We start from the raw sequence: 57,671 nt of genomic DNA, 5'->3' as shown, positions 1-57,671 counted from the left end.
CGCTGCAATTAACAGGGTCAAAAATACATAACGACGTGTATCCCACTCGCCCGACCAAAATAGCAAGGCCAAAAAAGCCACGAAGCCTAAACACAAAATTTGTAAGCGCGGGAAGTCAGCGCCACGAAACCACCATTCATCACGAGGGATCAACGACCAGAAGCTCAGCCAAATCACCAAACCTGCCACAATTTCAATCCACAGCATCTACCCCTCTCCTTCTTGATATTCTTAATTTTTTAGCCACTTATAAATTTATATCAATTTTGCATCTAACATAAACAAGATATATTGGACAATATTGTTGCTGTTTTGCTGATCTAAGGCTTGCAGTTCAACAGCCTTTTGATACACTCGAATCCCTTTTTATTTTTTTACGCACCGAGGCAAAGTGACATGAAAGTAGGTCTGGTCGGTTGGCGCGGGATGGTTGGTTCCGTCCTTATGCAACGTATGGTTGAAGAAAACGATTTCGCTCATTTCGAACCGTTTTATTTCTCTACCAGTAATGCAGGTGGTGAAGCGCCTGCGTTTGGCGGTAAAACTGCCCCAGCACTTATGGATGCAACAGACATTGAAAGTCTGAAGCAAATGGATGTCATTATTACCTGTCAAGGTGGTGACTATACCACAGCTGTTTTTGCCAAGTTAAAAGCAACAGGTTGGAATGGTTATTGGATTGATGCCGCATCTACCTTACGTATGGATGACGAAGCGATCATCGTACTTGATCCAGTCAACATGAATGTCATTAAAGACGGCTTAGTAAAAGGCACAAAAACTTTCGTGGGCGGTAACTGTACCGTTTCTTTAATGCTGATGGGCTTAGGTTCACTATTCCAAAACAATTTGGTGGAATGGGCAACCTCTATGACATACCAAGCCGCTTCTGGTGCTGGCGCGCAAAACATGCGTGAGTTAATCACAGGTATGGGTTATTTATATAACAATACTAAAGATTTGTTAGATGATCCGCGTTCTCCAATTTTAGACATTGACTCTAAAATTGCTGCGCTTCAACGTGGCGAAGAGTTCCCATCAGCAAACTTTGGCGTGCCTTTAGCGGGTTCTTTAATTCCGTATATTGACAAGCAATTAGAGAGCGGTCAGTCAAAAGAAGAATGGAAAGGTCAAGTTGAAACCAATAAGATCCTAGGTAACCAGCAAATCGTACCAATTGATGGCCACTGTGTACGTATTGGTGCGATGCGTTGTCACTCGCAAGCAATCACCTTAAAACTGAAAAAAGACGTACCATTAAACGAAATCGAAGATATGATTCGTCAGTCTAGCCAATGGGCAAAAGTCGTACCAAACACGCGTGAAGCGTCTATGACGGATCTAACGCCTGTTGCGGTAACCGGTACTTTAACTGTACCAGTCGGTCGTCTACGTAAAATGAATATGGGCAAAGAATATCTTGGCGCATTTACTGTAGGTGACCAACTGCTTTGGGGTGCTGCTGAGCCTTTACGCCGTATGTTACGTATCTTAATTGATTATAAAAATGCTTAATTGAGTTTAAGTCAAAACGAGCCGGTCACATAGACCGGCTTTTTTGTGTCTTGTCTATGACTGTTTGGTTTTATTGAGTAAACTAGTTACAGCTCTTTTTATTACCTGCCAAGCTTTTAGAGAACGACGAACTATATAAAATGAATTTTTATAATAAATTTAAATTAACTGTCTTTAGTTGCTTAATTTCACAGCACATTTATGCCTTAAATTTGATGCCAATTGAGGTGCAATCCGCACCCGGCGAGTTATTGTATGCTGAAATTGCCTTTGAACATGCCAACCCCAATCATCCCTTACATGTGGGTCTAGCCACAGCTAAGGATTTAAATGACTTAGGTGTTTATCATCACCCCCCCGGTCATTTAAGCTTCTTTGTGCGCCAGTCAAGTAGTGATACTGGGGTGATTACCATCACCTCTCCACGTCCTGTGATTGAAACCGAACTTAATGTGGTGGTTAAAATTCAACATGCTGGTTCCACTCGTTTACAACATATTCAAACCCGTTTAGCAGATTTAAAAACCCAGCAAGCAACCACTGCAGAAAAAAAATTAGTACCGATTAAAGTACAACGTGAAGAAGAAATTGCCTTAAACCTACCTGTTACTGATCCACATGGCGCTGTTGCACCTGCTGTCAACCGTCAAGAGCAGCCCTTACAACTCAGCACGTCAACACCGCCTTTAATACAAGGCACAGCAGTCACTACAACCTCACCTACTACAGCAGCTCAAGCCGCAGCCATTACCAAAGCATCAGATGCTTCAACAGTTGCAGCAGGTGAAACTGTATTGGTAGTCCAAAAAATCGCTCCGCCACCCCTGCAAACTCAGCAAAATAAGCAGTTGGCTCATGCGCCACAATCTACCTCTGCCCAAACAACGCATAGCCGTTCGATTCAGTCTTCTCCCTCTCAGCAACATATTGTGCAAAGCAATGAATCTCTATGGGGAATTTCAACCCAAATTGCCAAGCAATATCAGCGCTCAACTGCTGAAGTGATGCAGGATATTCAACGCAATAATCCACAGGCATTTATTGGTGGCGATCCCAATAAATTACGTCGCGGTGCCTTACTTAGTTTTAACTTAGAATCAACACCTGTTGGCCAAGAAAAAATTGCCTATCAGGATTTACCTAGGGTGAGCGCTCAGCAATCTGGCAAAGCCAAATATCGTCTCACTGAGGCCAAAATGAGTCTAGTTGCACAGAAACAATCTGATTCTGTACAAGGTTCTGCCAAAAAAAGCACACAAAGTACTAAAAGCTCTGAGCAGTTAGCATTAAAAGTTATGACAGCTCGCGAAAAAAGCGTTAAATTACAGAGAAACGTAACACAGTTGGATCAGACGCTTAAGCAAAAGGATCATAGAATTCAACTACTAAATACTCGTCTTGCGCAATTGCAACAGCAAATCAAAGCGCAGCAAGTACAGAAAAAATGACCAATTTAGGTGTTACAACAACGATTTTTTTGGTGGATTCAGCTGACCTAGACTGCTCTCCACAAGGGGTTAATTAACATGCTGTTATACGTGCTTCCATTTGTTCTGCTATTGGTTGTTGCACTGATTTTAAAAAAACGTGAAGCCAGTAAAGAGGCTGATTCAGTTAAAAAAACAACCTCGACTAAAAGCAAAGCAAAAGCCGCAACTGTAACTAGCGCAGAGATTACAGATCATGTGGCGCAACCCAAGCAAAATACTTTGGTTGCCAACGAACGCTCAACTTTAGCGCCTGAGTTACGTCGCCATATTGAAAATCAAATACGTGAGGGCAACTATTTTGCTGCTGAAGCACAAATTAACCAAGCATTAAATCGTGATAATGGTCAGCATGAGCTGTATTTGATGTTGCTAGATTTGCATTTACTGCAAAATGATGAGTTCGCGATTAATCAGCTGTTCACACATTTACGTTCTTTACAGCTCGATGATGTTTTGGCCCAAGCACAAGCGCAACGTGAAGCACATGAACAAAAATTAGCCCAACAAGCCAAGGCCAAAGCAGAAGCACAAGCAGCGCAATTTGCACAAAATTCAGTCTCTTTTGATCAATTACAAGAGCAAGTCACTACGGCTAAATCTCAAGCGCCACTTGAGTTTACACAGCCAGAACCGCGGACGTCAGATGCTGAAGTCAAAGCACCTGTTGCAGTTCAAGCTCAGCCTCAAGAACCCCAAGCACTTGAGTTTAGTTTTAGTCAGCCACAAAAAGTAGCACAACCTGCGCAGCCTTTAGAATTTAGCCCTGCTCCAGCTGCGGCGACTGAAAGCAAAACTGAAGAAAAATCTCTAGATTTTGCTTTTAATTTAGATCAAACTGCCGCAGCACCCGCAGCTCAAGTGCAAGCGCCTCCTGCCGACAATAGCCTTGAGTTTAGCTTTAGTCCAAATAAAGCAGCTCAAACTTCTGAATTAGAATTTAATTTAGATTCAGCATCCGCGCCTAGTAGTCAACCAAGCAATTTTAATCTAGCCGATGCCGCTGTTGCTAAAGCACCTGCAAAAACAGAGCTGGAATTTAATCTTGATCAACCAGCTACAGCAAAACCTAAGCTAGAAGTTAGTCTTGATCCTGTGCCAACGCCTCAGGCATCTACACAACCTCAAGCAGCAGCTGATCGCAAACTTAACCCGCAAGATTTCGAGTTTAAGATTGAAGCACCAGCTGCTACTACAAGCGCAGATAAGTCACCTACTCAGCCTACAGTCGAAGCCAATGATCCGCTGTTGCAATTATTCCCAGCACTCGGTCAAATTGACGAGGCAGACTTAAACTTACGTCTAGCGGCTGAGTATATTCGTGTTGGCTCTTACCAACATGCACAAAGCCTGTTAGCCGAGCAAGAAGCCAATTACAATGCACAACAACGCCAAATAGCCACAGCGTTACGAAATAAAATCGCCTAAAGCTGGCATTTCGCTCTAAGATAAAGCAGTCATCCTTGGCTGCTTTTTTATTTTATATGAAAAAAATCGCGTTAATTTATATGGGCGGTACTTTTGGTTGTGTAGGCGAACCCTTAAGCCCAATGCCTGCAGCTCAATTTATTCCTGAGCTTGAAAAAATTTTATCTAAAGAATTAGCCATTGAGTGTTTTATTGCACCTTGCATTAAAGACAGTAGTGCCTGTACTCCGCGTGATTGGTTAGCGCTAATCCAACAAATTCAAACGTTGCAGCAGCAAAACTATCAACACTTTGTCATTCTGCATGGCACAGACACCCTAAGCTATGCGGCAGCATTACTGGCGCGCTTTTTGGGTCAATCAGCGCACGTGGTGGTCACAGGCAGTCAATATCCGCTGTTAAATGTGCAAGGCAATGATCTGCGCCAATTTACAGATGCTCTCGATAATTTAAACAATGCTTTGTATGCGGTACTCAAATATCTAAGTGGCGTTTATGTGGCATTTCATCATCAACTGTTCCATGCACAAACTGTACTCAAACAGCACAGTATTGAGCTTGATGCCTTTGCAGGTTTAGCAGCCAATGAAGCCTTTGACTCCCATGCGCAGCACTATCAGGTCAGTGAACGTGACTTACAACGTGCTGATGATTTCCGCTGCCTCAATTTAATGTGGCAACCACTCAGCCTAAAACAGCATATCAAACAGTTACAGCAGCTCTGCCAAGACCCACCCGATATCTTAATTTTACAAGGCTTTGGAATTGGCAATTTACATGCCGATAGCCTCATGCTAGAGCTATTCAATGATCTCTATGCAGCAGGTTGCTTAACCCTACTCACCAGCCAAGTGCCGTTTGGTGGTCTAGATCAACGTTATGCGGTTTCAGCATGGTTACAGCATGCCAAGATTTTAAGCAGTGATTGTGCCAGCCATGCAGATCTTTATGCAAAAGCCTTTAAAATCTATTTACAATACCCGACCGTGGATGAGCGCCGTGCTCATTGGCATGAACAATTAAATTCTTGAGGTCACTATGCAACGTTTTGCCATTGGTATTGAATTTTGTGGGATGCAGTATCGCGGCTGGCAAACCCAGCAAGCAGGTGTGATCAGTCTGCAAGAAACCATTGAGCAAGTGTTAAGCAAAATCGCCAATGAGCCGATTATATTACATGGCGCAGGTCGTACGGATGCCGGAGTACATGCCACCAATATGGTGGCACATTTTGATACCCATGCCATCCGCCCTGTGCGTGGTTGGCTCATGGGTGCCAATAGCCAGTTACCCAAAGACATCTCGATCCAATGGATTAAAGAGATGGATGATAGCTTCCACGCGCGCTTTAAAGCCAAGGCTCGTCGCTATCGCTATGTGGTATATAACAACCCTATGCGCCCTGCCTTATTGTATAAGCAAGTTACGCATGTTTATCAGCCACTCAATGTCACCAAAATGATGCAGGCAGCGCAAAAGTTTGAAGGTACGCATAACTTTGAAAGTTTCCGCGCAGCTGCTTGTCAGTCTAATCAACCTGTACGCCATGTCAGCCATTGCCGCCTCATTCAGCATGGTTGCTACTTAGTTTTAGATATTCAAGCCGATGGCTTTTTACACCATATGGTACGTAATATCATGGGCTGTTTATTGGAAATTGGCCAAGGCATGTATGAGGTAGATCATATTGATACCATCTTTGCCGCCGAAGACCGTTCTGCAGCAGGCATTACCGCCCCCCCAGATGGCCTGTACTTTATTCACGCCGATTATCCAAGTGAGTTTGAACTGCCGAAAATGCCACTTGGCCCGCATTGGCTCAATATGCCTGAATAAATTATTAAATAGTCCCTCCTCTTGCGAAGTAGTGCTTCTCTTCGCTTAACCTCCCTTTTGTAAAGAGAGCTAAGGAGGGATTCTAACGCTGCTTACGTTTACGATATTCCACCGGCGTCTCATCACTCCAGCGTTTAAAAGCCCGATAAAACGTGCTCGGTTCAGAAAAACCCGTGAGATATACAATCTTTTCAATACTTTCATTGGTACCTGCCAATAAACGCTTGGCTAAGCGACACCGATAATCTGATAAGATTTGCTGAAAACTAGTATCTGCATCACTGAGCTGGGTACGTAAGCGCCGTGGCGTAATTTTAAGCTGAGCAGCCACGGTTTCTAAGGTGGTTTCTCCGCTCTCTAAGGTCGCACCAATGGCACGGCGCACCTCACCCACTAAATCATAACGCGCCAGCTCTTGTAGCTTCTCTAAGGCCAATTGTTCATGCAACTGTAGCAGTTCAGGTTCAGCTTGCCATAAAGGATAATCCAACACACCAGCATCAAAATATAAACGCGTTTCTTTTTGCTCTAAACTGACTGGACAGCCATAAACCCGTAAATATTCTTCATCCGCTGCACCTTGCTCAAAATTAAAATCAATATATAAGGGCTCAAAACGTCCTTCAGTCATAAACTTAAAAAAGCGAATCACGCCAGCCATAGCACACTCGGTAAAGTGTCGATTGACAAAATTATCTGCTTTGCCACGCGTGCCGTTACTTAAATAACAACGTCCCTCTTCAATGACCAATACCGCATGAAAGGCATCACTGATCAGACGCTGATAAGCCAAAGCACGTTTTAAACCTTCGCCAAAATTTTCACTACTTAAAAATAAATGCTCGATCACCTGACCACGATATAAAGGCAAATGTTCACCTAAATGTAAGCCAATATCGCAATCCCCTGAAACCTCTTCTGCCGCACTCCAAAAGGCATGTTGTGCACTTAAAGGGGTACGTTTATTGGTTTGTATTTGATTGAGTGCCACACCCGCTTTGCCAAGAATCTTCTCTGTTGGTAATCCCGCACGGCGTAGTGCTTGATAGCCCAAGCGTAATATCACTGATGCATCCGTTAGCTGAGCCACGCCTAGACCTTCCTTGTATTGCCATAAAACCATAAGATTGAGCTTAACTTTGATTGTCACAACTCACAACTACTGTGCATTTGATTTTAAGCACAATCTGTATACTGTGCATTCGCTTATTTTACTCTCACCTAGGCGACCAGTGCCGCCTTGCTGCCTTGTATTTGAGAAAAAAATTGACTATAATTTGCACCTTTCCAATTTATTCATTCAGGTAGGCTATGGCCAATAAAGAGGAACTCATCGAGTTCGAAGGCGTTGTCACCGAGACGCTTCCTAATACTATGTTCCGTGTACGTTTAGAGAACGGTCACGAAGTGATTGCTCACATTTCTGGTAAAATGCGTAAACACTATATCCGCATTTTGACTGGCGACAGTGTAAAAGTTGAAATGACACCTTATGATTTGACTAAGGGTCGTATCACGTACCGTGCACGCTAAGTTTTAGTGTAAGCAAAAAAGCCACTGTTTTAAGTGGCTTTTTTTATGCTCTAGCGAAGCTGTTTAGTTTGGCAACCAATGGTTTTACATTCACGAATCCGCTCACGTAACCATGCATTGCGCGTGGTGGTTTCATCTAAATTACATTGTACAAAGACCTGTCTGTGTTCTTCACTCGAACAGGTTGCATCGCGTTGTTTAATCCAGGCCAGTTGCGCTGTTCTTAAACTGACTTTTTGCGCTGGTGTGAGATGTTTTCTCAGTTCTGCATAACTTTTGTTGAGTTCTGCATCTGCATCATGAAAAACTTTATTGGTGCAATAGACATCATCATAGGTATTACGTGGATTTTCACAGTTATTTGCAAAGCTTAAACTGCTGATTGCCAATAATATTAAACCCAACCCTAGTGCTTGCATGGTGCCACTCCTTGTAGCTGCATTGATTTACTTTAAAAGGAAATGCAGCCTAGTTCTGTAGCGCTTTTGCAGCATAAAAAAACGCAGCCTTAAGCTGCGTTTTTAAAGCACGTTTGATGCAAATTAGTTTAATGCAGCCACTACAGCTTGACCCATCTCGATCGTACCGACTTTATTCATGCCTTCAGACATAATATCCGCTGTACGTAAACCTTGATCCAATACGTTGCCTACCGCATCTTCAATAGCTTTGGCTGCCGCTTCTTCACGGAAAGTATAACGTAGCATCATAGCAACAGATAAAATTGTTGCCAGTGGATTGGCAATGTTTTGACCTGCGATATCTGGTGCTGAACCATGGCAAGGTTCATACATACCTTTACCATTTTCATCTAAAGATGCAGATGGCAACATCCCAATAGAGCCTGTCAACATGGCAGCTTCATCAGATAAGATATCGCCAAATAAGTTACCTGTCACCAATACGTCAAATTGTTTTGGCGCACGTACCAACTGCATTGCTGCGTTGTCGACATACATATGTGACAAATTGATCTCTGGATATTGCTCAGCATGCAATTGAGTTACGGTTTGTTTCCAAAGCTCAGTCACTTCAAGCACGTTGGCTTTATCGACTGAACATACTTTGCCGCCACGAAGTTTTGCCATTTCAAAGGCCACTTTGGCAATACGTTTGATTTCAGATTCCGCATAAACGTCGGTGTTAAAGCCTTGTTTTTCGCCGTTTTCGAGTTCACGGATACCGCGTGGTTGACCGAAGTAAATACCACCTGTTAATTCACGAACAATTAAAATATCAAGACCCGCTACAATTTCAGGCTTTAAGCTTGAAGCACCCGCCAACTGCGGATACAAGATTGCAGGACGTAAATTCGCGAATAGATTTAACTCAGAACGTAATTTTAATAAACCACGTTCAGGACGGATTGAGCGTTCAATGGTATCCCATTGTGGACCGCCTACTGCACCAAGTAAAATTGCATCTGCACGTTTGGCTTGTTCAGAAGTCACGTCTGGATATGGTGCACCGTGCGCATCAATCGCGGCACCGCCTAATAAACCTTGTTCCCACGTCAAACCCAGATTGAATTTGTCATTCACAGACGTTAAGACCTGTTCAGCAGCTTTTACAATTTCAGGGCCAATGCCGTCACCAGCTAAAATCAAAATATGTTTTGACATGAGATATTCCATTGATACATGACTAAAAAATTTAGTCCAATTAAAGTTTTTGTTCTACAAACTCACCCACGCTAGTTATAGCATCATAGGGTTTGCAAAAACGACGAATGGTCTTTTGCTCTTGCTTTAAATCAACACACAAAGGGTCAGGAACCGAGGCTTTGAGTAAACTGGTACTCCGTGTGGTATTCCGTTTACGATACATCTGCAAGGTATAAGACGTTTTGGCCTTAAATCTATGAATTAAATGCAACTTTTCTGCTCGGTCTTTAGACACTGGATAGAAACGTAACACCAATTCATGCGAACCTGCTGGTACTGACAAATATAAAGCGTTGTTTTTACCTAAATGGCTTTGTTGCAAACGCAAAATTTTTGCCTGTATGGCTTCACGATAAACTTTATGTTTATCGCTATCCACAATTTGAATCGCATTAAAACGTTCAAATTCACAATTACTGGTGCCTGTACAATAAATTAACGCATTGTTTTGCGTCGCTTTTGTTTCAGGCACATGTTTAATTTGTGCAGTATCGACCAATTGGCAGGCACTGAGTAGCATGATTGCGCTCAGTACCAAACCGCTAAAGCATGTTTTTTTCATCTTGCTACCGAATGCCAATGAAATTTGAACAAAATGTTAGCAAGACTTCACAATCGAAGCTATGGCTTTAGCCACGAATTTCGTTAAATACCCAAGGACGTGCTGCTTTGGTTTTTTCTTCATAAGCACGAATGTCATCGCTTGCTTGTAAAGTTAAACCAATATCATCTAAACCGTTTAATAAGCAGTGCTTACGGAATGGATCGACTTCAAATCTAAAGCTTTCTCCACTCGGTGTACGCACTTCTTGTGCTTCTAAATCGATGGTTAACTGATAACCTTCATTTGCAAAGCATTCTTTAAATAACTGATCCACAATCTCTTCAGACAAGATCACAGGTAACATGCCATTTTTAAAGCTGTTATTAAAGAAAATGTCCGCATAACTTGGTGCAATCACAGTACGGAAACCGTATTCTTCCAATGCCCACGGCGCATGCTCACGGCTCGAACCACAACCAAAATTGGCACGTGAAATCAAGATTGATGCACCTTGATAACGCGCTTTGTTTAATTCAAAGTCTGGGTTAATCGGGCGTTTTGAGTTGTCTTGACCTAAATAACCTTCATCCAAATAACGAAGTTCATCAAAAAGGTTAGCACCAAAACCAGTACGCTTAATTGATTTTAAAAACTGTTTTGGAATAATTAAATCTGTATCGACATTGGCACGGTCTAATGGTGCAACGATACCTTGTTCAACGGTATATTTTTTCATGTTGTTTGCTCCTATTAGAATGAACGTACATCAACAAAGTGACCTGCAATCGCTGCTGCTGCTGCCATTGCTGGGCTCACCAAGTGGGTACGACCACCATTACCTTGACGACCTTCAAAGTTACGGTTTGAAGTCGATGCACAATGTTCGCCCGGCTGTAATTTGTCTGCATTCATCGCTAAACACATTGAGCAACCCGGCTCACGCCATTCAAAACCTGCTTCGATTAAGATTTTGTCTAAGCCTTCCGCTTCTGCCTGTGCTTTGACTAAACCAGAACCTGGTACCACCATCGCTTGTTTAATGCTTGGCGCCACTTTTTTGCCTTTGGCAACTTCAGCCGCCGCACGGATATCTTCAATACGTGAGTTGGTACACGAACCAATAAACACGCGGTCTAATTGAATATCAGCCAAAGCCTGACCTGCGGTTAAGCCCATATATTGGTAAGCACGGGTCCAGTCATTACGCTGTACATCATCTTTGGCTTGTTCTAAAGTTGGTACCGCTTGAGTCACAGGAATGACCATTTCAGGTGAAGTACCCCAAGACACTTGTGGCTCAATCTCTTCACCTTGAAGCACAACTACGGTATCAAAGTGCGCGCCTTCATCAGAATGCAAGGTATTCCAGTATGCTACAGCTTGATCCCATTGCTCACCTTTTGGCGCATATGGACGATCTTTTACATATTCAATGGTTTTTTCATCGACAGCGACCATACCCACACGGGCACCGCCTTCAATGGCCATGTTACAAACTGTCATACGGCCTTCGATCGACATATCGCGGAACACTTGACCACCAAATTCAATCGCATGACCGGTACCGCCAGCAGTACCAATCTTGCCAATGATGGCTAATACCACATCTTTTGGTGTAACGCCTTGACCCAATTTTCCGTCAACACGTACCAACATGTTTTTCATTTTCTTTTGCACTAAGCATTGGGTTGCTAAGACATGCTCAACTTCCGATGTCCCAATACCATGTGCCAAACAGCCAAATGCACCATGGGTTGCTGTATGTGAGTCACCACACACCACTGTCATACCTGGCAAAGTTAAACCTTGCTCAGGTCCAACTACATGCGCAATCCCTTGACGCACATCATTAATATCAAACTGCACCACATCAAAGGTTTTACAGTTGTCATCTAAAGTTTGCACTTGGATACGTGAAGTATCATCTTCAATACCCGAAATACCTTCAGCGCGCTCTTTTTTAGAGGTTGGTACGTTATGGTCTGGTGTTGCTACATTGGCACTTAAACGCCAAGGCTTACGACCCGCCAATTGCAAGCCTTCAAAGGCTTGTGGAGAAGTCACTTCATGCAATAAATGACGGTCGATATACAGTAAGCTGGAGCCATCATCTCGTTGTTTTACTAGATGGTCATCCCATAATTTGTCATACAATGTTTTTGCTTGTTGGGTTTCGCCTGCCATGTCGATTTGCTCCACTGGACTGGGTAAATTCTTTCATTAATTATGGATTATAAACGGCTAATACCATAAATCTAATTTATCATTTTTATTAATTTAAAAACTTTTTTTAATAGGTTAATCCCTATTCATCTCGTGCAACTTATCATCTAATTTTCCTATTAACATTAAAAATATATTCGCTTTTACAAATTAAATGAGAATGCTTATGATTTACTTATCGGCACATGAATAGCATTTTGAGGAGCAGCAACATGGCACATATTCAAAACTTTGTTGACCAAAACCAACGTATGTTTAAAAAGACCTTAAGCTACTACATCATGCACATTACAGTTGCGATGTTAGTGGGCTACTTTGTCACAGGCAGTATTTGGATGGCAATGACCTTAAGTATTTTAGAACCCACCATTCAAGCTGTCGCTTACTTCTTCCATGAGCGGGTATGGGATAAAAAAAATCAAGCCATGCAAGATGCATAAAAAACTAACTGCTCCGTAAAAGGTCACTGATTTTAGTGGCCTTTTTTTGTAGCAATTTTACCAATAGATAAAACCATGACTAAATAGTGAGTCAAGTGATCATATTTTGACGCAAATTGTGCATTTTTTCTTTGCTTAAACATAAAAACTTATAAATAATGAAATAAGCATAAAAAAACTTTATGGATAAGCGCTTATGAATCTTGCAGCCTTTGAAGCCTTTGTCAAAGTGATGGAAACGGGTTCAATTTCGATGGCAGCTGATCAGCTGTTTATTACCCAACCCGCTGTGACAAAACGTATTCATAGTTTAGAAGAATACTTTGGCGTTAAGCTATTTGAATCTGCTGGACGTGGTGTACAAGCGACCCATGCAGCACACTCGCTATTGCCCAAAGTTAAAAACTGGCTCAATGAACTAGGTGATATTCACCATACTTTAAGTCACGAACAAAACGAAGTGCAAGGTAAGTTAAAGCTGGGCACTAGTCATCATATTGGCTTGCATCATTTGCCGCATCATTTACGTCGTTATGCGCAAGATTATCCAAATGTACGTTTAGATGTACGTTTTGTAGATTCAGAGCAAGCCCATGAACAAGTGCTCGCAGGCGATTTAGAGCTGGCTTTTTTAACGCTACCGCCGCAATTAGACAGTCGTTTAAAATATGTGACGATCTGGAATGATCCTTTGGTGTTCGTGGCTGCACCTTTTCATCCATTAGCCAGTCAACGTGATCTAAGCTTGCAAGATCTAATTGCCTACCCAAGTTTATTACCTGCTGCACAAACCTATACCTCGCAAATCACTTTAGCGGAATTTGAAAAGCAAGGGGTCAAGCCTAAAGTCACTATGAGCAACAATCCACTTGAGTCTATTCGGATGTTGGTCTCTATTGGTCTAGGTTGGTCAGTCTTGCCTAAAACAATGGTTAGTGAAGAACTGCAACAACTCGATATTAATTTAGAAATGCACCGCCAATTGGGTATGGTATGGCATCCGGGACGTAGCCAATCAAAAGCTGCACAAGCTTTGGTAAATCTCATGTCGCCTCATCACAGCAATTAAAATTTGTTTACACACAACAAAAATAACTTCGCGTACATTAAAAAGATCAGCCTCGGCTGGTCTTTTTTAATAATAACAAGCGGAGCAGTGTATGCACCAACGCGTTTTAGAGCGAGCGACTGAACTTCATTTCTCTCCCAATTTACAACAATCCGACCCTGAACAATTACGCCAAGATATTCGTGACTATTTTTTAGAAACCTTTGCCTGTTATGAGTCCTTATTCGATTGTTTAAAACCAGAGGGCTTTTATGAAAAAGCTATTCCTTTGCGTCATCCATTAATTTTTTATTATGGTCATAGCGCAAGCTTTTTTATCAATAAATTATTATTAGCCAAATTGATTACCGAACGCGTTCATCCACACTTTGAATCACTGTTTGCTGTAGGGGTAGATGAAATGAGTTGGGATGATTTGGATCATCGTCATTATGATTGGCCCAGTATTGCTGCAGTACATGCGTATCGGCAACAAGTTAAACAGATCGTACTTGAAGTCATTGATCGTATTGCTATGCAAACACCGGTCAATTGGCAACATCCATGTTGGCCGATTCTGATGGGCATTGAGCATGAACGCATTCATTTGGAAACTTCCTCTGTTTTAATTCGGCAGCAAAAACTAGATTATGTCCAACCCCATTCTGCTTGGCGTGCTTTTACTCAGCAACATAGCGCACCGCAAAATACCTTGTTGCCTGTCGCTGCCAGCGACATCTGTTTATACAAGACCCAAGCCAACCCGTATTATGGTTGGGATAATGAATATGGCATTCATAAAGCGCAAGTTGCAGCATTTAGTGCCAGTCGCTATTTGGTGAGTAACCAAGAGTTTTTGGCATTTGTTGAGGATGATGGTTATACACAAACCGAGCTGTGGACAGATGAAGGGCGCGAGTGGCTTAAATTCTCACAGGTCAAACATCCCACCTTTTGGCAACAGTCTGCACAAGGTTGGCAGTTGCGTTTGATGACCGAAATGGTGCCTATGCCTTGGGACTGGCCAGTAGAAGTCAACTTTCATGAAGCTAAAGCATTTTGTAATTGGAAAAGTCAACTTACCGCACAAAAAATTCGCTTACCCAGTGAAGATGAGTGGTATGCCCTTTATCAAAGCACGGGCTTAAGCCCAGAACAGATTCAACAACAGGCCAATTTGCAACTCAAACTGGCAGCCTCTGCATGCCCTGTCCATCAGTTTGCGCATGGCGATTTCTACGATGTGCAAGGTAATGTCTGGCAATGGACTGAAACACCCATCTACCCTTTTGATGGTTTTCAGGTCCATCCAATTTATGATGATTTCACCACCCCAACTTTTGATGGTCAACATAATCTGATAAAAGGCGGTTCATGGATCTCTAGTGGTAATGAAATTTTACATTCCGCACGTTATGCCTTTAGACGACATTTTTTCCAACATGCCGGTTTTCGTTATGTCATGGCTGAACAAGAGCTCAATCCTATTCAATCGCATTATGAAACCGATAAGCTTGCAGCCGAATACTTAGAGTTCCAATACGGCCCAGAATATTTTGGCGTGGCTAATTTTGCGAAAACCTTAGTACAACTGGCCATGCAAAAACTACCTGAACTTAACAAAGCTCAAGCCCTAGATTTAGGCTGTGCCACTGGACGGGCCAGCTTCGAACTGGCACATTATTTTGATCAGGTCACCGGCATTGATTTTTCGGCACGCTTTATTCAACACGGCGTACAATTAGCCAAGCAACAAACGTTGCACTATAGCATCTGCTTAGAAGGCGATTTAGTGGAACATAAATCTTGCCAACTCCATCATTTGGGTTTAGATCAAGTGGCAGATAAAGTCGCCTTTTTCCAAGGCGATGCCTGTAACTTAAAGCCCCAATTTAGCGGTTACGATTTTATTTTAGCGGCCAACTTAATTGATCGTCTGCATCATCCTAAAGCGTTCTTAACAACAGTCCATCAACGTTTAAATGTGGGCGGTGTATTGATGTTAACCTCGCCTTATACCTGGCTCACGGAGCATACCGAACGTAGCGAATGGATTGGTGGCTTTAAACAGGATGCAGAAAATTTTACCACGCTAGATGGACTCAAAGCCTTGCTTAGTCCGCATTTTGATTTAATTGAAGCACCACAGCATGTGGAATTTGTCATTCGTGAAACTGCACGCAAATTCCAACACAGTTTAAGTGAAGTCACGCTGTGGCGACGCAAAAGCTAAACCAAGAAAAGCGCCTCTAAGGCGCTTATTTAAAATGAACCAAACAATGTCCCCAAAGTAATGGCCACCGTTAAAGAAACCATTGGAATCAATACCGTGCACATGGCTACATTGGCATAAGATTGTTTGTGAGTCATGCCACAAATTGACAATAAAGTAATCACTGCACCTGAATGAGGTAAAGTATCCAAACAGCCTGCAGCCAAAGCGGCAATACGGTGTAGTAATTCAGGATTAATACCCGCGGCATTTGCCATTGCCAAGTAATCAGCCCCTAAAGTCGATAATGCAATCGACATCCCCCCTGAAGAAGAACCAGTAATCCCTGCCAAAACATTCATGGCAATCGCTTCTGAAATCAATGGATTACTCGATACATTGAGCACCATGTCGCGAATGATGATAAAACCTGCCAAAGACGCAATCACTGCCCCATAACCCACCTCAGACGCTGTATTAAAAATAGGTAACATTGAACCCAAAGCGCCTTTATTTACCGTTTCCTTCAGGTTATTCCATTTACCTAAACGTAATAAAATTAAGCTTAAACAGGCCACCACTAAGGCAATCACTAAAGCCCATAAACCAGTTTGTTTAGTTGGTTCTAATTTCGGATAAAGTTGTTGCAATGAACTAAAGTCCATATTTGGAAAAATTAGATAGGTGAATACAGCATTGACGCCAATTACGAGCAGTAAAGGTAAAAATGCCAAAAATACCGGCATTTCACCTTGTGAACTCACACCATTTTCTAACTTTTCTGCTTCTTGGGTATCAATGCCATAGCCTTCGCCGTTTTTACGTGCTTTATTGGCACGGCTTTGTAACCACATACAACCTAAAGCAAACATAATCAAGCCAGAAATAATGCCTATACCCGGCGCGGCAAATACATTGGTGGCAAAAAATGGAATTGGAATCGCATTTTGAATGGAAGGTGAACCCGGTAGTGCGGTCATGGTAAAGGTAAATGAGCCTAACGCAATCGCCCCAGGAATTAAGCGCTTGGGAATATTGGCCGCTTGAAACATAGATTTCGCAATTGGATAAATTGCAAACGCCACCACAAAAAGTGACACCCCGCCATAAGTTAATACACCACAGGCTAACACAACCGTCAAAATGGCGCGTTTATGACCTAATTTTTGCATGATCCAGTTTGAAATACTCGAGGCGGAACCTGAATCCACCATCAGTTGTCCAAATAAAGCACCTAACAAAAAAATAGGAAAGAATTTTAAAATATAGCCGCCCAAAGCCGCCATAAATGTTTCAGTATACTGCGGCATCATGTAGACCATGTCACCCGAGAGGACGATGGCAACGGCTGCCATAATCGGGGCCAAAATCAACACTGAAATACCTCGATAGGCAAAAAACATCAGTAATACCAATGAGATGATGATTGCTAAAGTACCCATTTTTTCTCCTTATTTTTTATTTTGTTGTTATCCGTAACTTTTTACACAGCTTAAACCATCAACAACAGATGAGCGCTCACATCATCTTGATGCTAAGGCTGTGTTAGATGTGCATTGATGAGGCAATAGACAGATGCTCTACCCACTTCAATCCTAAGCAGGTAGAACTCATCTTCGATCGATTATTTGGTTAGAGAATCTTCATGTAAGGATTCATTCAGTTGATCTACAATAATGGCCCATTCACCATCAGATTTGATTTTTTCAGCTAAAAATTGGCGCTGCGCTTCGCTCCAATAATCCGCTTGGGTAATTTTGGTATGGGCATTGAGTTGATGGGTGCTAATAAATAAAGCGATACCCTCTTCTGAACTATCTAATCCTAATTGCTCAAATAAATGGGTCATGCGTGGGCGGACGTGATTCATGTTTTTCTCCTTATTTTTATTGATCTGTCTCAGCTTAGAATACGCAATTTTTTGTTTTGATCGGTAGAAAAATGTAAAAAAGCACTCATCATGAGTGCTTTTATTTGCATCCAAATCAGCTTAAATTGACCAGTCTTGAACATCCCAGCCTTGTTGTTTAGCAAGCGTTTCTAAACGGTCATCAGGATTCACAGCAATGGCATGATCGGCATATTCAAGTAAGAAGCGGTCATTAATCGAATCTGAGTAGGCCCAAGATTCAGTCACATCACGTCCTTGTAACCATTGATCTAGACGAGTAAGTTTGCCTTGTTGATAGCACGGCGTATTAATCACTTTACCTGTGTATTTACCATCCATGACTTCTGCATTGGTGGCAATGATTTCAGTAATGCCAAATTCACGGAAGATGGGCGCAGTAATAAAGTCTGAAGTTGCGGTAATGCCTACCAACTGATGACCTGCCTCTTTATGGGCTTGAATGGCTTTAAAACCTTCAGGACGCATTTGTGCACGAATGACTTTTTGCATAAATAATTCATGCAGTTCAGTTAAATAAGCATGGTCATGCTGGGTTAAAAACTCAAACACAAATTCGTTATAGGCAATCGGATCAAGTTGACCAGCTTTATAGTCGTCATAAAACTTATCATTCATGGCACGGTGACGTACTGGATCAACCAAGCCTTCATTTACTAAAAATTCACCCCAAGAATGGTCTGAATCGGTATTCAATAAGGTATGGTCGAGATCAAACAGTGCCAATTTCATGAAAATACTCGTAAAAGCTGAAATTTAAGAAAAAAAATGTAAATCTATCTCGGCTAGTCGATAGAAATTCGTTAAGATCATAGCAGTTTTAATATTTTTAAACTTTGCTTTTTTCGTGTTGGACAAAGAAATAACAATCCCCGAAGGCAAAGAGATAAATTACACATATTTTAGGTAGCCAAATGATCGACTCTGAAGGTTTCCGACCCAATGTCGGGATCATTTTGGCAAACGATTCTGGACAAGTTTTATGGGCAAAACGCATTGGTCACAATGCATGGCAATTTCCACAAGGTGGTATCCAATTTGGAGAAACCCCGGAGCAAGCACTTTATCGTGAGCTAAGAGAAGAAGTTGGCTTACTGCCCGAACACGTCCAGATAATAGCGCAAACGAAAGGTTGGCTGCGTTATCGTTTGCCACATCGGTATATCCGAACGGATTCAGACCCCGTATGTATTGGTCAAAAACAGAAGTGGTTTTTGCTTAAGCTGACCGCGCCTGTACAAAATATTCAGTTGAATCTTTCCGATCCACCTGAATTTGATCAATGGCAATGGGTCAGTTACTGGTATCCGCTTGGTCAAGTTGTCAACTTCAAACGTGACGTATACCGTAAAGCGATGGTGGAACTGTGTCAGCAGTTGCCTGTTGCCAAACCTTAAAAAAATCTGTCATGGGTGCAGATTTTTTATGCCAGTCTTGTTATAAATAAAATTGAAATTTAACCCCTTAGGATTGGGAGTGGCCTTTATGTCGAATATGCAACTGGATACCTTAAGACGCATTGTACAAGAGATCAATGCGTCCACCAGTTTGCATGAATCTTTAGATATTATGGTCAATCAAGTCGCTGAAGCCATGCATGTCGATGTCTGTTCGATCTATTTATTAGATGAACGCAATCAACGCTATGTGCTGATGGCCTCTAAGGGCTTAAAGTCTGAATCGGTAGGTCATGTTTCCCTGCAAACCAGTGAGGGTTTAATTGGTTTAGTCGGACAACGTGAAGAAATTGTCAATTTAGATGATGCGCCCAGCCACGAGCGTTTTCTGTATTTGCCAGAAACCGGTGAAGAACTGTATAGCTCATTTTTAGGCGTACCTGTCATGTATCGCCGTAAGGTTATGGGCGTACTGGTGGTGCAAAATAAAGAAAAACAAGATTTTAGTGAAGCAGCAGAATCTTTTTTAGTGACACTTTGCGCCCAGCTCTCAGGCGTGATTGCCCATGCACATGCCGTGGGTAATATTGATGTGTTTCGTAAACCCAATAACTTACCTGCCTATAAAACCTTCCAAGGGGTTGCAGGCTCAGGCGGTATTGCTTTGGGCCGTGCCATTATCTTGTATCCGCCTGCTGATTTAGCTGCGGTACCGGATCGTGAAGCCGATGATATTAGTGAAGAATTGGCCTTACTCGATCATGCTGTAGCCGCAGTACGTAGTGAAATCCAGTCACTCGATGACAAAATGCAAGATGCTTTAATGGCAGAAGAGCGCGCTTTGTTTAGTGTGTTTTTACGTATGCTGGATGAAAACGCCTTGCCTGCGGAAATTAAAGACGAAATTCGCGATGGCAATTGGGCACAAGGTGCGGTGCGTTTAGTGATTGAAAAACATACCGCTTTATTTGCACAAATGGAAGATGAGTATTTACGCGAACGGGTTTCAGATCTTAAAGATTTAGGGCGGCGTATTTTGGCCTTTTTACAAGAGGCCGATGCCAGCCACCGTGAACTGACCGATGAAAGTATTTTAATTGGCGAAGAGATTTCTACAGCCGCATTGGTAGAACTACCAGTAGATAAAATTGCTGCCATTGTCACCACTGAAGGCGCGATGAACTCGCATATGGTGATTGTAGCGCGTGCGCTCGGTATTCCAACAGTGGTGGGTGTCACTGAACTGCCGATTAATAGTCTTGATGATGTCGAGATGATTGTTGATGCCCATCAAGGGCGAGTATTTATTAATCCGCCACGGCGTTTACGTGCGCGTTATAAAGAGATTCAAAAAGAAGAAGAGCAAATTGCTAAAGACTTACGTCAATACGAAACCCGCGATGCCATCACACCAGATGGTGTAGCAGTCAAGCTGTTTGTGAATACGGGCCTAATGATTGATGTGGTGCGTGGAGTACAGCGCGGTGCTAAAGGCGTAGGCTTATATCGCTCTGAAATTCCGTTTATGCTGCGTGATCGCTTCCCCGGTGAAGAAGAACAGCGTACCATTTACCGCCAGCAACTCAGTCACTTTGCCAATAAACCCGTGGTGATGCGTACCTTAGATATTGGTGCTGATAAAGACTTACCTTATTTCACTATTGAAGAAGAAAACTCAGCATTGGGTTGGCGTGGTATTCGCTTTACGCTTGATCATCCCGAAATTTTTTCTGCGCAAATTCGCGCGATGCTCAAAGCCAGTATTGGTTTGAACAATCTGCATATTTTATTACCGATGATCACCAGCGTCAGCGAAGTCGAAGAAGCCTTGTATTTGCTTGATCGTGATTGGCATGCGGTACAAGAAGAAGAACAGGTCAAAATTCAAAAACCTAAAATTGGCATTATGGTCGAAGTACCAAGCGTCTTATTACAAATTGAAGAATTTGCAGAACTGGTGGATTTCTTCTCTGTAGGATCCAATGACTTAACCCAATATTTACTCGCAGTTGATCGTAATAATCCGCGCGTGGCCAACGTCTATTCACACTTCCATCCTTCGGTATTACGTGCTTTAAGCCGCTTAGTTAAAGAATGTCATAAATACGATAAACCCATCAGCTTATGCGGTGAAATGGCCGGTGATCCACTGTCAGCAGTTTTGTTAATGGCAATGGGTTTTAATACACTGTCGATGAGTTCAAGTAATATTTTGCGTGTACGTAAAGCTATTTGTCATGTTCCCATGAGCGATGCTGAAGCTTTACTCGACAAAGTCTTAAAAATGAATAATCCACTTATGGTCAAAAGCTGGGTTGAATATTATTTTAAAACCCATGGTTTATCCGATATGGTTAAAACCAATCGTTTAGTCAGCGTTTAAGCCGCGCATAAAAAAGGGAGATATTCATTTGAGTATCCCCCTTTTTTGTATTTGCTATAACCGCGTTTGGCATTCTTTTTACGGTCTACAAATACTTGGCTTTTGTTAACTTCATGCATATGTTTTGCCACAAAATTATGCACAATCACTTCAGGCTGTTTTTTCTTAGCCATTGCATATCCTCATTGAGATAAAGTTAATAGTAAAGCGTTATATTGCAGCTTTAAGTTTAAATTTCAAGCAGAAAATAAAAAAACTGAGGCGTCTTTGTTTGGTTTCTGCTTATTCAAACATATTATTTATAGATATACTATTTATAAATGCTTAATAATCAAAAATTTAAATCATCGAATTAACCACTTGATCAAAATCAAATATCCCATTGGGAAAAACTGGGATTTTGCGATAAAATTAAGCAATAGGCTGAGAAAAACAGTCCTCAATACGACTTTATACACTAAAACTGTGACCTTAATCTGTCACATCGACCCTTTAAAATCAGTTAACAAAAGAGTTAATGTCTATCGGCGTTAAGCTGTTATTGATCTTTATATTTCTCTGATTTTTTTAAATCCCATGACAATAAAAAGGGAGCAACATCATGAGCAACGACATAAAAAAATGTCCTGTGACCCATTTAACGACTGACGCAGGTGCACCTGTAGTCGACAACCAAAATAGTATGACCGCAGGGCCACGTGGCCCACTTTTAGCCCAAGATTTATGGCTCAATGAAAAGCTGGCTAATTTTGTCCGTGAAGTCATTCCTGAGCGTCGTATGCATGCCAAAGGTTCAGGTGCATTTGGTACTTTCACGGTCACTCACGACATTAGCCAATATACCCGCGCTAAATTATTCTCAGAAATCGGCAAAAAAACTGAGATCTTTGTACGTTTCTCTACAGTCGCAGGGGAACGCGGTGCAGCAGATGCTGAACGTGATATCCGTGGCTTCGCGATGAAGTTTTATACCGAAGAAGGCAACTGGGATTTAGTCGGAAACAACACCCCTGTCTTCTTCTTACGCGATGCACGTAAATTCCCAGATTTAAACAAAGCGGTAAAACGCGACCCGAAAACCAATAAACGCAGTGCCACCAACAACTGGGATTTTTGGACTTTACTGCCTGAAGCTCTACATCAAGTCACTATTGTGATGTCTGATCGTGGTATTCCAGATGGTTACCGTCATATGCATGGTTTTGGTAGTCATACCTTTAGTTTTATTAATGCCAACAATGAACGCTTTTGGGTCAAATTCCACATGCGTACTCAACAAGGTATTAAAAACCTAACTGATGCCGAGGCTGAAGCACTTATTGCCAAAGATCGTGAAAGTTCACAAACTGACTTATTTGACGCAATTGAACGTGGGGATTTTCCAAAATGGACCATGTATGTGCAAATCATGCCAGAGACTGATGCGGAAAAAGTACCTTACCACCCATTTGATTTAACCAAAGTTTGGCCTAAAGGTGATTATCCACTGATTGAAGTGGGTGAGTTCGAGCTCAATCGTAATCCTGAAAACTACTTCCAAGACGTTGAGCAAGCGGCATTTGCGCCGAGTAACTTAGTTCCAGGCATCAGCTTCTCACCTGACCGTATGTTACAAGCACGTTTATTTAACTATGCCGATGCTGCACGCTACCGTGTTGGCGTTAATCATGCGCAGATTCCGGTTAATGCAGCACGTTGCCCTGTACATTCTAACCGCCGTGATGGTCAAGGCCGTATGGATGGTAACTATGGTGCCCTACCGCACTATGAACCAAACAGCTTTAGCCAATGGCAAGAACAACCGCAATATAAAGAACCACCACTGAAAATCACAGGCGATGCTGATTTTTGGGATTATCGTGAAGACGATAATGATTACTTTAGCCAACCACGCGCGTTATTCAACCTGATGAATGATGAGCAAAAACAAGCCTTATTTAATAATACAGCTGCCGCGATGGGCGACGCTTTAGACTTTATTAAATATCGTCATATTCGCAACTGTTTCTTATGTGACCCAGCGTATGGTGAAGGCGTTGCAAAAGCACTAGGCATGACAGTTGCAGATGCACAAGCAGCACGTGCTACAGACCCTGCGCAAGGCAATCCTGGTTTACTCTAAGACTTAGAGTCAGCTTTAAAAAAACCGCCAGTATGGCGGTTTTTTTACACGATAATTTTTTTACCTTCATGCAAACAATAAAACGGATTAATAAATTTTGAGGTTTTTTGCATGACTTTATGCAATTCATGTTCAGGCTGTTCCCGTCCCTCTCGATTAATTTGGAAAGTACGATAACGCACCGCCACTGAACATTTAGAATGTAAATCCTTATGTGCCTGAAAGGCATCCTCAGGGCTTAAATGTAAGTAACGTAAGACATCTTTTTCTTCATAGCAATTGACAGGCAGTAATGCCACGCGTGGTGGACCTAGACGCTGATGAATGGTTTTAAAATGATTGGAATAACCTGTATCCCCTGCAAAAAAGCAATAGTCCACCCCATGCTTAATCACAAAGCCCCCCCAAAGTGCGCGATTATAATCGCGTAAGCCACGTCCAGAGGCATGCTGTGCTGGGGTAAAGACAATTTTAAAATCACCAAATTCTTGCCATTCCCACCAATCCAACTCAACCACATCAAACTCTTTAGGTAAATAGCTAGCATTGCCTAAACCGGTAAAAATCGGCATCGCAAACTTTTCATGTAGCCACGTTAAGGTGGCTAAATCCATATGGTCATAATGGTTATGGCTGATTAGCACAGCATCAATGGGTGGAAGCTCGTCTAAAGCAATTCCCGCAGGACAGGCACGTTTAGGTCCACGGCCCTGCTGAGGACCGGCAAACTCAGCCCAAATCGGATCGGTTAAGAAGTTATAAGGACCTATTTGAATTAAGGCGGTGGCATGACCAATAAACCAAACTTGCCAGTCATCTAGGTGAGCATGTGGGCGTTCATGCGGCACGACCCGACCCGGCGCAAGCCGTTGTTCTAGCTCGGCTGAATAATCCACTTTCCAAGTTGTTCGCTTACGACGTAACAGCCATTTGACCAAACTGCCACGGCTTGGTGCCTCAGGCGCATTGCCTGGATTAAAAAACACCTGACCATCGTGATGATCTGAGTGTAAATAATTTGACGTCGGTTGACGCCAAGTGTGCGTCCAACAAGAAAGCGTCGGCAATTGGAAATGATGTTGTTGTAAATCTTGTTTCATGTCATCCAAGTTCTAAGCATGGTTTAGGCGAACGAAGTTTGGCTTTTATTGCATATTGAGTGCACTTTGCCATAGTGCCACACTTTTTGCATCAAACAGCGAAAAAATGCTGCTTTAAAATACTGCGCTTGATTTATCTTAACTAAACTTTTTTAAAATTTAGTGAGTGTTTTTGTTGCTAGAGCAAAAAAGCACATCAGCTTAGCGTTTTAGATATTGTTCACGCCATTCTTTAAAGAAATACAGCACAATACCGCACATCACAACAGACACACCTATAAAGGCATGTGAGCTAATATGTTCATGATTCAAAGTTGCGCCGAGAATCAAAGCAATGATCGGGGTCATTACGTTACTTAAAGATACTGTTGATGCACTTAAACGACGAATGAGCCAGAAATAACACAACATTGCCACAATAGATGACATGATCATGGTAAAGCCAAAGCCCAACCATGCTTGCACACTTGGCATTTGAGTTGGAAAATGCTGCCAAATAAATGGAATCAACAGTAATGACCCAAACGCAGACACCAACAATGAACCAGTGGCCTGTGACATGGGTTTAAGTGGTGCATTAATTTGTTTCACCCAAAAGATCGAGCTAATGTAGGACAGCATACTAATCAGCATGAATACCACCCCCCACGGGTTAACTTTACTATCGGCAGAATCTGCAAAGACAAAACTCAAGCCTGCCACCGCAATTGCCATCCCCAGCCATTGCAGCCACACCAATTTATGGGTTTTTAAGATTACATGTCCAATAAGACCGGCTATCAGTGGTGAAAAACCAAAAATCAGCGCCATTAAACCGGAAGTTAAGTAATTGGCCGCCAAGTAAATAAACAGCTGTGCACCAATTAAATTGAGGCTGCCTGCCACATAGCTTTTAAGCGAAGTACGATCAAATGGTAAAGGATTGCGCATGATGCCAAGCAGAGCCAAGGCAATCACACATGCGCCAAAATAGCGAATAATCAGCACCCACATTGGATGTACTTCTGCCACACTCCAGACAATGGCTAAAGGTGTGGTCGCCCAAATAAGTACCAATAAGGCATAAATACTAGCGGTAACGATCATGGGCGAGGAATTTGAATTCATATCAGCTCAACAGTCATGCAAATCAAAATAGGACATTGCCATATACACTAACGCATAGCATGGTCATGCCTCGACAGAAAATAAAACAGGCATAAAAAAGCAGACCTAGGTTGCCCAAGGTCTGCCCTTTTGTAAACGATTTATAACAACAAAGTTACTTCACCAATTTACGAAGATCTTGGCTAAGATCCAAATATTTGTCTGCTTCAAAAGCGGCATTTTTGCTAATCAGCTTTTTCAAGTGACGCATTTCTTTGGCAGCATTGACTGTAATACCACCCACAATGATGCCATCCGTTACACCAAACAATACAAATGATGATTGCTCACGTAGCTCAGGATTGATTTCACCACGAACTTGCCATTCAGCAGCGGCCATATCACCAACAAACTGATAGTTGATATTCAACTGATCAGTCCAGAACCATGCAGGATTAACTGCAGGATGCTCAACACCCATCACATGACGTGCAAAGAGGCCTGCTTGAAGGTTGGCATTTTCCCACGTTTCAACACGGCGGTGGTTACCACAGTCACGAAGCTGAGTTGCAACATCACCTGCTGCATAAATGTCAGGATGTGAAGTCTGGCAGTTTTCATTGACTTTAATGGCAAAATCAACGTCCAAACCTGCTTCAACTGCAAGTTGCGCATTTGGCACAATACCAATACCGTAAACTACAGCATCTGCACGTAACTCTTCGCCATCTGCTAAAGTCACTACGATTTCTTCGCCATCTAATTTGCAGTCAGCGATTGAAGTCGACAAACGAACATCTACACCTGCAAGTTGTTGCTGTGCAAGTAAGAATTCGCTTAACACGCGTGGTGATGAACGACCCATCACCATTGGACCCATTTCGATCACTGTGACGTCACACTCTTTGTAACGTGCAGATGATGCAAGCTCAAGGCCAATGACACCACCACCAATTAAGATGATACGTTGACCTTTTTGTAATACAGGAACAAGGGCTTGTGAATCTTCAAGATTACGCAGCGTGTAAACGTGCTTGCCGAGCGCATCAAAGTTTGGCAAACGACGTGCTGCACCGCCAGTGGCAAGTAATAACTTGTCAAATGCAATCACATCGCCATTTTTAAGTTCAGCAGTTTTCGCGTCGCTATTAATTTTAACCACGCCATTGCCACGAATGACTTCAACACCAAGCTCTGCCAGTTTTTCTTCTGACAAGATTTCGATTTTAGTCTCTTCAGGTTTTAGAATTACATCTTTAGATAGCGGTGGACGCTCATAAGGAAGATGAGTTTCATCGCCCACTAAGATGATTTTACCTTCGTATTTATTAGCACGAAGTTCTAAAATTGCGCTAGCACCGGCTTGACCAGCACCAACAATAACGATGGTTTCAACGCTCATGTGCTTTTCCTTATTTCAATTCTGCAGATACGATACCAAAGCCTGCAATCCACTCGCTAATGTCTTCGTAGCAGTGTGCAGTCATTTCATATTCGCCCACTTCATGTAATGCAGCAAATGCAGCCATCCATGAACGAACTTCTTGACCACCACGACCACCATCACGACGGATTTCAGCTTCTGTCATCGCTTCCATCGCGGCAAAATCAGCTTTCTTGAAGGTTTCAAGTAAAGCACGATCCCACTCTGGGTTTAATGGCACAGCAACAGATTTGTCACCAGCAGCTAATTTTTGACCCACAGCAATGATTTTACCTTGACGTGCATTACGTGCTTCAGGGGTTGGGTTACGACCCGCAATTAAGAACTCTTCCACTTCTGGTGGTACAGCACCCATTTGCGGTGTAGGTGGATCATGTGACAAACCGCCTGTACCCAAAACAAGAACGCGTTCGTTTTCAAGGTTTAAAGATTTGATAAATTGACCTACAGCACGACCTAAAGCAATGGTACGCTTCGTGGTTGGCATTGGTGCTGCAGCGCCATTAATAAATACTGGAATCGTTGGGTAACGATCAAGCTCACCACCACATAAGAAATGTAATGGTTGTGTTACACCGTGATCGGCTTGCATGCGATATGAATACGCAACATCAACACCTTCATCTAATACACGACGGACGAGATTGATAGCTGTTTCTTCAGGAACATTAATATGGTCGTTGTCTTTACCATAATCCCAGTCACCTGCTGCTTTGGCACGAATACCCACACAGAAACTTGGCATCAAATCGTAGAAGAAGCCATTAAAGTGATCAGGACCAAAGGTAATGATTAAGGTTGGATTATAGTCTTCAACTTCTTTTGCAAGCTTGGCAAAAGTTTCGCGCACTTTTTCTTCTTTATATTTTTCTTGCGGTGAAGCAAATTCCATTAAAGGACTGTGCGATGCACAAATAAGTTTAACGGCCATGTAAGACTCCTAAACGGAAGGCAGCCAAAAGGCTGCCAAGGGAAGTTCGTTGAATATTAGATCTCGTCAAAGAAACCAGCACGTGGTTGACGTAAACCACGAATACCCAAACCGCATTCTGCATTAATTAATACACCAGTGAGCGGGCGGTTATTGGCACGAGATGCTAATAACACATATGAACCCGTCATATCTTCTGGTTCTGGTAAGAAGTTCAGTGGCATACCACGGGCAATTTTCTCAGGATCACGTGCATCAAGCAGACCAAGATTTTCTTGACCAAGTGATGCTGCACCTTTGATATTGACATTCATACCTGACGGTGCAACCGCGTTCACTCGTACTTTAGGCGCAAGCTCATAGGCTAATTCTTTCATAATACCGACACCAGCATGCTTAGACGCTGTATATACAGGGCCTCCGCCAGCTGAGTACAATGCTGAATTAGACAAAGTAAATATGATAGAACCTTCAGAAGCGATCAATGCATCAAGCGCAGCCTTCGCACCAAGGATTAACGACTTGGTGTTAATGCCCATGATTTCATCAAACGCTTTTTCAAGTTGCTCACCTGAAGTATTCACGATATCCGCGTAGTGATCCCAAATACCCGCATTACCCACAAAACAATCGAGTTTGCCAAAACGCTCTACTGTCGCTTGAACAGCACGAACGTTATCGGCATAGTTGGCTACATCACCTTCAATTGCAAGAACCTTACCACCAAAGTGCTCATTTAAAGCTGCGACTTTTTCTTTTGAGCGCTGAAGAACTGCAACCTGTGCACCTTCCTCAATAAAACGCTCAACCAATGCCCAGCCTAAACCTGAACCACCACCTGTGATCAGTGCAACTTCACCTTGTAGCCAACCCATGCTTACTCTCCTGCCATTTCTACGAACAATTGACCATCTTCAACAATCACTGGGAAAGTTTGGATTGGATCAGTTGCAGGTAGACATAATGCTTGACCTGTTTTTAAACAAAAACGTGCTGAATGTAATGGGCATTCAACAGTGCCATCATCTTCTAGGTAACCTTCAGACATAGAAGCGTTACCGTGGCTGCATTTATCATTCATCGCGAAGAATTCGCCACCGTTGTTAAATACAGCAAGTGCTTCAATACCATTTACGCCGCAATCTACTTTTAGCGCTTCGCCTTCGTCTAACTCGTCAACTTGGCAAACAAAAATCTTATTCATTAGAAGAACACACTCAGGTTATGTGAGTTATAGGTAACTTGGTCAAGCGTGATCTTACGGTTGAAGATTTGGAAGCCTAAGCCGCCTTCAACTTTACGGATCTTGTCATGACGTTTACCGCAATAAATGACAACGTCTTTCTCTTTTTGCGTACGATATAGAAGATAAGTCACGTACACATCGTATTCGCCTTCTACTTCAGTCGGCTCAACAATCACGTTTGATACCATATGTGTGGTACGTGATGGAGGCTCTTCAGCCCAAGCCATACCTGTTTCAAGACGAGCAACACGACGTTCTAAAAGATCTTTCGTATCGTTGAACACCCAAGTTGTAGGCGGTTCAACCGAACGACGACGGTCACGCGTTTGAGCGTTTGGCGTGGTACGTAGCGTATAAGAAATGTCTTCAGCTAACGTATCTAACCAGTCGCGGAATTTCCAATCGTCAAGCAATTTTGCTTCACGATAGAGGAACTGACTAATTTGGTGATGAAGTTCTAAGCTGATTTGACTCATTTCATAAGCTCCTTCTCGTATTCGTCAGCTGCTTTTTCCACGTCTTCCCATTTTTCATGGATTAATAAATCTGCCCAGCGGCGGTACATACCACGTGCTGCTGTTTCAGAGAAAATATAGTTAGTGATACCTGGGATACCATCTTCACGTACTTTTTCGTTGCCTTTACCCATTTCCATAATGAGTTTGTTTTGACGCGCTTTATAACCACGTAAAACTTTTTGGATTTCAATCCAGTTCTCAGAGTCATCTTGCTCTAGGAAACCAGCAGGACCAAAAGCACGTGTCGCAGAACGTTCAAATGCTTCTTTTACTTCTTGCGATGCTTCAGCATCTGCAATACAGAATGCCCAAACTTCAGTTTTATTTGGACCACGTGGGTGCCATACGCGAAGTGTTGCAGTACCGTTCAACCAAGACATGGTTGGGAACATGGTGTTGTGACCTGCAAGACGCAATGCACGTACTTCACCTAAACGTTCTTTTACTTCTTCGTAAGTTTCACGGAAGTAGTTGGCTACTTCACCATCAACCCATACGTTTGCATCTGGTTTTTCTGTAAAGAAGAAACCTGAACCGTGACCACGTGAACCGTATTGAAGTGCATCTTTGGCAGTTTCCCATACAGGACGTGCAGTTTGCGCAGCACCTAGTTTTTTAGATGCTTCGTCATCTGGTTTTGCGCCAAGGACTTGAATCGCAGATGCGTGAGAGAATAATGCATGGTATTGGTCAGATGCGAACTGTTCAGCCGCAAACTTCCAGTTACATTCGATTTCCCACTTGTGTACACCACCGATGATTTCAGTACCACCTGGACGACGATCAACTACGCCATCTAAGTACCAAGCGATATCACCCATGTAATCAAGAAGATCAGGTGTGCTCTCATCCCAGCAACCAAAGATTAAGCCTTTGTAAGACTCAACACGGTTCACTTCAACTAGACCCCATTGCTCTTTACAAGCACCATGTGGGAATGCACGCTCTTCAAGCGGGATATCTTTTAAAGAACCATCAATACCGTAAGACCAGCCGTGGTATGGGCAAGTGAATGCACGTGTGTTACCACAGTCTGCAAAGCTCACACGCATAGAACGGTGACGGCATTGGTTTAAGAATGCTTTGATTGAGCCGTCTTTTTGACGTGCCACAATAATTGGATCTTCACCCATATAGGTATTGAAGAAGTCACCCGCCTTTGGAATTTGGCTTTCGTGACATAAGAACAACCATGTACGACCGAACACACGTTCGAGTTCTAATTCATAGATGTCTGGATCAGTATAGATAGATGGCGTAACACGACCATTTTGTGCATCGACTAGAGCGTCGATTTCGCGCACATCAATTTTTCCACTCATGAAAAGTTCTCCTGTGTCCGGTAACGGCACAAAAAGTAATAGACTCAACTTGCGACGATAATCGTTTTTTGAGCACTCTTAGTGAAATATTTTTTTTGTTTCAATTAAGAGATTTTAAGAATTATTAAATAAATCATCCTCGCGCCAGAAACACTCATATACTTACACTAAGCATTTATTTTCTAAATGGTAGAATCATCTTCACCTAATAGTTGTTTATAGATTATACTAAACAGAAATCATAGTAAGACATTTTTTGGATTACTCTTTGGGACTGGTGATATGGAATTACGACACCTTCGATATTTTATTACCGTGGCTGAAGAACTTAACTTCAGTAAAGCGGCTTTAAAACTTTTCACAGCACAACCTTCATTAAGTCAGCAAATTAAAGACTTAGAAGAAGATGTGGGTGTCAAGTTATTACACCGTACTAAGCGTAAGGTTGAACTCACGGAAGAAGGTGCTGTGTTCTTAGAACAAGCCCGTTTGACGCTAGCTCAAGCAGACAAGGCAGTGGCGATGGCGCGCCAAGTGTCACAAGCCAAACAGCAAATGTTACGCATTGGTTTTGTACCTGTAGCTGAGATGAAAATCTTCCCTTATGTACTACCTAACTTACGGGTGCAAAATTCTGATCTGAAGATTGAATTGCTGAGTATGAATAACTCAGATCAGAGTAAAGCGATTAAAAAAGGTGAATTAGATATCACTTTTACTCGCCAAAGCCTACAAAGTGATGAAATTGAAAGTCAATTTGTGTTGCGTGAGCCTCTCATCTTTATTTTACCGAAAGACCACCCGCTGGCAAAATACGAGCGCATCCCTGTTAAAGCATTGAATGGTATAGATTTTATCATTCCTTCCGCAGAACAGTCACAAACACTGCATAACTTAATTTTAGATTTTACCAAGGCCAATAATATTGAACTAAATATTGTGCAAAAAGCTGACAATATTCTGTTTAATATCAACTCCATTGGTATGGGTTTAGGTTGCACCATTTTACCGGGCTACATTGCACCGCTCACGATGAGCAATACGGTGATTCGCCCTTTAGATGTAGAGCTACCGCATCTAGACTTGTATGTTAGCTACCGTAAAAACAGTTCATCTATAGCGGTTTCTAAGTTTATGGAACTTTTAACCCGAGTATTTTATTTGGGCTTTAGCCGCGACACAGAATAATTTTTTACGACTCACCAGTCAGATCAAGGGCACCATTATTTTATCAATAAATGATGGTGCTTTTTTACGGGCAATTTCGCCTAAATTATAAACAATATAGACTTAAGTCTAAGATCGATTTTATAGTATGTCAGTGTGTTGAATGAAAAAAAAATCATAAGAAAATGTTTCAAGCTGAGCGCAATAGGCTTTTTTACCCCCAACTACAACTTAAGTCTAATAAGATTTAGCGCTGCTTTACACAGCATTTAAACAAATTGATCAATTATATATGAGAATAAGATTCATTTAATATCATCAGTTTGGTGATTAAATCAAAAAAAAGGATGACCTAAAGTCATCCTTTTTTAATATGGCTTATTTTACACCATGTACTGCAAGGTAGTTTTTAATCACAGTGTTGAATTCTTCAGCTTTTTCAACTTGTGACCAGTGACCACATTGGCTGAAGATATGCGCATCAGCATTTGGCACAATGTTTAAAATATCCCAAGTACGAGATACCGGGATCACCACGTCTTGCGTACCGTGAATCAACAATACTGGTACAGTAATGTCTTTCATTTTTTCAAAATCAAGCGGGAATTCAAAACGATCGCGGTCACGTGCGCCAACCACATCCATCAAACGGTTTGATGCATAGTCGTTTGCAGCAGAAGCAAAACGTACTTTTACAAGTTCGTCAGTGATCAAGTCTTTGTTCACTACAAACATAGAAAGGGTTTTTTTGATCCCTTCTTCTGTTAATACTGGGTTTGCGTGTGCTTTTAGTGCAGCTGTTTGTTTTGCACCGCCAGTACCCATAGAAACGATACCTAAAATACGCTCTGGATAGTCAAGCGCCATTTGGAAAGCTAACCAGCCACCCAATGAGTTACCCACTAACCACGTTTTTTCAATGCCTAACGCATCTAAAGTACGTACTGCGTGATCTACCCATGCACGGATCCCATATTCTGTACCTGGTGCAACGACAGTTTGACCATAACCAATCGTATCAATAGCGATACAACGTGCTTGTTCACCAATTGCAGGTAGGTTTAACCACCAGTTTGCCGCAGCAGATACACCAGTACCTGAACCGTGTAAGAATAAAATTGGTGTACCTTCACCAATTTCGTGGTAATGGGTAAGCTCGCCTTCAGCAGTTTCAATCCATTTGTCTTCTAAACCAAAGAATGCATCAGTGGTGTATTCAGGGATTTGTACAGTGCTCATACTTATTCCTCGTATCGCGTAAAACTGTGGCGGGTTGCCCCAACCTCAGTGATTTTATTCAGTGTATGACTGGTTTAACCCTTCCATATTACCTGTTCATTGGCCTAAAACTGATATAAATTTACGATCAAATCGTATAAAAAAACGATAATTTAAACTATTGTTTTATAAGGTATTTAACTTCAATTAAAGCCTTATTTTTATTCAGGTATTTTAATTGAAAATATTTATACATAAAAAAGAGCAGCTTAGACTGCTCTTTTTAAGCTTAATTTAGAATTTATGTGTATAGGTAGTTGCCACACGATATTCCTGTAAGTCTGATTTATAATCAAAATCAGCATCAATATACATGGCTTGTACACCTAAACCTTTGAGTTTACCTTCAGGTACAGTGTAATTCACAATTGCATTCAACTCTTGTGAATCTTGATCTTTTTTGCCCGCTGTATCAGCGTCAAAGCCCATCATATATACAGCAGTGGCATTTAAACCTTGTACACCCAATTTAGAAAAATCATAGCCATAAGTTAAACCTACTGATTTTTCGTTAGCAGCTGTAAACGTGGCAACGCCCCAGTTAACTAAATACGGCTGTGGTACCCAACCACCCAATGTTGGGAATGAACTATCCCCCATCATTTGTTGGTAACCTAAGCCAAATGTATGTGAACCGTGATTGATTTTGGCACCTAAAGATAGCGCTTGGTTATCAATCTTGCCATATAACTTGTCACCTGATTCTGAATTATCAAAATAACGCGCATGGCTAGTCAGTTTGGTTTTTTCGCCTAATGTGGTGTTGTAGTTTAAACCGACATAATGCTGTTGATAGATGTCTTGCACATCTGCATACCAATAGCTTAGCCCCACTTCTTTAGTTAATTGATGATCGACCCCAGCGATCCACATCCCATCTGCTGCTGCACCATTGTCAAATTGAGGCGGGGCAAATTTGGTTAAATCACGGAACTGGTTGTCATAACGATTATTGATGCTATCAATATAGGCTACAGTAAATTTAGTATCATCCAATAGATCTTTAGATTCTAACCATGCACCATTATAGGTGGTCAGCAATTGACGTGATGGGTCGAAGACCAATACTGGTGATACTGGCAGTAACTCACCTACTTTTAATTCGGTTTGTGACACTTTGGCCTTTAAGGTCGCACCAATTTTACCAAATTGATCCTTTGACTCTTTGCCATCATGCGGCAAAATCCAATCTGGATTTTTATCACGACCATTCAATTTAAAGGCATGTTGTACTAAAAGGTCTGCACCGACGTGTACGCCACCACCAATATCGTGATAACCCGACTTCGCATCTAAAGTCACACCCTGTGACCAAGATCCCCAGTTATTTTGTGGTTGATCTGCAATTTGACGGTCTAAATAAAAATTTTTAAACTTAAGCTGAACTTGGCTATCGTCAATAAAATCCGCGTGAGTTGCAGTTGTCCCTAATGCTAGTGTAGCGGCACAGATGGCTGTGCTTAATAATTGGCGACGCATGGCTACATTCCTTAAGTCTAGATGATGCTGGCTTGCGCTCATCATGCAAAAATCACTGCAATAAAAAAATCCGACTAGAGTCTTAATCTTATTTTCTGCTATACCGTCGTATTGTTAAGCAAATTGAATAAATTAGAGCTTTTACCAATAACTCATTTTTAATTTTTTTCCATTTAATCAAAATAAAGCCTTGTTGTATTTAATCTTTTTTTACTTTTATTTTTTAACATTTATTAATTCTAAAAAATTAATTGTTTTTAAGTTTAAATAAAAAATGCATGCTCACTAATAATATACGCTTATAATATATAAAACATCTAAAAACATATATTTTATCTATAAATCAAATATTTGCGCACAAAAAAGCACCCAATTGGGTGCTTTTTTTATGAACTTTAAGCCTTAAGCTTGCAATTCACGTGCTTTTGCCATGGTTAATGCCAAATCTTCGATCATGTCTTCTTGACCGCCAACCGTACCACGGCGACCAAGTTCCATTAAGATTTCACGCGCAGATACGCCATATTTCGCTTCAGCACGTTTAGCAAACAATAGGAATGACGAGTAAACACCCGCATAACCTAAAGTCGCTGCATCACGGTCTGCACGAATTGGGTTGTGCATCATTGGAATCACAAGGTCTTCAGCCACGTCTTGTACTTTGAACAAGTCAACGCCAGTGTCCATACCCATACGATTTGCAACCGCGATGAACAATTCAAGTGGCGTGTTACCCGCACCAGCACCAAGACCCGCAGATGCCAAGTCAACACGTACCGCACCTGCTTGAACAGCAGCAACAGTGTTAGAAACACCCATACCTAAGTTATGGTGACCGTGGAAACCAAGTTCGATGCTTGGATCCAAATGTTGACGTAAGTGACCAACGCGATCAATTACATCTTGCGGAAGCATGTAACCTGCAGAGTCAGTCACATAGATACAGTTTGCACCGTAAGACACCATCTTCTTCGCTTCTTCTAAAAGACGCTCAGGAGTTGCCATGTGAGCAAGCATTAAGAAGCCCACTGTGTCCATTTCTAACTTACGTGCAGCAGTGATGTGCTGTTCAGAACAATCCGCTTCAGTACAGTGCGTTGCAACACGAATGGTTGATACACCAATTTCGTGTGCCATTTTTAAATGGTCAACCGTACCAATACCAGGAAGAAGAAGTGCAGAAACTTTTGCATTCTTCATACGTGGCACAACAGCAGATAGGTATTCTTCGTCAGTTGCAGCAGCAAAACCATAGTTTACTGATGAACCACCAAGGCCGTCACCGTGAGTCACTTCAATTAAAGGTACGCCTGCATCATCAAGTGCTGTTGAAATGGCAATCATTTGCTCAACAGTGGTTTGATGGCGCTGTGGGTGCATACCATCACGTAAAGTCATATCATGAACAATAATCTTAGACATTGTGGTATTCCCTTAAGCTTCGGCAGTGTTAAAAACGTGTTCAGCAAACATTTCTGCAGTACGTGCAGCTGCTGCTGTCATAATGTCGAGGTTACCCGCGTATTTTGGTAAGAAGTCACCCAAACCTTCTACTTCTAAGAAGATAGAAACACGGTTACCATCAAAAATAGGACCATTTACAAGTTTGTAACCAGGTACATATTTTTGAACTTCTTTAATCATTGCGTGTACTGATTCAGTGATCGCCGCTTGATCTGGTTCACCTTCAACTAAGCAATGAACCGTGTCACGCATCATTAGTGGTGGCTCAGCAGGGTTAATGATGATGATCGCTTTACCTTGTTTCGCGCCACCCACTTTCTCAATTGCACCCGCAGTTGTACGAGTAAATTCATCAATGTTTTTACGTGTACCAGGACCAACAGATTTAGTCGATACAGTTGCAATGATTTCGCCGTATTCAACAGGTTGAACGCGAGATACTGCAGCAACCATAGGAATTGTTGCTTGACCGCCACAGGTTACCATGTTGACGTTTGGCACTTCGCCAGCTGCAAGCAATGCTTCTAAGTTTACTGGTGGTACGCAGAATGGACCAATCGCTGCAGGCGTTAAGTCAATCATCAGTACGCCAAGTTCGTTTAACTTGCGGCTGTTTTCAGCGTGTACGTATGCAGATGTTGCATCGAAAGCAATTTTGATGTCATCTTCAAGCACGTGAGGAAGAAGACCATCAACACCTTCAGCAGTGGTTTTTAAACCCATTTTCGCTGCGCGTGCAAGGCCTTCAGAAGTAGGGTCAATACCTACCATCCACACTGGCTCTAACCATTCGCTGCGTTGTAATTTATAAAGCAAATCTGTACCAATGTTACCTGGACCGATCATTGCACATTTAATCTTTTTCATGAATGTACTCTCTAAATTTCGATTTATTCAGCAGCAAAAGCAGCAGTTACTGAACCAAAGCCTTCAATTTCAACTTTGAATTCATCACCTGGGTTCGCTACAACCATAGGACCAAGCGCACCTGTTAATACGATATCACCTGCAAGTAATGGACGACCACGACGTACCATTTCATCTGCAAGCCAAACCGCAGCATTAAGTGGGTTTGCAAGACACGCTTTACCAACACCTTGAGAAACCACTTCGTCAGCGCGAGTCATCACCATCTTGCAATTAACAAGATCAAGGTTATCCAGTTTTACAGGACGAGAACCTAAAACAAATGCTGCAGATGAGGCGTTATCGGCTACAGTATCAATCAATGAGATTTTCCAGTTTTCGATACGGCTATCCACCACTTCTACCGCAGGAAGTGCATAATCAGTCGCGCTGATAATGTCGGCATAAGTGTGTTTTTCTTGGGTTAAATCTGCTTTAAGAACTAATGCGATTTCTGCTTCAACTTTTGGCTGAATCAATAGACCCGCAGGAATCGCTTCACCATCGCCATACGCCATATCGGCAAATAACATACCAAAGTCAGGTTGATCTACACCGAGCTGTGCTTGCACAACTTTTGAGGTTAAACCAATCTTACGACCCACTAAACGGCGGCCTTCAGCCAACGCACGTTTGGTATTGATTTCTTGAACTGCGTAAGCAATATCTACATCAGCAGTTTCACCGCCTAATTGTGGACGGATCGGTGCGATCGCAGCTTGATTAACTTCTGCATCACGCAGCGCTTGAGCAACTGATTCAACAACAGCAGAATTCGACATCAATGTTTCCTTAAACTGCAAAAATTGGACGTATACCATGCAGAAAATCTCAGCTCAAACTATGCTCACTCAAGCGTGCTTGTACAGTGAAAGTGCTGAATTTTTGCGATGGATATAGGTATAAACCTATTTAGAATCGACAATCTAGCGCCTTTATGCCAATACTTATTTTATTTTTTACAATAGTTAAAGCCTATAAAGCATTTTTATAATTTTAAGAAAAATTAATAACCTAATACAAATAGGCTACTTTTCTCTATACAAAAATTGCTACAACAAAAGCGATCAATTTAAAAAAAACCTACATCTACGACTAAAAGATAATAAAAAAAATCGCGCTATGGGGCTTGAGCTTGGCAAAGCTGCTGCTGAGTGAAAATTATTGCAGCCATGCCGTTAAATCAAATGAAGCTCAGGATGGTATTCAATAAAGCTAAAAAGGCTCATAGTCTGTCCTCCTTTTTAACATATTCAGCCCTTAAGCGACTTCAACTTGTGTAACTTGGTTTAACAAAAACTGCTGTAATGCCTGAACATCTGCAGCAATATACAGCGGTTTAAATTGCTGTAATAGCTCGACCGAATGTACACCATAACTTACCCCTACGCTTGGCATAGCAAGGTGAGCGGCCATATGTAAATCATAGCTGCTGTCACCAACCATGATGGCCTGCTCAGCTTGAACACCCGTAACGGCTAAAATTTCTTTAAGCATGAGGGGATCTGGTTTCGATTTGGTTTCGCTCGCTGCACGAGTCACTACAAACACATCTTCACTTTGAGTTTGCTTTAATACGCGGTCTAAACCTTTACGACTTTTACCTGTAGCTACAGCCAGTTGTACCCCTTGTGCTTTTAATGCTTGTAACATTTCAGCCACACCACTAAACCAAGCATCGCCTTTAGAGTTGGCAACATAATGCTCCGAGTAACTTTGCAAAATATCAGCATGTAGTTCAGGTACATGTGGAAACAGGGTCTGTGCCACTTCCGGTAAACCTAAACCAATAATGCTTTTAGCAGCATCAAAAGTTAAAGGTTGATTAAACTTTTGGGCGGCAAATTGTAGACTGGCTACAATCTGCCCCACTGAATCAAATAATGTACCATCCCAATCAAAGATAATCAGTTCTACTGGTTTTTTCATTGCGTTCCTTTATTTGATTCAGTATTAGACTGCTTCACTCTGTCCTAAATTCAGCTTATTCAGGGAGAGCATGGATTTAAATAAGCTTATGCTTATTCATCATCTTCGACAAAGGTCACTACTTTATCAGCTTTTTGCGCACGTAACTGCGCTACAGTGCTTTGCATATCTTCAGGCAATGGCGCTTCAATCACAGGATAGCCTGGAATCTCAAGACGCATCGCATGTAAGCACAAACGGCGTGGCTTAGGCCCTTTGTATTCAGTTTCATGCCCATACTTTTCATCGCCTACCAGCGGATGACCAATACTTAAACCATGCACACGAATCTGATGAGTACGACCCGATAATGGTGATGCATACACCAAAGTGGCATGCATAAAGCGTTCTTGTACATTCCACTGGGTTTTTGACTCTTTACCTTCTTTAGAGACACGCACGCGACGTTCGCCATTTGGTAGTTCATAACGGTGTAGAGGCTGGTCAATTAGTTGCTTATCTAAAGCTACTTTACCTTTAACCACAGCCGCATAGGTCTTTTGGATTTTGTGTTCGCGCAGCATATCTTGCAAGGTTTTTAACACACTGCGTTTTTTAGAAATCATCACCAAACCTGAGGTATCACGGTCAATACGATGAATCAATTCTAGGTATTTTTTACCACTCGCTGCACGCAAGCCTTCAATTAAGCCATAGGCCACACCGCTACCACCATGGACTGCAATCCCTGCAGGTTTATTGACAACCATGAGGCCTTCATCTTCATACACAACGCGGGCCAACAAGCCTTGCGCCACTTTATCTGAAACAGCAGCTTCTTCTTTTTGCTCAAAACGAATCGGCGCCACGCGAATTTGATCGCCAATTTTAAGTTTAGTTTCTGCTTTAATACGTTTTTTATTGACGCGCACTTGCCCTTCACGAATCAAACGATAGATACGGCTTTTGGGTACGCCCTTTAAACGGCTAAATAAAAAATTATCAATACGCTGATCCAATTGATGTTCATCAACTTCGAACCAAGTGACAGCTTGCCATTGTTGGGTAGAATTCATACAGTTACTATGACCTAAAAAAATACTAAAATTGAATAAAAAATGTTCGGTTAGGCTATTCTTTTCACAAGAAAGATCAGTTTAGCCCATAGGCAGATGATGCAAGGTTTGATATAGTCAGCGCACGGAAACCACCGTAACTGAGTCGGAATTTAAACAAAAACCTGTTTTTAGGCTTTGTTCAATTAAATGAATCACTCAATTAGCTCGGAAAGGTCCCAAAAGAATATGCCAACGCCGAGGGCTTATTATATCGGCAAAACCTGCAAACTGTTGCGTTAATTTGTACCTCGGTACAGAAATCAGTTTGCCCGAAAAAATATGTCGCCAACCTTAGGTTGGTTTTTAAACGTAAACTGATACACATCAGATTCGTCGCCCCTGCACTATTTCAGGCTACAGCGTTTGATGCATTGGATCTGCACAATTTGTAAAGATACGACGTTCATTCCGTATCAAGACATTCTATCTAAAAGAGAGGGATGCTCTTCGAGCAATGTGACAGTGAAAGTTACTCATCCAATGCACCGCATGTCCGCCAGTGAAACACGCAGGTTGACTTTAATCGTTTAAAGATTGAAGCCGTATTGCTTAACCATCAATACGAGAATCATACACCTTAGCCAACCCATTTGGCAGGTTAAAAAAGCTTAGAACAAATCTAAGCATTGATCCGTGATGTTTTTTAAGCAAGTCGCGACCTTATGCTGTGTATCACTATAAGGTGTTACACCCATGAAACGTATGTTGATTAATGCAACACATGCTGAAGAAATTCGCGTTGCACTTGTCACTGGTCAGCGTCTTTACGATTTTGATTTAGAAAACCGTACCCGTGAGCAGAAAAAATCCAATATCTACAAAGGTCACGTGACTCGCGTTGAGCCATCACTTGAAGCTGTCTTTGTTGAATATGGTGCACAGCGTCAGGGCTTTTTGTCGATGCGCGAAATTGCCAATTCTTATTACCAAGCTGACCCGCGTCAAACCACCAACATTCGTGAATTGATCACTGAAGGCACTGAACTTTTAGTGCAAGTGGAAAAAGAAGAACGTGGTAATAAAGGTGCTGCACTGTCGACCTTTATTTCGCTTGCAGGTCGTTATTTAGTTTTAATGCCAAACAATCCAAAAGGTGGCGGTATTAGCCGTCAAATTTCGGGTGCAGTGCGTGAAGAACTCAAAGAAATGTTGGCAGCCTTAAACATTCCACGCGGTATGAGTGTGATTGTACGTACTGCGGGTATTGGTCGCTCACAAGAAGAGTTACAACTCGACCTTCAACACTTAATGGATCTTTGGGCGCAAATTCAAAGCACATCAAGTTCAGGTCCATCTCCGATGTTAGTGCATCAAGAAGCGGGCGTGGTAACACGTGCCATTCGTGACTATCTACGTGATGATGTCGCTGAAATCTTAATTGACTCAGAACAAGCCTATAACGAAGCGTATAACTTTGTGAAAGCGGTGATGCCACGTCAGTTAGATAAGCTGAAAACTTATACTTTAAATGAGCCTTTATTTGCGCATTTTGGTGTCGAAAGCCAAATTCAAACGGCTTATGAACGTGAAGTGAAATTGCCTTCAGGCGGTTCAATCGTGATTGATCAAACTGAAGCTTTAGTGTCCATTGACATTAACTCAGCGAAATCAACCCGTGGTCATGATGTAGAAGAAACTGCACTAAATACCAACTTAGAAGCCGCTGAAGAAATCGCGCGCCAACTTCGTTTACGTGATATTGGCGGTTTAGTGGTGATCGATTTTATCGACATGACCAAAGACCGTAACCAGCGTATGGTGGAAGCCAAATTACGCGAAGCGACGCAAAGCGACCGCGCACGTATTCAATTTGGTCAATTGTCACGTTTTGGTTTAATGGAAATGAGCCGTCAACGCTTACGTCCATCTTTAGAAGAAGCAACAGGTTATGTCTGCCCACGCTGTCATGGCACTGGTATGGTACGTGACTTACGTTCTTTATCACTGTCCATCATGCGTAAAGTGGAAGAGATTGCACTGCGTGAACGTCATGGTGAAGTTCAAGTACAAGTGCCTGTCGAAATTGCCGCGTTCTTGTTAAACGAAAAACGTCATAGCCTAGTTTACTTAGAACAAACTTCAAATGTACGTGTAACCGTTTTACCGCATCCGCATTTAGAAACGCCACACTACGAAATTTCATATAACCCAGAAGGCTTTGCGCCAACCAGTTACGAGCGTACAGAAGCAACCCGTAACAGTGAAAAAGAATTGGGTTATGAATCGTCTGAGTGGCATTTAGAAGAAGCAGAGCACATTCCTGCGCCTGCGCAAGCACCACAACAAGAAAAAACCAATAAACGTGCGCCTAAACAGCAGCACAATCATGCACCAGCTCAGCCACAAGTTGCTGCGCCAGCACAACCACAAGCTGCTGCATCTAGCCCATGTGCATGGTTAGAAAACTTGTTTGTACAAAAACAAGCCAAAACTGTGGATCAAGCACGTACCGCCAACAATGCTGCTGCTGCAATTGAACAAATGGTCAATGGTGGTGCAGTGAGCCGTGGTCAATTTGGTCAAGTGAATCACACAGCTGCTGCGCCTGCTCCTGCTGCAGCGGTTGTTGAAAGCAACAATGCTTATTTAGCCCCATCAACCGTGGCTAAAACTGAACGTGATGACAAGCCTGTAGAACGTGAAGAAAAACCACGCCATAACAGCAACAACAAAAAACCACGTAACAACAAGCATAAAGAGCCACGCGAACAAGTTGCTACACCAGAGCCTGTACATCAAGTACATGAAGAAGTCGTACAAATCTCGCGTCAAGAGCAACGTCAAGAAGCGCGTGAAAACAAACGCAACTCACGTCGTCAGCATCATAACAATGAGCCAGCACAAGCACAGCCAGAAGCGCAAGCTGCTGAACAAGCTGTACCACGTCGTGACCGTCGCAATCAACCACGCCCAGAACGTCCAGTACGTCAACGTGATCCAAGCGTCTTAAATGATACGCCAGCCTCTGCACCAGTTGCTGCTGTCGCAGTTGTCAATGATAAACAACCTAAAGTTGAGGTCGTTGAAGTACCGCGTCAGGACATCACACCAACTGCCTTGGTGGTGAATGTTGACCAAGCGCAAAGTGATATCGTGGCTTTAGCGCCTGCACAAGCTGCAGTGAAAGCGGAACGTCAAGAACGTCCACATCGTCAACCGCGCAATGAGCAACGTGAACGTAAAGCTGAAAAAGCACCAGTTCAAGCGCCAGCTGAAGTTGCTGTAGTGGAACAAGTGGTTGAGACACCTGTAGCTGTGGAAGAAAAACCGCAACAACAGCAAGTCAAACGTGCCAGCAACGATCCGCGTCAACGTCGTCGTGAACAACGCCAAGCCAAAGCACAGCAGACACAAGCGCCTAAATTGCGTGCCACTGAAGTACCTACTTTAGCGCAATACAACATTGGCAGCTTAATTCGTCATGTTTATGGTGAGGATTGTTCAGTACTCATTGAACAGTTTGGCTTATTACCAACCTTTAACCGTGCCCTGCAAAAATTCACTGATGAATATGCAGCAAGCATCGCCAAAGGTGCAGCGCCGGCTGAAGTTCAAGCTGAGAAGAAGCCTGTTACTCGTGATGTTGCAGTTGCCAAAGCACAACCTGAAGCAGAACCAGCACCAGTGTTAGAACTTACGCCACCTAAAGCAGTCGCACGTGTGGCCAATGACCCGCGTGAGCGTCGTCGCTTGGCTAAACAAGCTGCTGAACAAGCGTTTGAGCAAGCCAAAAAAGCGCAAGAAGTGGCCGCCGAAGTTCCTACAGCACCGGTTGCTGAAGTAGCGAACAGCGCTGCAGTAGATGCACCACTTGCAACTCAAGCTGAAGCCAACATTGAAGTAAGCGCTGTTGCTGAAACCGAAGCCACACCTATGCCTGAGCTTTCAGAACAAGTTGCGGTAGAGATTGAAGCAGAAGTGACTGAAATCACTGCTTTAACTCAAGCTGATGCTCAAACACCTGCGCTTACTGATGAAGCAGCTACTGAAGATGCAGCCAAAGTCAGCAAGGATAAAAATGTACGTCCACGTCGTCCACGTGGTCGTCCACCTAAAAAAGCGACACCAACTGCCGAATAAAGCATGGCATAGGCCAAAGTTTTAACTAAACCTAGCCACTTCGGTGGCTGGGTTTTTTTAATCGTTTTAGCACGTTATTGTTATAAAATCTAATCACTCACCCCAGCTAGTCCATGGGATTAGATGACGAATAAATAGGATTCTTATGAGCCAAAAATCACAGAGCGATCTTATTGGTATTGCTGAAGTTGCAGCAAAATTGCCGAAGTTTATGCGCAAAGTGCCACACTTAATTAGTGGTCTCAAACAAGCTTATTTGCGGACGTCTAATACGCCTGCGGGACTAGGCCTTGCCTTCGAAAAAGCAGTGAAACGTAATCCACATGGCTATGCTTTACTGTTTGAAGAGCAAAAATTTACCTATAATCAGCTCAATGCTTGGGCCAACCAAATTGCCCATTACTATCTATCACTTGGTGCACGTAAAGGCGACGTGATTGCAGTGATGCTAGAAAACCGCCCTGAACTGATTGCCACGGTTTTAGGGTTAGCAAAACTTGGGGTAACAGCAGCTCTAGTTAACACCTCACAAACAGGCAAAGTGCTGATTCATAGCATTAATTTAGTAAAACCGATTGCTTTAATTGTGGGTGAAGAGTGCCGTGCTGCTGTGGATGACATCCGTCAAGCCCTAGAAATTAATGAAGATCGCTTCCATTGGTTTGCTGATCAACCCACAACTGTACAACATGGTACAGCACCAAATGGCTATTTAAATTTAGCACAATTGATCGACAACTTTGCTCGCTTTAACCCACCCACTACGGGCAAAGTCCAAGGTAAAGATGGACTGTTTTATATCTATACCTCTGGTACCACCGGTTTACCTAAAGCTGTGGTATTTAGTAATAGTCGTTGGACACTTGCTTATGGCACCTATGGTCATGTTTTAGCCTTAAATAAAGATGATGTCATGTACGTGACCCTACCGCTATATCATGCCACAGGTATTGTGGTGTGTTGGTGTGGCGTGATTGCTAGTAGTGGTGCCCTTGCGATTCGTCGTAAATATTCAACCTCATCGTTCTGGCAGGATGTGAAAAAATTTGATGCCTCTGCCATTGGCTATGTGGGTGAACTATGCCGTTATTTAATGGATGCACCTGAATCCGAGCTCGATCGCGATCATCGCGTCAAAAAAATGATTGGCAACGGTATGCGCCCTAACATTTGGGACAAATTCAAAGCTCGTTTTGGGGTTGAAGAAGTTCTAGAACTGTATGGCTCAAGTGAAGGCAATGTTGGCTTTAGCAACGTGTTTAACTTTGACAATACTGTTGGTTTCTCACCTACCCCTTATGCGGTGATTGAGTTTGATAAAGACAAAAACGAACCGATTTTAGATGCCAATGGTTACTGTAAACGGGTTAAAAAAGGCGAAACAGGTCTTTTAATTGGTAAAATTACTCGTCGCTCACCCTTTGATGGCTATACCGACAGTAGCAAAAATAAAGCCGTCATTATGCAAAACGTGTTTAAACCAGGTGATGCTTATTTTAATACCGGTGATTTAGTCCGTGATATTGGCTTCCGTCATGCTCAATTTATTGACCGTTTAGGCGATACCTTCCGCTGGAAAGGTGAAAATGTTTCTACGACACAAGTCGAAAACATTGTCAGCGACTACCCTAAAATCGCCAATGCAGTGGTTTATGGAGTTGAAGTACCACATACCAACGGTCGTGCCGGGATGGTAGCAATTACACTTGCCGAAAATGCTACACTTAATCAACAAGACTTAAGCGATATGCTCAGCCATTTTAAAAATGAGCTTCCAGCCTATGCAGTACCGTTATTTGTGCGGGTACAAGAGCAAGTGGAAACCACAGGAACTTTTAAATACCTTAAAAACAAATTAAAAACCCAAGGTTTTAATCTAAATGAAACCAATGAGCGTATTTTGGTCTTGTTGCCTGGTCAAAAAAGCTACTGTGATTTAACTCCGGAAATCTATCACAATATCCAAGCGTATAAATATCGCTTCTAAATTGGTTGTTTTTTGATAGAAAAAACGCAATTTGTTGCATTTATAAGCAACCATGCAAAACTTTGTGATTTTTCCCTTGCGCTGTCTGCAAATCTTGCTACAATACGACCCATCAAAACGAGATGGGTCGTTAGCTCAGTTGGTAGAGCAGTAGACTTTTAATCTATTGGTCCCGCGTTCGAGTCGCGGACGACCCACCACTTATTTTGATAGATCTTTGAGATGGGTCGTTAGCTCAGTTGGTAGAGCAGTAGACTTTTAATCTATTGGTCCCGCGTTCGAGTCGCGGACGACCCACCATCTTCTAGATAGATCTCCTGCAGTAAAATTTGAATGGGTCGTTAGCTCAGTTGGTAGAGCAGTAGACTTTTAATCTATTGGTCCCGCGTTCGAGTCGCGGACGACCCACCATTCAATCCAAAGATTTAAGTTTTTATATTCAATATTACTTATGTAATGTTGGATTTTTTTCGTTTTAAGCTTACTCAATCTTAATTAATTTATAGGCCTGTGTCGGAAAACGATTGGTCTTGGCAAAATAGTCACGATTCACCGCCGTCGCATTGGCAATCTTCTCTAAGTCCATCACAATATTACCATCGCGATCAATATTATAGAAAAACTCAACGCCACTGGCTCGATGCAAAATGATTTGATGGCTTTCAGGTTGGTATGACCAACGATCTTGACGATACTGATCTTCAGAGGCAGACTGAATACTGCCGAGGTAAATAATACTCCGGTGTGCACTACCATCTTCTAATAAGCTAATCACAAAGTCTGCTGTGCCCTCTTTACAATGGATAAAAGGATCATCGCAGCGCATTACTACTTTATAACGCCCTATATAAGGCCGAGCTTGCTCGGGTACTTTACTGTTGCTGACTCGGCTACGCCCCGGTGCGACTACCTCACTAGCAATCTGACGTAACCTTTGCCCTTCAACGTGCTGAGCAATTTTGTCACGTAGTCCTTGATCGACTATAGGATTATCACTTGAATATTGAAGATCACAGGCCGTTAGGGTCAACATGCATAGCGCTAACCCCACGGTGATATTTTGCTGTTTTAATCGCACTTAAACTTTCCCTATACGATTAAGTTGAATTATCCTGCACCCAATCTTAGTTATATGATTGTTCATAATATATATGATCTGATTGGTCTGCTAGATCTTGTATCTCATTTATTTTATGCAACTATTTATATTCGAGACATCCTACTTACATAAATTAACTATTTTTTTAAGAGTATTACTTTAAAGACGATAAGATGAGCCCCATTTTATAAGTAGCTCATCTATTTAGCTGATATTTTTAGGAGAACTCAATGGCCAATGTTGGTTTATATCGCTCGCAGCGCTCGAATATGATTGCAGGGGTGATGGGTGGTATTGCTGAACGTTTTGGTTGGAACGCAAACTTATTGCGTATAATCTTTATTTTCATCTCCATCATGAGTGCCGCCTTTCCAGGAATTTTAGTTTATCTTGTATTATGGCTAGTCATGCCAAAACAACACTTACATGCTCAGCATGACTCTGCAACTCATTCTATGCGTACTGTGTACGACTCGAAAAAGTAAGCCTGCTTAGCGTTACATTCTATGTAGCGCTTTTTCATGTATAAGCCTTAAAGTTTTTATCTCTGACATAAAGTTAGGATTTTTACATTAAAATATAGTCTAGACACCGTATTTATGATTTCAAACATCAGCCTTATAAAATAAAAATACCTTAAATAACAAACATATATAATTATTTTCTTAATATTTCTTAATTTCCATATGGTTTAAATTTTATGTGATTCTTTTATATGTTTTTAATTTTATTAAAGTTTTGTCACATTTACAAAAAAATCAAAAAATGTTAATTATGTCGCAAATCTTCTTAAGAGATAATAACAATGAATCGGGTATTTAAAAATGTCTTTAATAAGGCAACTGGGGAGTATGTTGTTGCATCAGAACATGCAAAGGGACACACTAAAAGTCAGAAACTGATGTGCAGTGGTGTTGCAGCAACTTTAGTTCTTTTTGGAGTGAGCGTTAGTCATGCTAGTACTGTTTTGGAAAACAGTGTAGTAGAGGTTTCCATTAGTGACATTGGTACGTTTGGCTCAGGTAAGCAAAATAATTTAGGGATTTTATATGACCCTACGGAAAATGGTTTATTTTATCCACAACGTGACTACCTAACTCCTGGTGGGCCGTGGCAAATTTTTGCTGTATCGACTAGCGAAACTGGAATTCAAAGTAACGAAAATAACTTATCTGCGAAGCCCAAAAAAGATTTTGAGACCATTTCATCTACTCAACATCAAGTCATTGATAATAGTAAAGGACAACAAAGTGCTTCTTGGACTGGACAGTATACACATACTGATGGAAAGGTGTATTACAATATTACCAATCAATATAGTGTAGATAACACATTACATGGTATTGCAGTAGAAACAAAAATCTTTGCTAAAGAGAATCTAACCAATGTTAAATTCTTAACAGCCATTGATCCAGATTCTGATGGTTATGAGCTCCCAGCTATTTCTAGTGATAGATATGTGACTATTAATAAACGTGGCGATGCTAACAACCCAGATTTTAATGAAAATAATTGGGTATATGCTGAAGGTCCACTGACCGGCAATATGATTGGTATTCATTCTACATCTTCCTATGAACACAATACAGCAATCCTCAATGGTTGGAGTGCTACAATTAATGGTCAAAAAGAAGGTGCTTTCCATGATCCAGACCGTTATTTGTCAGGTGAGGTTTATGGTGAATATGGCGATTATGCAATCGGTATGGGCTTTAAGGTTGGAGATATTGCAGCAGGAGATTATGCAGTCATAGATTATAAGTATCTCCTTGGAAGTCCTTTTACCAATCCAGTTCCCCCCCCAGTCAATCCACCAGTTGAGGCATGGACCCATATTGATTTAGCTCAAAGCTATTATCAAAGTACCAAACTCAATGGGTCTACTACCTATCTGCCTGACTTAGGCGTGAACGTACGCCCGATCTTTGAAGGTGGTACTTTACAAATAGATCATGGCAATGAATCAGGCTTCTATGCCAATGATTTCACCATGAATGAATTAGGCGGCAAGATTGATGCCAATGGCACTGAGAGCCGTTTTAAAGGCGTATTTAGCAATACTGAAGGTGTGACGCAAGCTGGCGACTTCCATATTGTTAATCGCAGCAATCAAAATGGTACGGTCATTTTTGAGGGAAAAAATACCTATAACGGTAAGACCATCATCGAAAATGCGAGCTTAGCCTTGGCTCAAGGCGGTGATCTACAACATAGTTCAGGCGTACATTTGGCCCATGAAGATGCTGTGTTTGATGTGAGTAAAATCACTGACAAAGCCACACAAATTCAAGATTTAAGCAGTAGTGCCGGTACAGTTTACACTGGTAACACAGTGCTAACCGCAGGTACAGCCAACGATACCAGCTTTGCAGGCCAATTTACTGGTCAAGGTGGTTATAACAAAGTTGGTACAGGTACCCAGCACATTACTGGTCAAAGCCAAGATTTTGCAGGCGTAACTAATGTAGATCAAGGTACACTACGTGTTGATGGCTTACTCAACAACCAAGCTTTAAATGTATTAGATAAAGCAACTTTAAGCGGTCAAGGTTTTGTCGGTGGATTACTTACAGGGCACGCTGGTTCATTTATTGATCCTAATGGCCGTGATTTTGGTCGTTTAACCTTAACGGATGACTATATCGGTCAAGCCAATTCCAATATCCTGATTCAAACCATATTGGGTGATGACAAGAGCATAACCGACGTTCTTGCCATTCAAGGCAATACGCAAGGCAATGCTTTGGTTCATGTTGAAAATGTAGGTGGACAAGGTGCCTATACTCAACAAGGCATTAAAGTGATTGATGTCGATGGCGAATCAAATGCACAGTTTGCTTTAGCCAATGGTCCAATTAAAGTCAATGCCTTTGAGTATAACTTACTACAAAATAGCCCTGCCGATCCAAATGATGGCGACTGGTATTTATACAGCACCTACCGTGCTGGGATTGGTAATTATATTTCAACCCTATCATCTAACATTGAAACAGGCCTCAGTACAATTGGCAGCCTATATCAACGAATTGGTAGTCCTTATGAACCTGATGCCAACTATAAAACCACGTGGGGTCGTTTACTCGGCAACAGCGTTGATAAAAATGGCAACACACAGTTTGACTACAACCAATACAGCATGGGTTATCAGTTAGGTGGAGAACACTTTGCCATTGATAAAGCCAACAGCAAACATCGTTTTGGTTTAATGAATCATTTCATTCATGCCAACGCCAAAACCTATGATAACGAGCGCTTAAAATTAGGTTTAGGCCATCAAAACAGTTCGATTGATACCGATAGTTTTGGTTTTGGTGCTTACTACACAGCGACCTTTAACAATAATCTGTATTTAGATCTGGTCACTCAGATGAATTACATTGAAAATTCAATTGAAGTGCAAGCAGAACCTGATTTCACTTGGGAAGCATGGCAAAGTGCGACATCGCTGGAGTTAGGTCGTGCCTTTAACTTAAGTCAACAAACCAAAATTGAGCCGCAAGCCCAGTTGTCGTATATCTATACCACCTATCGTGATACACAAGATGCGTATTCTAACGTCATTGCAGACAGCACTAGCAGTGTATTAGCGCGTATCGGTGCACAAGTGAATCATGGCTTTAACTATAAAGAGCGTCCAGTGAGCGTTTATGGTTTACTCAACTATCGCCATGAATTTGCGCCTGATCATAAATTAAGTTTAGTGTCTTTAACCGACGGTTCAGAAATTCGTCTAACTGAAAGTTATGAAGAAAGCTCTATTGAAGCCGGTCTTGGTATTCAAGCGCAATTGGCTAATTTATACTATGTGTATAGCGATGTGCGTCATTTAGCAGATGTGAATGGTGACAGTAGTCGTACCCAAGTCAATTTAGGGATGAAAGGTCGCTTCTAAATTAAAACTCAATAAAAAATGCTGCTTTATGCAGCATTTTTTATTTGTCATAAGCTTTAGTTTTTTAACCATGCAATTTGCTTTGGCACAACATCAAGCTGAATGCGTTGCACTATCTGGCCTGTCGTTAAATCTATCTGGATAATTTGCTTAGCTGCTGCATCATTCATAAAGACATGATCTTGCCTACCATGCATTGCCAATTGCGTTTGTGCTAAGTCAGTAGCTTTGCTGAATACAGGTAGGTAATGCATCACTTGCCATGTGCTGCTCTCTAAAATAGATAGACCGCCCTGATCATCCAAAATCACAAAATACTTTCCGCTACTACTAAAACTTTGCTTTAAGCGTTTTAGTGGTTGGTCAGTCCATGCCACAAGATCGGCTTGTTGGTTGGCTGGATCAACAATAAACAGCTCTTGTTGTGTTGACGCTAACGCAACTAAATCACTAACTTTTTCATGTCCGAGTAAAGTGCCAATACGGACTGGGGTCGCAATTTTAGTATCAATAAAGCGTTGCCCTTGTTGCTCGACTAACAGCACTCCATCTTGGCAGCCAAAGGCAATAAAGTTTTGATTAGATGCTGCACCGTGTAGACCTGGGCAGGCATGACTTAAAGTTTGTTCTTCATGGTAATGATCGCCATGTTGGGCATAGCTTTTCACCATGCTAAGCTGCGTTTCCCCTTCAGCTAAATAGCTACTGAGCACCATATTGCCACGTGGTTCTGCTACCCCATGATGCTTATATGGTAGACGCTGTGAAGCCACTAAACCTTGGGCAATATCTTGGTCAGTAAACACATCAAATTTAGAGCTTTGAGTCTCGCTGCCATCATAAAACACTGCCGCTTGCCCATTCATTTGACGGTAATGCGTTGGGGCTGCGCCATATAAACGATAGTCTAAAATCTTAGGCTGCGAACCTGCTGCCACAAAACTCACCTCACCTGCCACACGATCCATAAATAACGCATAACCATAGCTTGGGCTGCTATACAGCGCCAAAGGCAATTGCTTTAACGCCGTATTAAAGACCGTTTTATTTTGCTTTAAATCATAAAGCGATAATGCGGCACGCTCATTCTCCTGACTCACGACAGCCAAATGTCCTAAAGCTAAATTGGGCTGTGGCTGTCCTTCATCTTGCACTTGTTGCTGTGAAGAGCCCCCACCCCCACAAGCTGTAACTAAACCTGCGACAAGCACTAACCCCAACATACGTAAATGTTGCCTATTTTCCTCAGAATTGCTTTCTTGTTAAATTTTGAAACGTTATAACATAACATTATAAAATTACCAATCTTGATTTTTTATTCCTACAGCTCATTACACATTCAAGCGATACGATGGCTTTTCAGTGGAAACCTTTGCCACTGTCTAGCAAAATCCTTATACTTAAGGGCAATTTTTCTCTAATTTTAAGTGGATGACCATGAGTCGCGCCATATCGCATATTGATACCTTCCAAGGCTTAATTCTTGCCTTACAAAACTACTGGGCCGAGCAAGGCTGCGTTGTATTACAACCTTACGACATGGAAATGGGCGCAGGGACATTCCACACTGCGACATTCTTACGTGCGCTTGGGCCTGAAACTTGGAACGCTGCATACGTGCAACCATCACGCCGTCCGAAAGATGGTCGTTATGGCGAAAACCCAAACCGCTTGCAACACTACTACCAATTCCAAGTGGTGCTTAAGCCAAACCCAGACAACATCCAACAGTTGTACCTAGACTCATTAAAAGCGATTGGTATTGACCCACTTGTACACGACATTCGTTTCGTAGAAGACAACTGGGAATCTCCAACACTGGGCGCTTGGGGTCTTGGTTGGGAAGTATGGCTCAACGGTATGGAAGTAACGCAGTTTACTTACTTCCAACAAGTTGGCGGTGTTGAATGCTACCCAGTCACAGGCGAAATCACGTATGGTTTAGAGCGTCTTGCCATGTACTTGCAAGGTGTTGATTCTGTATATGATTTGGTTTGGACCAAAGGTCAATTTGGTACAGTAACGTACGGTGACGTGTTCCATCAAAACGAAGTTGAACAATCAACCTATAACTTTGAATATGCACCAGTCGACAAGATGTTCGAACTGTTCGATTTCTATGAAGCTGAAGCGACACGTTTAATCGAAGCGGAACTTCCACTTCCTGCGTATGAGCAAGTGATCAAAGCATCTCATAGCTTTAACTTACTTGATGCCCGCGGTGCAATTTCAGTGACTGAACGTCAGCGTTATATCTTACGTGTACGTACGTTGGCACGTTCGATTGCTACAAGTTATGTAGCAGCACGTGCGAAACTTGGTTTCCCTATGGCAGAACCTGCACTGCGTGACGAAGTTTTGGCGCAATTAAAAGCACAAGTTGAAGCAGAAACAAAAGTTGAATCTAAGGAGAGCAAATAATGTCTAAACATACCGTTTTGTTCGAATTAGGCTGTGAAGAACTTCCACCAAAAAGCTTAAAAAAATTACGTGATGCGCTGCAAGCTGAAACTGTAAAGGGCTTAAAAGATGCAGGTCTTGCATTCGATTCTATCGAAGCCTACGCAGCTCCACGTCGTTTGGCATTAAAAATTGTCAACGTTGATGGCGCGCAAGCGGACACGCAAAAACGTTTTGATGGCCCTGCAAAACAAGCAGCATTTGATGCTGAAGGCAATCCAACCAAAGCTTTAGAAGGCTTTATGCGTGGTCAAGGCATCACTGTAGATCAAGTATCGACTTTCCAAGCGGGTAAAGTCGAAAAAGTATGCTACTTAAAAGATGTGAAAGGTCAAAGCCTAGACGTGCTTTTACCGCAAATTTTACAAACTGCGCTTGATAACTTACCAATTGCAAAACGTATGCGTTCAGCTGCTAGCCGTACTGAATTCGTACGTCCTGTAAAATGGGTGGTATTGCTTAAAGACAACGATGTGGTTGATGCAACCATTCAAGATCACAAAGCAGGAAACGTAACTTTCGGTCATCGTTTCCATGCACCTGAAGCAATCACTTTAACGCATGCTGACGAATACTTAAGTAAGTTAAAAGCAGCTTACGTGGTGGCTTCTTTTGAAGAGCGTCAAGCAATCATCGACGGTCAAGTCAAAGCACTTGCTGATGAAGTCAATGCCATTGCGATTGTACCTGCTGATCTTCGTGATGAAGTGACAGCATTGGTTGAATGGCCTGTTGCGCTTCGTGCAAGTTTTGAAGAACGCTTCCTTGCTGTACCGCAAGAAGCTTTGATTACCACCATGCAGGACAACCAAAAGTACTTCTGCTTAGTGAACAGCGACAATAAACTTCAACCGTACTTCATTACTGTGTCAAACATTGAGTCGAAAGACCCGACACAAATTATTGAAGGTAACGAGAAAGTGGTTCGTCCACGTTTGTCGGATGCTGAATTCTTCTTCTTACAAGACCAAAAACAACCGCTTGCATCTCGTAAAGAGAAACTTGCAAACATGGTCTTCCAAGCAGAATTGGGCACGCTTTGGAACAAGTCTGAACGTATTGCGAAACTCGCTGTAGCACTCGCGCCAATTACAGGTGCAAATGCTTCCGACGCTGAAAAAGCGGCACTTCTTGCGAAATGTGACTTAACCTCTGAACTCGTGGGTGAATTCCCAGAACTTCAAGGTATTGCGGGGACTTACTACGCACGTCTTGAAGGCGAAAATGATGAAGTTGCTGAGTCTTTAGGTGAGCAGTATTTACCTAAATTTGCAGGTGACGTTTTACCGAAAACCAAAACAGGTACAACGATTGCCCTTGCTGACCGTTTAGATACATTGACGGGTATTTTCGGTATTGGTCAAGCGCCGACAGGTTCTAAAGACCCGTTTGCACTGCGTCGTTCTGCAATTGGTATCTTACGTCTTGTGACTGAAAACGAGCTAGATGTATCAATTGAAGATCTCATCAAACTTGCACTTGCTGCGTATGGCGATGTATTGAAAGACCACGATAAGACTTTGGCGGATGCTGTTGCATTCCTAGAAGGTCGTTACCGTGCGAAATACGAAGACCAAGGTGTTGCGGTTGATGTGATTCAAGCGGTTCAAGCGTTGTCGCCAAAATCTCCACTTGATTTTGACAAGCGTGTAAATGCGGTTAATCACTTCCGTGCATTGCCTGAAGCTGCTGCTCTTGCTGCTGCAAACAAGCGTGTTGCCAACATTCTTGCCAAAGAAGCTGCACCTGAAGGCTCTGTAGTTGAAGCAAACTTAGTTGAAGATGCTGAAAAAGCATTGTTCGCTGAACTTGCGAAAATTACACCTGTGGTTGAGCCGTTATTTGCTGCGAAAGACTACACTGCTGCGTTGTCTGCACTTGCTGCACTTCGTGCGCCTGTAGATGCGTTCTTTGATGGTGTAATGGTAATGGCTGATGATGCTAACCTAAAAGCAAACCGTTTACGTATGCTTGCACAGCTTCGTGACTTGTTTACCAAAGTGGCTGATATTTCGGTGTTACAGCACTAATCGTTACAGATTGTAATTGATTAAAAAACCCGCTATTTTGATAGCGGGTTTTTTAATTGAGCTGAAAATGAGTAAATCATTAGAAAAAGGCGAAATAGCTTTATTTAGATATAATAAATTACGTTTTTCTTTTGCGAATCTTAAGGCTGGTGATCAGCAAATATTAACAAGTGATCTTTGGTCACTCATCAACTCACATTTACAGCAAAAAATTTCCAAAAGCAGAGACCCAAACAAAACTTTTCTAGAAAGAGCTTTATACTTTTCATCACTTGCAGAATCATTCTATAAGGCAGCAAACAGTGTTTTACTTCCTACCAGAGCAACTCTCTTATATTATGGGATGCTTAATTTAGTAAAGTGTTTTCTTTCTTATCAAAAAATTGAACTTGAAACAGTACATGAGCATCATGGTCTAAATTTACCATTAGGCACAAGTGGTCAAGTTCAAGCCAAACCAAAATCAACAGAGGGAGTGAATATATTTGCAACGTTTTCAGAATTGATGGGCAAAAAAATTAGTCACCCCTTAACTATAAACTTTAGACAAGCCGTAACTAATATCCCTGAAATTCATAGCCTTTGTCATAGTTTAGAACTTATTAATAAAAGAAAACTATTACCAATCTCAGTCGAAATATTAACTAACTCTGATCACAACAAGTTTTTTACTGAAGTAATAATTGATAATAGACCTCTTTCATAAATCATTTTTTACTCAGCTCCAAGTTATAAATTCCAGCAATTAGATTGAATCTCAAACCAAGTCTTTTAGCTCTATTGCGATAACGTTCCGCAAGGATCTTGAAGGTTTTCAGGCTGCCAAATACATGCTCAATTGCTATTCTTCTTTTATTGATTTCCTGATTATAGATTTTTAGTTCAGGATCCAATTTACAGCGTCTTTTGGCTTTTAAGGGCAACAGGCTATTGGGATACAAAGTATAAATCCCCTGATAACCTTTATCTGCAAGAACAAAGGCTCCTGAAGGAATCTGGTTTAAATTGCGTTTGAAGAGCTCGAAATCATGTACAGCACCACGACTGGTACATAAACTCAGAATTTGCTGAGTCTTGTAGTGAATCATGGCCTGTACTTTAAAGGTATGGGTCTTTTTCTTGCCGCTATAGCTTTTCTTCTGTTTTTTTAGGCCTTTGGATTGGAATTTCTGTGGCATCCACGATCACCACATTCCAGTCTATGCCTTTGCCCTCGGGTAAATCTTTAGGTAAATTAAAAAGATTGGACCGAATCAGGCAGTCTTCAACATGACGGACAATTCTTGAGGCTGTGGGCTCTGAAACCCCGTAACTCGTCGCAACGTGAAATAAGGTTCGGTATTCCCGCCAATAGCTCAAACAGAGCAGAACCTGATCCTCCAGGCTTAACTTGGGTGGTCTGCCTTTGGCAGGGA

50 protein-coding genes and 3 tRNA genes (1 of these 53 running past the window's edge) are annotated in these 57,671 nt (G+C 42.0%); 23 read left to right on the top strand and 30 right to left on the bottom strand.

The features are described 5' to 3' along the window. Positions 1-207, bottom strand: the beginning of a protein-coding gene (locus AC5YCD_RS09390; RefSeq protein ID WP_496129792.1) for an endonuclease/exonuclease/phosphatase family protein. The gene continues 921 nt to the left of window position 1, outside the view; the window shows 207 of its 1,128 coding nt (coding positions 1-207); it begins with the start codon at positions 205-207; its stop codon lies beyond the left edge, outside the window. 189 nt (positions 208-396) lie between these two features. Between AC5YCD_RS09390 and asd the strand changes: the two genes are divergently transcribed. From asd to truA, 5 genes are all read left to right on the top strand, one after another. After that, complete coding sequence (gene asd, locus AC5YCD_RS09385; RefSeq protein ID WP_496129791.1) at positions 397-1,515, top strand: aspartate-semialdehyde dehydrogenase; 1,119 nt, start codon at positions 397-399, stop codon at positions 1,513-1,515. 215 nt (positions 1,516-1,730) lie between these two features. Then, the gene (locus tag AC5YCD_RS09380) at positions 1,731-2,963 is read left to right on the top strand and encodes a type IV pilus assembly protein FimV (RefSeq protein ID WP_496129790.1); all 1,233 of its coding nucleotides are present in this window, start codon (positions 1,731-1,733) and stop codon (positions 2,961-2,963) included. 78 nt (positions 2,964-3,041) lie between these two features. Continuing rightward, on the top strand, positions 3,042-4,430 hold the full coding sequence (gene fimV, locus AC5YCD_RS09375; RefSeq protein WP_496129789.1) for a T4P machinery localization factor FimV: 1,389 nt from the start codon (positions 3,042-3,044) through the stop codon (positions 4,428-4,430). A gap of 56 nt (positions 4,431-4,486) precedes the next feature. After that, positions 4,487-5,461 (top strand): asparaginase, encoded by a 975-nt coding sequence (locus tag AC5YCD_RS09370; RefSeq protein ID WP_496129788.1) that lies wholly within the window; start codon positions 4,487-4,489, stop codon positions 5,459-5,461. 7 nt (positions 5,462-5,468) lie between these two features. Beyond that, positions 5,469-6,266: a tRNA pseudouridine(38-40) synthase TruA gene (truA, locus tag AC5YCD_RS09365; RefSeq protein WP_496129787.1), complete on the top strand. Its 798-nt coding sequence runs from the start codon at positions 5,469-5,471 to the stop codon at positions 6,264-6,266. A gap of 82 nt (positions 6,267-6,348) precedes the next feature. Here truA and AC5YCD_RS09360 read toward each other — a convergent pair whose 3' ends face one another. Continuing rightward, on the bottom strand, positions 6,349-7,356 hold the full coding sequence (locus AC5YCD_RS09360; RefSeq protein ID WP_496129838.1) for an AraC family transcriptional regulator: 1,008 nt from the start codon (positions 7,354-7,356) through the stop codon (positions 6,349-6,351). Between the two features lie 221 nt (positions 7,357-7,577). Between AC5YCD_RS09360 and infA the strand changes: the two genes are divergently transcribed. Further along, a complete protein-coding gene (gene infA, locus AC5YCD_RS09355) occupies positions 7,578-7,799 on the top strand; it encodes a translation initiation factor IF-1 (protein ID WP_001284370.1) in 222 nt (73 codons plus the stop codon). Positions 7,800-7,849: 50 nt separating this feature from the next. Here infA and AC5YCD_RS09350 read toward each other — a convergent pair whose 3' ends face one another. The 5 genes from AC5YCD_RS09350 to leuC form a co-directional block, all read right to left on the bottom strand. Next, on the bottom strand, positions 7,850-8,218 hold the full coding sequence (locus tag AC5YCD_RS09350; RefSeq protein ID WP_496129786.1) for a lysozyme inhibitor LprI family protein: 369 nt from the start codon (positions 8,216-8,218) through the stop codon (positions 7,850-7,852). Between the two features lie 123 nt (positions 8,219-8,341). Continuing rightward, positions 8,342-9,421, bottom strand: coding sequence for a 3-isopropylmalate dehydrogenase (leuB, locus tag AC5YCD_RS09345; protein ID WP_496129785.1), 1,080 nt, complete (start codon positions 9,419-9,421; stop codon positions 8,342-8,344). A gap of 40 nt (positions 9,422-9,461) precedes the next feature. Next, entirely contained in the window at positions 9,462-10,025 is a 564-nt protein-coding gene (locus AC5YCD_RS09340; protein ID WP_496129784.1) for a hypothetical protein, read from the bottom strand. Positions 10,026-10,092: 67 nt separating this feature from the next. After that, entirely contained in the window at positions 10,093-10,743 is a 651-nt protein-coding gene (leuD, locus tag AC5YCD_RS09335) for a 3-isopropylmalate dehydratase small subunit (protein WP_496129783.1), read from the bottom strand. Between the two features lie 14 nt (positions 10,744-10,757). Next, complete coding sequence (gene leuC, locus AC5YCD_RS09330) at positions 10,758-12,191, bottom strand: 3-isopropylmalate dehydratase large subunit (RefSeq protein ID WP_496129782.1); 1,434 nt, start codon at positions 12,189-12,191, stop codon at positions 10,758-10,760. A 251-nt stretch (positions 12,192-12,442) separates the two neighbouring features. On the opposite strand from leuC, the gene AC5YCD_RS09325 reads away from it, so the two are divergent. From AC5YCD_RS09325 to ovoA, 3 genes are all read left to right on the top strand, one after another. Further along, positions 12,443-12,670 (top strand): DUF2061 domain-containing protein, encoded by a 228-nt coding sequence (locus AC5YCD_RS09325; RefSeq protein ID WP_496129781.1) that lies wholly within the window; start codon positions 12,443-12,445, stop codon positions 12,668-12,670. Positions 12,671-12,866: 196 nt separating this feature from the next. Beyond that, positions 12,867-13,739 carry a LysR family transcriptional regulator gene (locus AC5YCD_RS09320; RefSeq protein WP_496129780.1) on the top strand — a complete coding sequence of 291 codons (873 nt, stop codon included), beginning with the start codon at positions 12,867-12,869 and terminating at the stop codon, positions 13,737-13,739. Between the two features lie 91 nt (positions 13,740-13,830). After that, positions 13,831-15,951, top strand: coding sequence for a 5-histidylcysteine sulfoxide synthase (gene ovoA / locus AC5YCD_RS09315; RefSeq protein WP_496129779.1), 2,121 nt, complete (start codon positions 13,831-13,833; stop codon positions 15,949-15,951). Between the two features lie 29 nt (positions 15,952-15,980). On the opposite strand, the gene AC5YCD_RS09310 is transcribed toward ovoA, so the two are convergent. The 3 genes from AC5YCD_RS09310 to AC5YCD_RS09300 form a co-directional block, all read right to left on the bottom strand. After that, the gene (locus tag AC5YCD_RS09310; protein ID WP_496129778.1) at positions 15,981-17,372 is read right to left on the bottom strand and encodes a GntP family permease; all 1,392 of its coding nucleotides are present in this window, start codon (positions 17,370-17,372) and stop codon (positions 15,981-15,983) included. 182 nt (positions 17,373-17,554) lie between these two features. Beyond that, positions 17,555-17,800 (bottom strand): DUF2789 domain-containing protein, encoded by a 246-nt coding sequence (locus AC5YCD_RS09305; RefSeq protein WP_496129777.1) that lies wholly within the window; start codon positions 17,798-17,800, stop codon positions 17,555-17,557. A gap of 120 nt (positions 17,801-17,920) precedes the next feature. Then, a complete protein-coding gene (locus AC5YCD_RS09300) occupies positions 17,921-18,571 on the bottom strand; it encodes an HAD family hydrolase (protein WP_496129776.1) in 651 nt (216 codons plus the stop codon). A 182-nt stretch (positions 18,572-18,753) separates the two neighbouring features. Here AC5YCD_RS09300 and AC5YCD_RS09295 point away from each other — a divergent pair, with 182 nt between their 5' ends. Both AC5YCD_RS09295 and ptsP read left to right on the top strand, forming a co-directional pair. After that, a complete protein-coding gene (locus AC5YCD_RS09295) occupies positions 18,754-19,236 on the top strand; it encodes an RNA pyrophosphohydrolase (protein ID WP_496129775.1) in 483 nt (160 codons plus the stop codon). 88 nt (positions 19,237-19,324) lie between these two features. Beyond that, positions 19,325-21,619 (top strand): phosphoenolpyruvate--protein phosphotransferase, encoded by a 2,295-nt coding sequence (gene ptsP / locus AC5YCD_RS09290; protein ID WP_496129774.1) that lies wholly within the window; start codon positions 19,325-19,327, stop codon positions 21,617-21,619. Here the strand turns inward: ptsP and AC5YCD_RS09285 are convergent. Beyond that, positions 21,616-21,792 (bottom strand): DUF7230 family protein, encoded by a 177-nt coding sequence (locus tag AC5YCD_RS09285; protein WP_496129773.1) that lies wholly within the window; start codon positions 21,790-21,792, stop codon positions 21,616-21,618. The two genes, ptsP and AC5YCD_RS09285, sit on opposite strands and share 4 nt — an antisense overlap. A gap of 428 nt (positions 21,793-22,220) precedes the next feature. Here AC5YCD_RS09285 and AC5YCD_RS09280 point away from each other — a divergent pair, with 428 nt between their 5' ends. Further along, the gene (locus AC5YCD_RS09280; protein WP_496129772.1) at positions 22,221-23,741 is read left to right on the top strand and encodes a catalase; all 1,521 of its coding nucleotides are present in this window, start codon (positions 22,221-22,223) and stop codon (positions 23,739-23,741) included. Positions 23,742-23,785: 44 nt separating this feature from the next. Here AC5YCD_RS09280 and AC5YCD_RS09275 read toward each other — a convergent pair whose 3' ends face one another. The 8 genes from AC5YCD_RS09275 to hcaE all read right to left on the bottom strand — a co-directional run bounded on the left by AC5YCD_RS09275 (position 23,786) and on the right by hcaE (position 31,388). Then, on the bottom strand, positions 23,786-24,841 hold the full coding sequence (locus tag AC5YCD_RS09275; RefSeq protein WP_496129771.1) for an MBL fold metallo-hydrolase: 1,056 nt from the start codon (positions 24,839-24,841) through the stop codon (positions 23,786-23,788). Between the two features lie 201 nt (positions 24,842-25,042). After that, the gene (locus AC5YCD_RS09270) at positions 25,043-25,948 is read right to left on the bottom strand and encodes a DMT family transporter (protein ID WP_496129770.1); all 906 of its coding nucleotides are present in this window, start codon (positions 25,946-25,948) and stop codon (positions 25,043-25,045) included. 154 nt (positions 25,949-26,102) lie between these two features. After that, complete coding sequence (hcaD, locus tag AC5YCD_RS09265) at positions 26,103-27,329, bottom strand: 3-phenylpropionate/cinnamic acid dioxygenase ferredoxin--NAD(+) reductase subunit (RefSeq protein WP_496129769.1); 1,227 nt, start codon at positions 27,327-27,329, stop codon at positions 26,103-26,105. 10 nt (positions 27,330-27,339) lie between these two features. After that, on the bottom strand, positions 27,340-28,302 hold the full coding sequence (locus tag AC5YCD_RS09260; protein ID WP_496129768.1) for a 3-carboxyethylcatechol 2,3-dioxygenase: 963 nt from the start codon (positions 28,300-28,302) through the stop codon (positions 27,340-27,342). A 56-nt stretch (positions 28,303-28,358) separates the two neighbouring features. Next, positions 28,359-29,177 (bottom strand): 3-phenylpropionate-dihydrodiol/cinnamic acid-dihydrodiol dehydrogenase, encoded by an 819-nt coding sequence (gene hcaB, locus AC5YCD_RS09255; protein ID WP_496129767.1) that lies wholly within the window; start codon positions 29,175-29,177, stop codon positions 28,359-28,361. A gap of 2 nt (positions 29,178-29,179) precedes the next feature. Next, positions 29,180-29,506 carry a 3-phenylpropionate/cinnamic acid dioxygenase ferredoxin subunit gene (gene hcaC / locus AC5YCD_RS09250; protein WP_496129766.1) on the bottom strand — a complete coding sequence of 109 codons (327 nt, stop codon included), beginning with the start codon at positions 29,504-29,506 and terminating at the stop codon, positions 29,180-29,182. Further along, positions 29,506-30,024: a 3-phenylpropionate/cinnamic acid dioxygenase subunit beta gene (gene hcaF / locus AC5YCD_RS09245; protein WP_122898779.1), complete on the bottom strand. Its 519-nt coding sequence runs from the start codon at positions 30,022-30,024 to the stop codon at positions 29,506-29,508. The genes hcaC and hcaF overlap by 1 nt, the downstream gene beginning before the upstream one ends. After that, the gene (hcaE, locus tag AC5YCD_RS09240; protein WP_496129765.1) at positions 30,021-31,388 is read right to left on the bottom strand and encodes a 3-phenylpropionate/cinnamic acid dioxygenase subunit alpha; all 1,368 of its coding nucleotides are present in this window, start codon (positions 31,386-31,388) and stop codon (positions 30,021-30,023) included. The genes hcaF and hcaE overlap by 4 nt, the downstream gene beginning before the upstream one ends. Positions 31,389-31,670: 282 nt before the next feature. Here hcaE and hcaR point away from each other — a divergent pair, with 282 nt between their 5' ends. Continuing rightward, positions 31,671-32,576, top strand: coding sequence for a DNA-binding transcriptional regulator HcaR (gene hcaR / locus AC5YCD_RS09235; protein WP_496129764.1), 906 nt, complete (start codon positions 31,671-31,673; stop codon positions 32,574-32,576). Positions 32,577-32,933: 357 nt separating this feature from the next. Here the strand turns inward: hcaR and AC5YCD_RS09230 are convergent, their stop codons facing one another. The 7 genes from AC5YCD_RS09230 to AC5YCD_RS09200 form a co-directional block, all read right to left on the bottom strand. After that, complete coding sequence (locus tag AC5YCD_RS09230) at positions 32,934-33,794, bottom strand: alpha/beta fold hydrolase (RefSeq protein ID WP_496129763.1); 861 nt, start codon at positions 33,792-33,794, stop codon at positions 32,934-32,936. Between the two features lie 273 nt (positions 33,795-34,067). Beyond that, the gene (locus AC5YCD_RS09225) at positions 34,068-35,312 is read right to left on the bottom strand and encodes an OprD family outer membrane porin (RefSeq protein WP_496129762.1); all 1,245 of its coding nucleotides are present in this window, start codon (positions 35,310-35,312) and stop codon (positions 34,068-34,070) included. A gap of 402 nt (positions 35,313-35,714) precedes the next feature. Further along, on the bottom strand, positions 35,715-36,734 hold the full coding sequence (dmpG, locus tag AC5YCD_RS09220; protein ID WP_496129761.1) for a 4-hydroxy-2-oxovalerate aldolase: 1,020 nt from the start codon (positions 36,732-36,734) through the stop codon (positions 35,715-35,717). A 12-nt stretch (positions 36,735-36,746) separates the two neighbouring features. Beyond that, positions 36,747-37,643 carry an acetaldehyde dehydrogenase (acetylating) gene (locus AC5YCD_RS09215; RefSeq protein ID WP_168407266.1) on the bottom strand — a complete coding sequence of 299 codons (897 nt, stop codon included), beginning with the start codon at positions 37,641-37,643 and terminating at the stop codon, positions 36,747-36,749. A 23-nt stretch (positions 37,644-37,666) separates the two neighbouring features. Continuing rightward, the gene (gene mhpD / locus AC5YCD_RS09210; RefSeq protein WP_496129760.1) at positions 37,667-38,464 is read right to left on the bottom strand and encodes a 2-keto-4-pentenoate hydratase; all 798 of its coding nucleotides are present in this window, start codon (positions 38,462-38,464) and stop codon (positions 37,667-37,669) included. Between the two features lie 478 nt (positions 38,465-38,942). Further along, positions 38,943-39,611: an HAD-IA family hydrolase gene (locus AC5YCD_RS09205; RefSeq protein ID WP_496129759.1), complete on the bottom strand. Its 669-nt coding sequence runs from the start codon at positions 39,609-39,611 to the stop codon at positions 38,943-38,945. Between the two features lie 92 nt (positions 39,612-39,703). Then, on the bottom strand, positions 39,704-40,666 hold the full coding sequence (locus AC5YCD_RS09200) for an RluA family pseudouridine synthase (RefSeq protein WP_496129758.1): 963 nt from the start codon (positions 40,664-40,666) through the stop codon (positions 39,704-39,706). Between the two features lie 735 nt (positions 40,667-41,401). On the opposite strand from AC5YCD_RS09200, the gene AC5YCD_RS09195 reads away from it, so the two are divergent. From AC5YCD_RS09195 to AC5YCD_RS09175, 5 genes are all read left to right on the top strand, one after another. Beyond that, the gene (locus AC5YCD_RS09195) at positions 41,402-44,788 is read left to right on the top strand and encodes an Rne/Rng family ribonuclease (RefSeq protein WP_496129757.1); all 3,387 of its coding nucleotides are present in this window, start codon (positions 41,402-41,404) and stop codon (positions 44,786-44,788) included. Positions 44,789-44,933: 145 nt separating this feature from the next. Beyond that, a complete protein-coding gene (locus tag AC5YCD_RS09190; protein ID WP_496129756.1) occupies positions 44,934-46,775 on the top strand; it encodes a long-chain-acyl-CoA synthetase in 1,842 nt (613 codons plus the stop codon). Positions 46,776-46,899: 124 nt separating this feature from the next. Then, positions 46,900-46,975 (top strand) — tRNA-Lys (locus AC5YCD_RS09185). A 24-nt stretch (positions 46,976-46,999) separates the two neighbouring features. After that, positions 47,000-47,075: transfer RNA gene (locus AC5YCD_RS09180), tRNA-Lys, on the top strand. A 35-nt stretch (positions 47,076-47,110) separates the two neighbouring features. Next, positions 47,111-47,186 (top strand) — tRNA-Lys (locus AC5YCD_RS09175). Positions 47,187-47,256: 70 nt separating this feature from the next. On the opposite strand, the gene AC5YCD_RS09170 is transcribed toward AC5YCD_RS09175, so the two are convergent. Beyond that, positions 47,257-47,808, bottom strand: coding sequence for a hypothetical protein (locus AC5YCD_RS09170; RefSeq protein WP_496129755.1), 552 nt, complete (start codon positions 47,806-47,808; stop codon positions 47,257-47,259). Positions 47,809-48,104: 296 nt separating this feature from the next. Between AC5YCD_RS09170 and AC5YCD_RS09165 the strand changes: the two genes are divergently transcribed. Next, positions 48,105-48,359, top strand: coding sequence for a PspC domain-containing protein (locus tag AC5YCD_RS09165; protein WP_496129754.1), 255 nt, complete (start codon positions 48,105-48,107; stop codon positions 48,357-48,359). Between the two features lie 320 nt (positions 48,360-48,679). Next, positions 48,680-51,766, top strand: coding sequence for an autotransporter outer membrane beta-barrel domain-containing protein (locus tag AC5YCD_RS09160; protein WP_496129753.1), 3,087 nt, complete (start codon positions 48,680-48,682; stop codon positions 51,764-51,766). 56 nt (positions 51,767-51,822) lie between these two features. Here AC5YCD_RS09160 and AC5YCD_RS09155 read toward each other — a convergent pair whose 3' ends face one another. Continuing rightward, entirely contained in the window at positions 51,823-52,989 is a 1,167-nt protein-coding gene (locus AC5YCD_RS09155; RefSeq protein WP_496129752.1) for a hypothetical protein, read from the bottom strand. 214 nt (positions 52,990-53,203) lie between these two features. Here AC5YCD_RS09155 and glyQ point away from each other — a divergent pair, with 214 nt between their 5' ends. The 3 genes from glyQ (at position 53,204) to AC5YCD_RS09140 (ending at position 56,962) form a co-directional block, all read left to right on the top strand. Further along, the gene (gene glyQ / locus AC5YCD_RS09150; RefSeq protein WP_496129751.1) at positions 53,204-54,187 is read left to right on the top strand and encodes a glycine--tRNA ligase subunit alpha; all 984 of its coding nucleotides are present in this window, start codon (positions 53,204-53,206) and stop codon (positions 54,185-54,187) included. Then, a complete protein-coding gene (gene glyS, locus AC5YCD_RS09145) occupies positions 54,187-56,256 on the top strand; it encodes a glycine--tRNA ligase subunit beta (RefSeq protein ID WP_496129750.1) in 2,070 nt (689 codons plus the stop codon). Before glyQ ends, glyS begins: the two co-directional genes overlap by 1 nt. A 67-nt stretch (positions 56,257-56,323) precedes the next feature. Continuing rightward, positions 56,324-56,962: a YaaC family protein gene (locus AC5YCD_RS09140; RefSeq protein WP_496129749.1), complete on the top strand. Its 639-nt coding sequence runs from the start codon at positions 56,324-56,326 to the stop codon at positions 56,960-56,962. Position 56,963: 1 nt separating this feature from the next. Here AC5YCD_RS09140 and AC5YCD_RS09135 read toward each other — a convergent pair whose 3' ends face one another. Together AC5YCD_RS09135 and AC5YCD_RS09130 are read right to left on the bottom strand one after the other, a co-directional pair. Continuing rightward, a complete protein-coding gene (locus AC5YCD_RS09135; RefSeq protein ID WP_496129748.1) occupies positions 56,964-57,434 on the bottom strand; it encodes a transposase family protein in 471 nt (156 codons plus the stop codon). Continuing rightward, positions 57,382-57,671 (bottom strand): transposase family protein (locus tag AC5YCD_RS09130; protein WP_496129747.1); only part of this gene is annotated, 290 nt, incomplete at its 5' end. The genes AC5YCD_RS09135 and AC5YCD_RS09130, both read right to left, overlap by 53 nt.

This window comes from Acinetobacter sp. CY05, from assembly GCF_059515805.1.
The sequence above is the reverse complement of the archived record's forward strand: the minus strand, read 5'-3'. Positions and strand labels throughout refer to the sequence as shown.

Excerpts from the sequence above, each read along its gene's own strand:
- asd (WP_496129791.1), top strand. The coding sequence starts at position 397 with ATGAAAGTAGGTCTGGTCGGTTGGCGCGGGATGGTTGGTTCCGTCCTT.
- AC5YCD_RS09380 (WP_496129790.1), top strand. The coding sequence starts at position 1,731 with ATGCCAATTGAGGTGCAATCCGCACCCGGCGAGTTATTGTATGCTGAA.
- fimV (WP_496129789.1), top strand. The coding sequence starts at position 3,042 with ATGCTGTTATACGTGCTTCCATTTGTTCTGCTATTGGTTGTTGCACTG.
- AC5YCD_RS09370 (WP_496129788.1), top strand. The coding sequence starts at position 4,487 with ATGAAAAAAATCGCGTTAATTTATATGGGCGGTACTTTTGGTTGTGTA.
- truA (WP_496129787.1), top strand. The coding sequence starts at position 5,469 with ATGCAACGTTTTGCCATTGGTATTGAATTTTGTGGGATGCAGTATCGC.
- infA (WP_001284370.1), top strand. The coding sequence starts at position 7,578 with ATGGCCAATAAAGAGGAACTCATCGAGTTCGAAGGCGTTGTCACCGAG.
- AC5YCD_RS09350 (WP_496129786.1), bottom strand. The coding sequence starts at position 8,218 with ATGCAAGCACTAGGGTTGGGTTTAATATTATTGGCAATCAGCAGTTTA.
- leuB (WP_496129785.1), bottom strand. The coding sequence starts at position 9,421 with ATGTCAAAACATATTTTGATTTTAGCTGGTGACGGCATTGGCCCTGAA.
- AC5YCD_RS09340 (WP_496129784.1), bottom strand. The coding sequence starts at position 10,025 with ATGAAAAAAACATGCTTTAGCGGTTTGGTACTGAGCGCAATCATGCTA.
- leuD (WP_496129783.1), bottom strand. The coding sequence starts at position 10,743 with ATGAAAAAATATACCGTTGAACAAGGTATCGTTGCACCATTAGACCGT.
- leuC (WP_496129782.1), bottom strand. The coding sequence starts at position 12,191 with ATGGCAGGCGAAACCCAACAAGCAAAAACATTGTATGACAAATTATGG.
- AC5YCD_RS09325 (WP_496129781.1), top strand. The coding sequence starts at position 12,443 with ATGGCACATATTCAAAACTTTGTTGACCAAAACCAACGTATGTTTAAA.
- AC5YCD_RS09320 (WP_496129780.1), top strand. The coding sequence starts at position 12,867 with ATGAATCTTGCAGCCTTTGAAGCCTTTGTCAAAGTGATGGAAACGGGT.
- ovoA (WP_496129779.1), top strand. The coding sequence starts at position 13,831 with ATGCACCAACGCGTTTTAGAGCGAGCGACTGAACTTCATTTCTCTCCC.
- AC5YCD_RS09310 (WP_496129778.1), bottom strand. The coding sequence starts at position 17,372 with ATGGGTACTTTAGCAATCATCATCTCATTGGTATTACTGATGTTTTTT.
- AC5YCD_RS09305 (WP_496129777.1), bottom strand. The coding sequence starts at position 17,800 with ATGAATCACGTCCGCCCACGCATGACCCATTTATTTGAGCAATTAGGA.
- AC5YCD_RS09300 (WP_496129776.1), bottom strand. The coding sequence starts at position 18,571 with ATGAAATTGGCACTGTTTGATCTCGACCATACCTTATTGAATACCGAT.
- AC5YCD_RS09295 (WP_496129775.1), top strand. The coding sequence starts at position 18,754 with ATGATCGACTCTGAAGGTTTCCGACCCAATGTCGGGATCATTTTGGCA.
- ptsP (WP_496129774.1), top strand. The coding sequence starts at position 19,325 with ATGTCGAATATGCAACTGGATACCTTAAGACGCATTGTACAAGAGATC.
- AC5YCD_RS09285 (WP_496129773.1), bottom strand. The coding sequence starts at position 21,792 with ATGGCTAAGAAAAAACAGCCTGAAGTGATTGTGCATAATTTTGTGGCA.
- AC5YCD_RS09280 (WP_496129772.1), top strand. The coding sequence starts at position 22,221 with ATGAGCAACGACATAAAAAAATGTCCTGTGACCCATTTAACGACTGAC.
- AC5YCD_RS09275 (WP_496129771.1), bottom strand. The coding sequence starts at position 24,841 with ATGAAACAAGATTTACAACAACATCATTTCCAATTGCCGACGCTTTCT.
- AC5YCD_RS09270 (WP_496129770.1), bottom strand. The coding sequence starts at position 25,948 with ATGAATTCAAATTCCTCGCCCATGATCGTTACCGCTAGTATTTATGCC.
- hcaD (WP_496129769.1), bottom strand. The coding sequence starts at position 27,329 with ATGAGCGTTGAAACCATCGTTATTGTTGGTGCTGGTCAAGCCGGTGCT.
- AC5YCD_RS09260 (WP_496129768.1), bottom strand. The coding sequence starts at position 28,302 with ATGGCCGTTAAACTTATTTGTGCATCGCACAGTCCTTTAATGGAATTT.
- hcaB (WP_496129767.1), bottom strand. The coding sequence starts at position 29,177 with ATGGGTTGGCTACAAGGTGAAGTTGCACTGATCACAGGTGGTGGTTCA.
- hcaC (WP_496129766.1), bottom strand. The coding sequence starts at position 29,506 with ATGAATAAGATTTTTGTTTGCCAAGTTGACGAGTTAGACGAAGGCGAA.
- hcaF (WP_122898779.1), bottom strand. The coding sequence starts at position 30,024 with ATGAGTCAAATCAGCTTAGAACTTCATCACCAAATTAGTCAGTTCCTC.
- hcaE (WP_496129765.1), bottom strand. The coding sequence starts at position 31,388 with ATGAGTGGAAAAATTGATGTGCGCGAAATCGACGCTCTAGTCGATGCA.
- hcaR (WP_496129764.1), top strand. The coding sequence starts at position 31,671 with ATGGAATTACGACACCTTCGATATTTTATTACCGTGGCTGAAGAACTT.
- AC5YCD_RS09230 (WP_496129763.1), bottom strand. The coding sequence starts at position 33,794 with ATGAGCACTGTACAAATCCCTGAATACACCACTGATGCATTCTTTGGT.
- AC5YCD_RS09225 (WP_496129762.1), bottom strand. The coding sequence starts at position 35,312 with ATGCGTCGCCAATTATTAAGCACAGCCATCTGTGCCGCTACACTAGCA.
- dmpG (WP_496129761.1), bottom strand. The coding sequence starts at position 36,734 with ATGTCTAAGATTATTGTTCATGATATGACTTTACGTGATGGTATGCAC.
- AC5YCD_RS09215 (WP_168407266.1), bottom strand. The coding sequence starts at position 37,643 with ATGAAAAAGATTAAATGTGCAATGATCGGTCCAGGTAACATTGGTACA.
- mhpD (WP_496129760.1), bottom strand. The coding sequence starts at position 38,464 with ATGTCGAATTCTGCTGTTGTTGAATCAGTTGCTCAAGCGCTGCGTGAT.
- AC5YCD_RS09205 (WP_496129759.1), bottom strand. The coding sequence starts at position 39,611 with ATGAAAAAACCAGTAGAACTGATTATCTTTGATTGGGATGGTACATTA.
- AC5YCD_RS09200 (WP_496129758.1), bottom strand. The coding sequence starts at position 40,666 with ATGAATTCTACCCAACAATGGCAAGCTGTCACTTGGTTCGAAGTTGAT.
- AC5YCD_RS09195 (WP_496129757.1), top strand. The coding sequence starts at position 41,402 with ATGAAACGTATGTTGATTAATGCAACACATGCTGAAGAAATTCGCGTT.
- AC5YCD_RS09190 (WP_496129756.1), top strand. The coding sequence starts at position 44,934 with ATGAGCCAAAAATCACAGAGCGATCTTATTGGTATTGCTGAAGTTGCA.
- AC5YCD_RS09170 (WP_496129755.1), bottom strand. The coding sequence starts at position 47,808 with ATGTTGACCCTAACGGCCTGTGATCTTCAATATTCAAGTGATAATCCT.
- AC5YCD_RS09165 (WP_496129754.1), top strand. The coding sequence starts at position 48,105 with ATGGCCAATGTTGGTTTATATCGCTCGCAGCGCTCGAATATGATTGCA.
- AC5YCD_RS09160 (WP_496129753.1), top strand. The coding sequence starts at position 48,680 with ATGAATCGGGTATTTAAAAATGTCTTTAATAAGGCAACTGGGGAGTAT.
- AC5YCD_RS09155 (WP_496129752.1), bottom strand. The coding sequence starts at position 52,989 with ATGTTGGGGTTAGTGCTTGTCGCAGGTTTAGTTACAGCTTGTGGGGGT.
- glyQ (WP_496129751.1), top strand. The coding sequence starts at position 53,204 with ATGAGTCGCGCCATATCGCATATTGATACCTTCCAAGGCTTAATTCTT.
- glyS (WP_496129750.1), top strand. The coding sequence starts at position 54,187 with ATGTCTAAACATACCGTTTTGTTCGAATTAGGCTGTGAAGAACTTCCA.
- AC5YCD_RS09140 (WP_496129749.1), top strand. The coding sequence starts at position 56,324 with ATGAGTAAATCATTAGAAAAAGGCGAAATAGCTTTATTTAGATATAAT.
- AC5YCD_RS09135 (WP_496129748.1), bottom strand. The coding sequence starts at position 57,434 with ATGCCACAGAAATTCCAATCCAAAGGCCTAAAAAAACAGAAGAAAAGC.